This window comes from Acinetobacter geminorum, from assembly GCF_013009345.1.
Taxonomy (GTDB): domain Bacteria; phylum Pseudomonadota; class Gammaproteobacteria; order Pseudomonadales; family Moraxellaceae; genus Acinetobacter; species Acinetobacter geminorum.
On record NZ_JABELE010000003.1, the window covers coordinates 1 to 57,671 of the forward strand.

The following is a 57,671-nucleotide window of genomic DNA, read 5'->3' on the forward strand; positions in this document are numbered from 1 at the left end:
AAGAAGTTGAGCATCAATCGATTCATAAACATGCAAAGCAACTTGATTTAGTTGAATGCTTAGTTAAAATGAACAACAAAATCAGATCCAATCAGCCCATCTGTAAAGATTTGGAAAACGCAACGTGTCACACAGTGAATAAAACGAAGCAAGTATCCATACCAGTTGTGCTGGCGACCATAGCAAGAGTGAACCACCTGATCCCTTCCCGAACTCAGAAGTGAAACCTCTTAGCGCTGATGGTAGTGTGGGGTTACCCATGTGAGAGTAAGTCATCGCCAGCTCATTATTCTAAACACCCCCATTCCTATGAATGGGGGTGTTGCTTTTTGCGTGAGAAAAATATATTTGTAGGGAATAAATATAAAATAGTAAGGAAGAGCTGTGCTATAAATAATAAGAAAATTAATCTATTAAGTAGGCATAATAAGGGAAGAGCATCTATGATAATTTATGGTGATGTCGGTTCGGGTAACTGTTATAAGATAAAACTATTACTTTCCTTATTAAAAATTAATCATAAATGGATACATGTTGATATTTTAAACAAAGAAACTCAAACAGCTGATTTTTTGTCGTTAAATCCTAATGGAAAAATACCTGTATTAGTTCTAGAAGATGGTCGTGTTTTGAGTGAATCGAATGCTATTTTAGGTTACTTAGCTGAGGGAACAAAATTTATTCCTACAGATTCTTTTATTAAAGCCAAAATGTACCAATGGATGTTTTTTGAGCAGTATAGCCATGAACCATTTATTGCAGTTGCTCGTTTTATTAATAAATATTTAGGGTTACCACCAGAAAGAATAGAGGAATACCATAATTTACAGCCAAAAGGCCATAAAGCACTATCTATTATGGATAAAGCTCTAGTAGATCACGACTATCTTGTTGGAGATCAATTAACAATTGCTGATATTGCTTTGTATGCATACACGCATGTCGCGGAGGAAGGTGGTTTTGATTTGGAGCTATATCCAAATATTCAAGCTTGGTGTCAAAGAATTCGAGAATATTTAGGTTATGTAGATATGATTTAAATAAAAAAGAACTCATATAGAGTTCTTTTTTATTTCTGAAATTCTTCTGATTTAGAAATGTGCTTCCAAGCCTACATATGGGCCTTTAAACTCAAATTTAAGGTCATTGTTATCGTAGTCATCTAAATCGATATTAAGTACGCGATAACCTGCTGTTAGACCAAGATCAATGAGTAGGTTATCTGCAAATTTATATTTTACTTCTGCCAGTGCATCTGTAATTCGTGCATCATCAAAGTTTGTATAAGTTGCTTCACCTTTAGCACTTAAGCCTGTAAACGGTAGTTTTACTTCACCTGATAAATAAGCAATAGGATATGTTTTATCAATATCCACGCGCTTACCTGTGTATGCAGTAATATCACCATTTAATACAGTTGCACCAAGACCAGCATCTACACTTACTATATTATCTAGTAACTCGTAGTAGAGGATAAAATCGCTATGATCTAAATCAACTTTATAATTGGCTTGACCTAAAGTTTCTGATTTAGTTTCGGTATCTAAATTTACATAACGAATTTTTGCATTTGGAATAAATGGAATTGGGTGTTCTACTGCTAATGAGATTTGAGCACTACCTTTTTGATCTAAATCTTGATCTTCAGGTGATTGAGAAGACATATTCGCTTTACCGTCATAGAACCAGTAACCTACGTCGCCTTTTACTCCTACGAAGTCTGCTTGAGCAAAGCCACTTAAGCCCATCCCGAGCGTTAATAAAGATATTTTTAATATTTTCATTTTTACATCCACATAAAAGAAATCTTGGAGCGCATGATATAGATATCTTGCTACAGATGCATTGATAAAAAATAAGGATCTGAGATGTGTGATATGAGTAAATTTTTAATCCTTAAAAAAGTTTATTTATTTCAAATAATTAATATTTTCTATTTAATTTAAATGAATTTAATCTTTTAGAAAATTTAGTATAAATTTTGTCAATCGTATCGGACTTATTAAATTTTAATTGATAACTAGGGAGTTAAAAATAAATTAGTGGATAAGTTGAGTAATTAAATAAGTATTTTCAGGGCTTGCAATAAAATTGCATTAAATAATAATTTTGATCTACAAGTAGTAGAACGTAAATATTAGCTGAAAAATAACCAATTGTGAAAAAAACTCAGAAAATTCGTAAAATTTCTGACGGAAATTACAGTAAAAAGAAATAAAAACAGGTATTGTTCAGCTATATAGGGGCAAAAAATGGACAAAAATCTTTAAGGAAGAATTTTCTATTTTTGCTTGTTTGTTAAGGGAATAAAAATACTCAAAAGGTGCTTTTTATTTTCTACAAACACAAAAGTATTTTTTGGTTCTTTTTTTGCATGCGGAATAACAATCAACAATAGCAGTAAAAATAAGTAATCTTTTAACATTAGGTGTTCTATGACAGATTCTCGTGAAAACTGGACGTCACGATCTGGTTTTATTATTGCAGCCGTTGGTTCGGCTGTAGGCTTAGGTAATATCTGGCGCTTTCCATACGTTGCTTATGAAAATGGTGGTGGTGCGTTTCTTATTCCCTATCTATTGGCACTCATTACTGCTGGTTTACCGTTACTATTTTTAGATTATGCGGTAGGACATCGTAGTACTGGTTCACCTCCTAAAGCTTATCGTGCCCTATTTAAAGGCGGAGAAACATTAGGTTGGTGGCAGGTTTGTGTCTGTATTATTATTGGTTTGTACTATGCAAGTGTACTCACTTGGGCTGGTAGTTATGTTTACTTCTCTATTGGCCAAATGTGGGGAAGTGATCCAGAAGGTTTCTTCTTTAATACCTATTTGCAGACCACAAAAGCAACTGGTTTTGATTTACAGTTTGTAGGCCATTTATTCTGGCCGATTGTTGGGATTTGGGCACTTACTTTAATCATTCTTTATGGTGGTGTGAAAAAAGGTGTGGAATTATCAAATAAGATTTTCATGCCTTTATTATTCATTCTCTTCACTATTTTAGTGATTCAATCATTACGTTTACCGGGCGCGGTTCAAGGCTTAAATGCTTTCTTTACGCCGAACTGGTCAGCAATGATGGATTATAAAGTTTGGTTAGCGGCTTATGGCCATACTTTCTTCTCTCTCTCTGTTGGTTTCGGGATTATGGTGACTTATGCATCTTATTTAAAACCGAAAACGAATTTAACAGGTTCTGGTCTTGTTGTTGGTTTTGCAAATGCATCAACAGAGATTTTAGCAGGTATTGGTATCTTTGCTGCTTTAGGCTTTATGGCACATGCGGCAGGTACTGAAGTTAAAGATGTCGTGAGTGGCGGTATTGGTCTAGCATTTATTGCATTCCCGAAAATCATTTCAAGTTTAGGGGAAAGTGCTGATTTATTTGGTCTTTTATTCTTCTCTTCATTATTTGTTGCTGGTATTTCTTCAATGGTGAGTATTTTGGAAGTACCTATTGCAGCAATGCAAGACAAGTTGAAGTGGGAGCGTAAGAAGGCTGTAACTATTATTGGTGGTGGTAGTGCACTTGTATCAATTATTCTATTCTCAAGTGTAAATGCAATTAAATTAGTAGATATAGTTGACCACTTTATCAACAATATTGGTATTGTGGGTGGTGCCTTCATATCGATTATTTGTATTGTTTGGTTTAATCGTTCCGCTTTGGTTAAATTGCGTGATCATATCAACAGTATTTCAACTATTCATTTGGGTAAGGGGTGGGATTTCACTTTAACTGTGATCACTTCTTTAATCTTGTTAACTACGCTCAGTATGACCGTATTTAATTTGATCAAAAATGGCTATGATACTTATAGTATGAGCTTACAAGGTATATTCGGCTGGGGCAGTGTGATTTTCTGTGCAGTTGTTGCTATCGTGTTAAGTAAAATGAAAGATCGCTAGGAGAATAGAATAATGAATACTTCGGCAATCGTAATGATGGTAATTTCAATGGTGTTTGTATGGGGTGGATTAGCTTTATCCATCATACATTTAACAAAACATCCTGAAGAGTTAGATGATGTTTTAGAAGAAGTAAAAGATCACCACACACTTTAATGCTGATCGAGTAAAAAAAGCAGGCTTTAAGCCTGCTTTTTTTATGCAATTTTCTGAATTTTACAATAATAAAATCCATCACCAGACTGCGCTTGTGGCAGTAATTGGCGACCATGAGCTTGCTTGATTCCCCAATCAGCATCAATTTTAATCTCTTTTGCATTTGGATTTTCAGCAAAAAATTTCATCATCTGCTGTTCATTTTCAGCTTTTAAAATTGAACAGGTGATGTAAAGCAATGTACCGCCAACTTTGAGTTGTTGCCACATGTGGTCCAAGATCTGCTTTTGTAGCTCAATGGTTTGAGCTATATCACTAGATTGGCGTAATAGGCGTATGTCAGGATGACGACGAATAACCCCTGTAGCAGAGCAAGGTGCATCGAGCACAATACAATCTACTGGTTGTGCAGGTACCCATTGGGTTGCATCGGCTGCCAAAATCTCTGTATGACTTTGATCAAGTGCTAAGCGATTTAAGTTCTCAGTTACACGCACTAAACGGCTTGGGTCCTGATCAATCGCAATGAGCTGAGCAGGTTTAAATTTTTCAAGTAAATGAGCAGTTTTACCACCTGGGGCAGCACACGCATCAACTACTATTTTATCGTTCAAATCTGGCAATAATGTTGCGCAAAGCTGAGCGTGTTCATCTTGTACAGAAAACCAACCTTGTTCAAAACTAGGTAGTTGAGTAATTTGTACAGACTGTTCAAGAACAATACCTGCCCCAGACAAAGTACAAGCACGTGCCTGAATATCTAAACTTTGTAGTTTTGCTAAATAAGCATCGCGGCCAATATGACGTTGGTTCACCCTTAAGGTTAAAGGCGCGACTTGCTTCAAAGATTGGCAGAGAGATTCCGTTTGTTCACCCCAATCCTTTTTTAAGCGTTTGAAAAGCCAGCTTGGTAAGCCATGCGCCTGCTGTAAGCCTTGCTGAAAGTCATCAGTCTCACGAGTAGCTCGGCGTAAAATTGCATTCACAATACCACTGAGTGCAGGGAAACCAAGTTGTTTGGTTGCATCTACTGTTTCTGAAATAGCGGCATGCGCTGCAATACGCGTGCATAAAACTTGATAAAGACCAACATAAAGACAGGTTTCTACTGTCTCATTATTTAAAGGCTTGCTGAGTAGAGGTAGGCTAATTGATTTAAGAGCAAACCATTGGCGCAATGTACCTAAAACAAGTTCGTGAAACAAAGGGCGATCACGCTCTGCGACCTGATTCAGCTGTGTATTTAAAATACTAGCGAGTGATTGGCCTTGCTGAACTTTTAATAATGTCTGGACGACTTGAGCACGCAGGTTAAAACGTGACGAATTTGAGGTAACCTGACTCATGGAAAAATTTGTCCTACTTGAAGTTTTTGAGTTTGTGCAATTTGTTGAGCGTTTAATGCTTTACCACCCGGCCACTGCACGCTAGTCAGACAAATAAATGTATTTTCACCGCAAGCAACGTGCACACCTTGTTTATCGATTGCAATAATTTCACCAGCTTGAGCATTCGCTTTGCTTTGGCTAGATACTAAAGAGTTCCAGACACGTAGAGCATTATTTTCATCAAGTTGAACAAAAGCAACTGGCCAAGGGTTGAATGCACGAATATTTCGGTCAACTTGAACAGCATCAATTGACCAGTCAATACGAGCTTCTGACTTTACGAGTTTATGAGCATAGACCGTTAAGCTTTCGTCTTGAACTTCGCGTTCTGCCAAATATTTTTGTAGTGTTTCTTCTGACTCAAGTACCGTACAAATTGCTGTTGCACCTTGAGCTGCGAGTTTGTCATGCAAAGTCGCTGAGGTATCTTCGGCAGTGATTGGGCAGTATGTTTTATACATCATATCGCCTGTATCTAAACCAGCAGCCATTTGCATGATGGTGATACCAGTTTCGTCATCACCTGTTGCAATCGCACGTTGAATTGGTGCTGCTCCACGCCAGCGTGGTAATAATGAACCGTGAATATTTAAACAACCATATTTAGGTGTATCGAGCACAGTTTGTGGAAGAATTAAACCATAGGCTGCAACCACCATCACATCTGCGCCTAAAGCTGCAAGTTCTTGTTGAGCTGCTAAACCTTCTTCGGTTGAAGCTTTGAAGTGAAGAGGTTGATAAACAGGGATATTATGCTCAAGTGCAAGTTGTTTTACGGGAGATGGCGTTAGTTTTTGTCCACGACCCGATTTACGATCTGGCTGAGTATAAACCGCGATAATTTCATGGGAAGTTTTTAATAAAGCCGCCAATGCTGTTGCAGCAAATTCGGGGGTGCCAGCAAAAATAATTTTCACAAATGCAATCCAAAAAGAGTTTAGGCGTAGTATACGTGAAAAACGATTGAAGCCCTAAACTCATGGCGATTGAGCATTTTAGTTTTTAAATAGTGAACAAAAAATTATTGAAAAACTTTTATTGATAAAAAAAGGTTATGAAAAAATAAAAAATTATTCATGTAAGTTTTGCTAAATATTGACTGTCTATTACTGTTCTTGGCTTTCAGAATATTATTTGCTTCTATAGAATGGAGAATGATCAAATTATGATGATGAGTCAATATTCCGACTGATCTAACGCTATATCAGTATCATCCGCCAGAGCGGGAAAATTCCGCTCAAGCACAACTTGTTGGAAACACTAATGCCTGACTATCGTTCAAAAACATCTACACACGGAAGAAATATGGCTGGCGCACGTGGCTTATGGCGTGCAACAGGAATGAAAGATGAGGATTTCGGCAAACCGATTATTGCGGTGGTCAACTCATTTACCCAATTTGTGCCGGGCCATGTACATCTTAAAGATCTAGGGCAGCTTGTTGCAGCAGAAATTCAGGCAGCAGGTGGTGTTGCTAAAGAGTTCAATACGATCGCAGTAGATGACGGGATCGCAATGGGGCATGACGGCATGCTTTATTCATTACCATCACGTGATTTGATTGCTGACTCAGTTGAATATATGGTGAATGCACATTGTGCTGATGCAATGGTATGTATTTCTAACTGTGACAAAATTACTCCGGGAATGCTCATGGCTGCGATGCGCCTGAATATTCCTGTTGTTTTCGTGTCTGGCGGACCAATGGAAGCTGGTAAGGTTAAGTTCCGCGGTAATGAAAAAGCGATTGACCTTGTTGATGCAATGGTTGTTGCGGCTGATGAAAGTTATACAGACGAAGAAGTTGAAGAATTTGAACGTTCAGCATGTCCAACATGTGGTTCATGTTCAGGTATGTTCACTGCAAACTCAATGAACTGTTTAACCGAAGCTTTAGGTTTATCTTTACCGGGTAATGGTTCGATTGTTGCGACACATGCAAACCGTAAGAAACTATTCTTAAAAGCAGGCCAACTTATTGTTGAATTGGCTAAGCGCTATTACGAACAAGAAGATGCAAGCATTTTACCTCGTTCGATTGCAACCAAGGCTGCATTTAAAAATGCGATGACCCTTGATATTGCAATGGGTGGTTCAACTAATACCGTTCTGCATTTATTGGCTGCGGCAAGTGAAGCAGAAGTTGATTTTACAATGGACGATATTGATGAGTTATCACGTCGAGTTCCTGTATTGTCGAAAGTAGCACCTGCAAAACAAGACGTTCATATGGAAGATGTTCATCGTGCTGGCGGTATTATGGCTATTTTGGGCGAACTTGATCGCGCGAAGTTGCTTGATGTATCTGTACCGACTGTACACGAGAAAACTTTAAAAGATGCGTTGGATAAGTGGGATATTATTCGTACTGAAGATGCAGACGTTTATGAATTCTATCGTTCATCACCAGGTGGTGTTCCAACTCAAGTTGCATTCTCGCAAAATCGCTATTATTCAACGTTAGATGGCGACCGTGAAAAAGGCGTTATCCGTAATGCAGAACATGCATTCTCTAAAGATGGTGGTTTAGCTGTTCTATACGGCAACATCGCGCTTGATGGTTGTATCGTGAAAACTGCAGGCGTTGATGAATCAATCTTGAAATTTACAGGCACAGCACGTGTATTTGAAAGCCAAGATGCAGCTGTAGATGCAATTTTGGGTCATGACATTAAAGCTGGTGATGTTGTTGTGATTCGTTATGAAGGTCCACGTGGTGGTCCAGGCATGCAAGAAATGCTGTACCCAACTAGCTATCTTAAATCGAAAGGTTTAGGAAAAGACTGTGCATTGGTAACAGATGGTCGTTTCTCTGGTGGTTCATCAGGTCTTTCGATTGGTCACGTTTCACCAGAAGCAGCTGAAGGTGGTGCAATTGGTTTGGTTGAAGATGGCGATACCATTGAAATCGATATTCCAAACCGTACCATTCACTTAAACGTTGATGATGCAACTATGGCGCATCGCCGTACAGTGCAAGAAGCGAAAGGCTGGCATCCGATAGAAGAACGTAAACGTAAAGTATCAAAAGCGTTAAAAGTTTATGCAATGCATACAACAAGTGCAGCGAAAGGAGCTGTACGCGTTCTATAAAATATTCAATTTTAATAATTGATTAGGAATCATGCACCCTTTAACACGATGAATTGCTATCATGTTAAGGGTGCATTTTTCATGTCTGGTAAAAAAAATCAGCTTGTAGAAAAAGGTGTTTTTAGATCATTCTATGGGTTTGCCATAAAATGGTGATAAAATCTTCACCTACGTAGAAACTTGCTAAAAACATGACTTATTTTCTGCGTAAACTAAGGTAGTTATATTTCAATCTCGACTACTGTTTTACCTTGCATTATGATCAAAACAATCTTTGATCTCGCTTAGGATTTATTTTTTAGAGGCACAACTCATGTCACTGCTACGCCGTTGGTTTGACCCTATTCGATCGAGCTGGTTTTACCAAAAGCCTTCTCGTCAAGCGGTGTTACCCACGGAAAATGGTTTAAGTATTTATTTACGACTTGATGATGTGTATAGCTATTTGGCTGTTCAGCAATTGTCTCAGCTAGATGAAATTTTAAGTGATGAACTTAAGCCTTTAAAAATTATTATTTCGCATACGGCTTCTGAACCTCCAAACAGTATGTCGCATGAAGAGTGGCAGAATTATTGTCTAAATGATGCCAAGATATTAGCCAAACAACATCGTTTCGGTTTTGATGAATTTCCAGAAATCCCAAGCCCAGAATCTTTAAAACAAGCGGCAGTCATATTAAAAAGAACCCCATTACAAGGTCAGAATTTCTTCCATTTACTAGAAGATATTTTCCACATGCTTTGGCAGCAACAATATGGAAAGTTGCGTACTTTACATGCCATGGCAGTTAAACATCAGCTTCCTCAACATTTTTCAGAACGTATTTTTACGGATGAGCCTGTACCTGCGGCTTACTTTGAATTTGGCGGACGTAAATATCACGCAGTAGATGATTTATTACGTTTAACTCGTCGTCTGAAGCAGCAAAAGTTACTGACGGGCAATCCAATTTTTTTAATTAATCATATCGAATGGCGTGAACATTTGATTAATGATGCTGAAGCACTTACCGAGATTCAGACCCTTCATCCTGAGCTTGATATCTATATTGCTTTAGAAGATCCAATGAGTTGGCTGTTACTTGCCTATATTAAGGAAGAGCTGGCTGATTATTATGATATTCAACTAAAAGTTTACCCTTTAAGTTATCAAGGTCGAGACTGGTTTGACTGGAGTTTGGCGACACGTGTTTCTAAACGAACAGGTGTGGCCTTTACGCCATTTTGTCGCCCTACTGAGGAAAGCACATTAGAGATGGCAAAGCTTTTCTATAGTGTGCAAGAGAATCAGCAAATCGATACAATTTTTACGATATTGCAGGCAGTTTGGACAAAAGGAAAAGATTTATCTTTTTTAAAACATTTCCAACAGTTACAGCAACAACTTGGGATTGAGCAGCTAACCGACCAAGATGTGCAATCTGTTTTGGCGCAGAATGATGCACTTTGCAAAGACAAGCATCAGCCTGATTTGCCAGTTTTAGAGCTGCGTATTGATGGTCAGAGCTACGTATTTAATAGCTTGTATCGTGTATGGATGATCGAAAGTATTTTTAGTAATGTATTAGAAGAGAAATATAAAACAGCCTCAACTTTTAATTGAGGCCTACTTCTAAAAACAAGAATAGGGCAATACCTGTTTTTTCCGTAGCATATCCTTTAAGGAATCGGAGATAAACAGTGACTTTTTTAGCAATTATTATGGTGGTCTTTGCCTTCGCTGGCATGATTAAAGGCATGATTGGTTTAGGATTGCCTGCGGTATCGATGGGCTTACTCACCATCGCAATGAGTCCTTTTCAGGCAGCTTCTCTTCTGATAGTTCCTTCAATGGTCACTAATGTCTGGCAACTTTTTGCTGAAGGACATGTCTGGGCTTTTATTCGTCGTTTCTGGACGTTGCTTGTAGGCATTGTGGTGGGTTCAATATGGAGCTTTTTACCTACTTTAAGTCAAAGTCATGGGCATAGTAGTGAAATTTTATTGGGCTGTATGTTAGCCTTATATGGACTCTATGGTCTGTGTGTGAAGAAACTTCCACACTTAGGGAAGCATGAACGTTGGCTATCACCGATTATTGGATATATCGGCGGGGCAGTGACTGTAGCAACTGGTGTCATTATTATTCCAATCGTTCCTTATTTGCAATCTTTACATTTAAAGCGTGATGAGTTGGTTCAGGCTTTAGGACTAACGTTTACTGTCTCTACCATTTGTCTTGCAGTCTTTTTACACCACAACCCGATGTCGGGAATGACATTGGATTATCGTTTATCTTTCGCTGCATTGTTGGCGGCGCTCGTTGGAATGTGGTTAGGTAAAAAAATCCGTTATCGGTTAAATGAGCAGTTATTTCGTCGTATCTTTTTTATAGGTTTGGTGTCATTAGGGCTTTATATGATTTTGCATTAAGCCAATTTTTAAGGGCGATGTTGCAATAAAAAATCTGAAAATTGTTTATAACTATTAGGGAGCTGATTGAAATTTTGTGTAGCCAAAAGCAGTTTACGATTTGCCCAAGCACCTAGCAGTTGAATGGAATGAAAGTCATAGTCTGATTGCAAACGCTGGGCAGCGCGAGCCGGCATAATCGCAATTCCGACACCTTTGGCGACTACCTCAGCAATCGCCCCAAAATTAGGTAAGCGCAAACGGTACTGTATGTTAAAGCCTAATAGCTTAGCTTGAGTTTCGATGGACTGTTGCAATGAATGATGGGGTTTAAGACCAATAAAACCATAACTTAAAGCCTCTACCAAATTCAGCTCTTGTTGTTGAGCTAAATTGTGAGTAGGAGGACAAATTAGAACTAATGGATCGCTAGCAAATTCCTTAGTTTGCAAATGTCTGGTATCAAAAAAACTTGAGACCAGCCCAAGATTTGCAACTCCTTGCGTTAATGCCTCTACAATTTCTGAACTTTCTGCCTCGTGTAAATCAATGTTCATTTCGGGATGAAGCACCAAATATTGCGGTAATAACGGAGGCAAATATTCGCTTTGAGCAGAAGAGTTACACCAAAGCGTTAATGACTCTGTGGTAGGCGGCCTAAAACGCTGCATTTCTTGTTCGAGCTGCTCTTTTTGTGCCATAAGTTGACGTGCATGCTCAACAAAAGCGTGTCCTGCTGTGGTGAGCTCTACACCAGTGGTGTGACGAATAAATAAGGGTGTTTCGAAATATTGTTCGAGTTTTTTAATACGTTCGCTTGCGGCTTGAAGTGAAATCGCAGAGCGGTCTGCACCTTTGGTTAGACTACCTGTAGAGACAATATGAAGAACCAGCTGTAAATCAAAAAAATCAAAACGCATGACAGGGAACGTATTGAAGGCTAAAAAGTCATCATACTAAATCGTAATAAAAAAAGGCAGCTTGCGCTGCCTTTTTGAATTTAGGTTTTATCTTTTAAACTAAACAGCCAATTTAAAATAATGGCCGCAAAAGTTGCTGTACCAATACCACCTAAATTGAAGTTACCGAACAATAATTCAAAGTTACCAGCACCTAAAATAATCGTGACCGAAGCAACAATCAGGTTTTTATTGTTAGAAAAATCAACTTTGTTTTCAATCCAGATTTTTGCACCGGCAATGGTAATTAAACCAAACACAACAATAGATGCACCTGTTAAAACTGCGCTTGGGATCGTACTAATTACCGCACCAAATTTTGGAGATAGACCTAAGAAAATTGCAAAGACACCTGCGATCACAAAAACAATGGTTGAGTACACACGAGTGACTGCCATCACACCAATGTTTTCACCGTAAGTAGTCATGCCCGGAGCGCCGACACTACCAGATAGTGTTGTTGCCAAACCATCTGCAACAAATGCTTTACCTAATTGTGGAGTCAGGTTTTCACCAGTCATGGCACCTACAGCTTTAATATGCCCTAGGTTTTCTGCTACTAAAATAAGAGCAACCGGAGCAATAATGAGCATAGCTCTGGTGTCAAAAGTAGGGTGTGAAAAACTTGGAATACCGAACCACGCAGCTTGAGAGATCTGACTAAAATCGATTGGTTTACCTAAACCTAGCCCATTGGTGGTGATGGCATAAATCACATAAGCCAAGATTAAACCGACCAATAAAAGTAGACGTTGCAATAAGCCGCGAGTAAAGACCGCAATACTTCCCATACAAAGTACGGTAATGAGTGCCATCCACATTTCAAATGGTTGGCCTGCAACACCTTTAATTGTCACTGGTGCAAGGTTTAGACCAATAATCATCACAATGGCGCCAGTCACCACAGGTGGCATGAGTTTTTCAATCCACCGTGTACCTGTAAGCATCACAATAAAACCGATGATGGCATAAAAAACACCACATGCTACGATTCCACCTAAAGCCATGGATAGATTTGGATTGGCACCTGAACCTGTAATATGTCCAGTTGCAGCTGCAACCACACCAATAAAGGCAAAACTTGATCCTAAGTAACTTGGAACGCGACCACCTGTAATTAAGAAGAACAGGATGGTACAGATGCCAGACATTAAAATGGCAAGATTTGGATTAAAACCCATGAGTAATGGTGCTAAAACAGTTGCTCCAAACATGGCAAACGCATGTTGAATACCCAAAACAGCACTTTGAACTGGAGGGAGATATTCATTGGTAGAGACTGGCCGATGGTCAATATCACCTTGGTAAGGCTGCCATTTTGGAAACCAATTGGACATAAAATAAACTCGTTATTCTTTAATTGGTGCAATGATACTCTTTCTTGAGAATGCATTTAATCTCTAGAGAGAAGTATGTCAGTGAAAATTAATTATTTTTTAACGATTGGTATAATTTTTTAAATTCTAAATGTACGTATTTAGTTATTTTTTTCTTATAAAAATTAATTTTATGATTTTTAAAAAATATTTAAAAAAATAGAAAATCGGGGAAAATTTAAGAAAACTGGGGAACTTTGTAAGTAAAAAGCAGCGCATCGGTAATGCACTGCTTTGTTAAACAATCGGTAAAATCAGCTTAGCCAGTGTTACGTAAACCAGCAGCAATACCTGCAATACTCACCATTAGCGCATGATCAACAGGGGTGTTTTCTGCTTGACGCTCAGCGAGATAATCGCGACGGCGTTTCATCAGTTCAGCCTGTAAAAGGTGTAAAGGTAGTAAATACGGTTTGCGAACTTGCATAGACTGATCAAGAACTTCGTTATTACTCAGAAGTTTTGATTCATCTTTTAAAGCGAGTAGGGTTTCAACAGCATCTTTTAATCGCTGACGTAATTGGTTGCCGAGTACTTTTAAATCTTCATCTTCAGTCAGATGTGATTCGTAATAGAGCGCAATATTGGCATCGGCTTTTGACAATACCATTTCCAGCATATCGATGAGGGTCTGGAAATAAGGCCATTGCTGGAGCATTTCATCGAGGGTTGCTTTTTGCTGATCGGCAATCACTTCATTAATAGCTGCGCCAGTGCCTAGCCATGCAGGTAACATCAAACGGATTTGAGTCCATGCAAACACCCACGGAATCGCACGTAAAGACTCGATGCCACCACTCACTTTACGTTTTGCAGGACGCGAGCCTAACGGCAACATTTGTAATTCGAGTTCAGGGGTAACCGTACGTAAATACTTCACAAAATGTGGGTTTTCACGAACTGTTTGACGGTAGACCTTCACCGAATGATCTGTCATACGGTTCATGAGTTCACGCCATTCAGTTTTAGGTTCTGGTGGCGGTAATAAGGTCGCTTCAAGTGTTGCTGCGGTATAGATCTCAAGGTTTTGCATGGCAATACCTTCTAGACCGAATTTGAAGCGAATCATTTCACCTTGTTCTGTGACACGGATTGCCCCAGAAATTGAACCAGGAGGTTGCGAGAACAAAGCCTGTTGGGTTGGTGCCCCACCACGGCTAATTGAACCGCCGCGACCATGGAATAATGTCAACTGTACGCCGTGTGTTTGAGCAATTGCTGTTAGCTCTTCTTGAGCACGATATTGCGCCCAGTTGGCAGACATGAAACCAGCATCTTTTGCAGAGTCGGAGTAGCCGATCATGACTTCGTGTTTACCCTGAATGTGCTGTTTGTACCAATGCATATTGAACAGCGTATTCATGGTAGTTGCAGCGCCATCTAAATCTTTTAAAGTTTCAAACAGAGGCACCACACGTAAAGGATGTTGAATACCTGCTTCTTTTTGCAATAACAACACAGCTAAAACATCACTTGGATATTCAGCCATCGAAATAATATATGCCCCTAAGGATTCAGGCGGTTGGTCTGCCAAAGTGCGCATGGTTGCAAATACTTCTTGGACATCTGGATGACCAATTAAACTGCCCTCAGGTTCATTAATATATTTCGGTAAAAGCGGGCGTTTACTTTGTAATTCCTGAATGAGGAAGTTTTGGCGCGCTTGTTCAGTCCATGATTCAAAATTACCTAAACCTAAATATTCAGTAATTGCTGAAATCGCTTGGCGATGACGGCCTGATTCTTGGCGAATGTCGAGTTTAAGTAGTTCAATACCAAAACAGTTCACACGATAGATGAAGTCGAGAAGCTGACCATTCGCAATTTCAGGCAGGTTACTGTCGATTAAAGAGCGGTAGCACAGCAATAGTGGTTGTAAAAGCTCATCTTTGCTTTTAATGACATTGCTGTCGTCTGCTTCTAAGCCTTGCAAGCGTTGAGCTAACCAGTGGCGAGTTGCTTTTAAACGCTCGCGTGTTGCACGTAAATATTCACGATAAGGTTCTGCATGTTGGCTACCAATTGCTTGAATCATTTCTTCAGAACAAGTCTGGATTGAAAGTTCCCAACGTAAGTTTTCGATATCTCTTAAATAGAGATCGGCAGCTTGCCAGCGTGATAACCAGAGTACTTCTTGGGTAATCTGATGGGTAACATTTGGGTTACCATCTCGGTCTCCGCCCATCCAAGATGCGAAGCGAACTGGTGCAATATTAAGTGGTAAATTGAGTTGGCAGTTTTCTTGAACTAATTCATTTAACTCACGAATGAATTTAGGTACAGCATTCCAAAGTGTTTGCTCAATAGTGGCAAATCCCCATTTTGCTTCATCGACTGGAGTCGGACGGTGCTGTCTAATTTCATCTGTTTGCCAAGCTGAACTAATTTGTTGCTTTAAATTCGCAAGTGCATTTTGGCGTTCGCGTGGGGTAAGTTTTTGCTGATCAAGCTGTGAGAGGCAAGCGTTAATATCATCGTATTTTTGAATCAGGGTACGACGACTCACTTCAGTTGGGTGCGCTGTAAGTACTAACTCAATCTTAAGATCACAAATTTGCTGGAACAGTTTTTCTGTTGAAATACTTTTATCTTTAAATTTTTGAAATAAGTGAACAAGCGGATTCGGAGAGTTTGCATCCGAATCAAATTCTGCCTGTCTGCGGCTACGGACCACATGATATTGCTCGGCAATATTGGCAAAATTGAGGAAGTGAGAAAAAGCGCGGGTGAGAGGTAATAGCTCTTCATCGGGCAGTTCTAAAAATAATTGTTCTAATTGCTTTTCGGCTTCAGCTTGACCATCACGTGCACCTTTGGCAAGAGCACGGATTTGCTCGATCTGATTAAACAGTTCTTGTCCTGCATGTTGTTTTAGGGTTTCACCTAACAAATTACCAAGTAAGCGGACATCCTCACGCAGTGGCGCATCGATTTGCTGAACCATGCTATTTTCTCCTGTTCTTATTCTTATCGAATATAGCGCGATTAACAAACATTCCAAGCTTTGAGCGTAAGAAAATGTGAATTTTTGCTTAAAAAATAACATTTAATTCGCTTGTAGCGCCTTAAAAGCTGGCATGCACTCAGCGTAACTTTTGACAATCGGACTTTGGTTTAACTCCCATATTTGAGTAAGAATAAATGAATTGCATCGCGAATAATTTGCTCTAGCTCCTGAGCATTTGGGGCAGCAGTAATGCCCAGTAAAACCTTGTGATGGCGTACACCAAGCAATAAAGACAAAAGAAGCTCGGTTTGATAGGTTGGGTCATCGGCTTGGATAAAACCTAATTCAGCCGCTTTTTGGAGGAATGCGGCTAATTGATTTTCCATTCGAGTATGTGATGCATCAAAAAACTGTAGGGCGAGAGGGCTCTGTTCTGCTGCAAGCTCTAATAATACGTGATCAAGCTTTAATGCTTCAGGTGAATAAATAATTTGTAAGGCGCGTGAACATACGATAAAGAGTGTTTGATAGAAGTCGGCTGATGTATCTAAGTCAAATTGTTTAGTATCCAGTGTCTCTTCACAAGTTTCTGTAATCGCACAGATAAATAGATTCACTTTATCTTGAAAGTGGTTATAAACCGTGAGTTTAGTAACGCCGGCTTCCTGTGCAATCTGGTTCATGCTAGTACCGTGATAACCGGATTTTAAAAAAATAGCTTTCGCGGCTTGTAGGATACGAGCACGCTTTTCCAGATCTTTGGGGCGACCACTTTGATTAACTGTTTGCACAAAATCCTCTAATAAAAGTTTAAAAAAATAAATATTTATAAGTTTTTTTAAATTAATGTACCCATAGGTATATTAATTAAAAAACAAACAAACTATGATGCAAGCATATTGTGCCTTAAAAAATCAGTTTGAATAAGAGCGATAAGATATGAATCTGTTAAAACCTCTCATCATGAGTATGGTGATTGTTTGTACGGTCACATTAATGGGATGCAGTAAAGAAGCACCCAAAACAGAAGAAATACCCTATGTGATGGTGGCGCAACCATTAACCACACTCAATGAACAAAAAAGCTATGCAGGGGATGTGCAGGCTAGACAACAAACGGCTTTGGCATTTCGGGTTGGTGGACAAGTTACTGCACGCTATGTGGATGTAGGCGACCGAGTTAAAGTTGGACAAGTATTAGCAAAGCTCGATGTGGCAGATGCTCAGTTACAATTAAATGCTGCTAAAGCCCAACTGGATAATGCACAGGCTTCAGCAAAAACAGCAGCAGATGAACTTAAACGTTTTCAACAATTACTCCCTATTAATGCAGTGAGCCGTTCACAATTTGATACGGTAAAAAATCAATATGACGCTGCGCAAGCTGCGCTACAGCAAGCTCGTTCTAACTACGAAGTTTCTGCCAACCAAACTGGTTATAACCAACTCGTTTCTAATAAAAACGGGGTGATTACAGCGCGAAATATAGAAATTGGACAAGTGGTTGCAGCAGGACAAGCTGCTTATCAACTTGCAATTGATGGAGAGCGTGAAGTTGTTATTGGTGTTCCTGAACAAGCGGTTAGCGAGATTAAAGTTGGTCAAGTCGCTTGGATTACCTTGTGGTCTAAACCGAATGAAAAATTTGCTGGTTATGTGCGTGAAGTTTCTCCTGCAGCAGATCAGTCTCGTACCTTTACAGTCAAGGTAGCACTTAAAGAAGGTCAATCTGTTATTCAGCTTGGACAAAGTGCACGTGTATTTTTTAGTTCGACTCAAACCAATGTGATGAGTGTGCCACTTTCGAGTGTTTCAGCAACAGATAATCAGCCTTATGTGTGGGTGGTTAATGCGAACCAGACTTTGCGTAAAGTACCTGTAAGGATTGGTGCATATGGAAAAGACAGCGTACCGGTGTTATCAGGCTTGGCTCCAAATGATTGGGTTGTGATTGGCGGCGTACATTTGCTACGTGATAAACAGAAGATTCATCCGATTGATCGTGAAAACCGTGCGGTGAAAATTCAGGGAGCAACCCAGCCATGAAATTCAATCTCTCGGAATGGGCATTAAATAATAAAGGTATCGTCCTTTATTTTATGCTGTTACTTGGCATTATCGGTGCGATCTCTTATTCAAAGCTCTCACAAAGTGAAGACCCACCATTTACCTTTAAAGTCATGGTCGTACAAACCTATTGGCCGGGAGCAACAGCGAAAGAAGTTTCAACGCTGGTGACTGACCGTATCGAAAAGGAACTCATGACAACAGGGCAGTATGACAAGATCATGGCTTACTCCCGCCCGGGTGAGTCGATGGTTACGTTTGTTGCCAAGGACTCGCTGACATCGGCACAGATTCCTGACGTTTGGTATAACGTCCGTAAGAAGGCGAATGATATTCGCCATGAACTACCAAACGGTGTACAAGGCCCATTTTTTAACGATGAATTTGGGGACACTTTCGGTAATATTTATGTACTGACAGGCAAAGACTTTGATTATGCACTTTTGAAAGAATATGCAGATCGTTTGCAATTACAGCTTCAACGAGTCAAAGATGTCAGTAAGGTCGAATTGATTGGTCTACAAGATCAAAAAATATGGGTTGAGATTTCTAACACTAAAGCGGTACAGCTCGGAATTCCAGTTACAGCGATTCAAGAAGCCCTACAAAAGCAAAATAGTATGGCAAGTGCGGGCTTTTTTGAAACGGGTACAGACCGTATTCAAATTAGAGTAAGTGGTCATCTACAAAACATTGATGAAATTAAAAAAACACCTTTATTGGTCGGTGATAAAACCATCCAGCTTGGTGACGTCGCTGATGTCTACCGTGGTTTTAGTCAACCTGCTCAGCCACGTATGCGTTTCATGGGTGAAAATGGTATTGGCATTGCTGTTTCGATGCGTAAAGGCGGTGACATTATTGCCCTTGGTAAAAATCTAGAAACAGAATTTGCCCAATTACAAAAGACCTTGCCACTCGGCATGAAATTGCAAAAAGTTTCTGACCAACCTGTAGCAGTACAACGTAGTATTCATGAGTTTGTGAAGGTACTCGCTGAAGCAGTCATTATTGTTTTGTTAGTGAGTTTTTTCTCTTTAGGCTTCCGTACGGGATTGGTGGTCGCTTTTTCTATTCCTTTAGTTTTGGCAATGACCTTTGCTGGTATGAGTTTATTCGATGTCGGGCTGCATAAGATTTCACTTGGTGCTCTGATTTTGGCGTTAGGCCTGTTAGTCGATGACGCGATTATCGCCGTCGAGATGATGGCCATTAAGATGGAGCAGGGCTATAGCCGGATTAAAGCCGCCGGATTTGCGTGGAAAACTACTGCATTTCCAATGTTAACCGGAACGCTCATCACTGCGGCAGGTTTTTTACCTATTGCTACTGCTCAGTCTAGTACAGGTGAATACACACGTTCTATCTTTCAGGTGGTGACGATTGCCTTATTAGTCTCTTGGGTTGCAGCTGTTTTATTCGTACCTTATTTAGGAGAAAAGCTATTACCAGATTTTACCAAGTTAGGACATCAGGCCCCTTGGTATGTCCGTTTGTGGGCAAGATTAACGAAAAAACCACAACCGCAAACTGTGGCAATTTCACAGGACCATCATTACGATCCTTATCAATCTAGTTTCTATTTACGCTTTAGAAAGATGGTCGAGTTTTGTGTGACCTACCGTAAAACCGTAATAGCAACGACGGTGGGAATTTTCGTATTATCTGTACTGATGTTTAAGATGGTACCTCAACAGTTTTTCCCACCTTCAAACCGTGCCGAAATTTTAGTCGATTTAAAACTTGAAGAAGGCGCCTCTTTAACAGCAACAGAACAAGCTGTGAAAAAGGTTGAGAACTTCCTGTCTAAACAAAAGGGTATTGATAACTATGTGGCCTATGTAGGGACAGGTTCACCACGTTTTTATTTACCTTTAGACCAGCAATTGCCGCAAGCCAGCTTTGCTCAGTTTGTTGTACTCGCATCATCACTTGATGATCGTGATGACATTCGACGCTCGTTAGAAACACAAATTAAGCAATTACTTCCACAAGTCCGTACTCGCGTATCATTACTGGAAAATGGCCCGCCTGTTGGTTATCCATTGCAATATCGTGTGTCAGGTGAAGATTTAAATCTGGTACGTAAAGAAGCGCAGCAAGTCGCTAAAGTAATAAGTGAAAACCCGAATACCACCAATGTGCATTTAGACTGGGGCGAACCAAGTAAGATCATTTCCATTCAAATTGATCAAGACCGTGCTCGACAAATGGGTGTCTCTAGTCTGGATTTAGCGAATTTCATTAATGCATCAATTACAGGTAGTGCGATTGAGCAATATCGTGAAAAACGTGAACTGATTGAAATTCGTTTACGCGGGGACCAAGCAGAGCGAGTGGAAGTGGCTTCATTGGCAAGCTTAGCTGTGCCAACGAACAATAGAACCACTGTACCTTTAGCTCAAATCGCGAAAATTGAGTATAAGTTTGAAGATGGTCTGATCTGGCATCGTAACCGCTTACCGACGATTACTGTTCGCGCAGATATCCGAACTCAACTACAGCCAGCTACAGTAGTTGGTGAGTTAGCTGAATCAATGGATAAGTTACGTGCTGAATTGCCAAGTGGCTATCTAATTGAAGTGGGTGGAACCGTAGAAGAGTCTGCACGTGGGCAAAATTCTGTGAATGCGGGTATGCCACTCTTCTTGGCAGTGGTCATGACATTACTGATGATTCAGCTTAAGAGCTTATCTCGCGCAACCATTGTGTTGCTAACAGCTCCACTAGGTTTAATTGGTGTGGTTTTATTCTTACTGTTATTTAACAAACCATTTGGCTTTGTGGCCATGTTAGGCACAATTGCACTCTCTGGCATGATCATGCGTAACTCGCTTATTTTGATTGATCAAATTGAGCAGGACCGACAAGCGGGACATCCAACTTGGGAGGCAATTATTGAAGCAACGGTGCGCCGTTTCCGTCCAATTATCCTTACTGCTTTGGCTGCGGTGTTGGCGATGATCCCACTTTCGCGCAGTATTTTCTTTGGTCCGATGGCAGTTGCAATTATGGGTGGATTGATTGTTGCTACCTTACTGACATTGTTTTTCTTACCTGCACTCTATGCAGCATGGTTTAAGGTGAAAAAAACCGCATAAAATACATAAATTTTTTGTGAATAAAGGTGCGAAATATTGAAAAGTTCAATATAGTAGCACCTGTCTTTACACAAAAAATATAGGATTATTTCACTGCATAAAAAATAGGCAAAATGCAGTGAATTGAGGTGAAATACAGATGGGGCAAGACCATATCGAACAGCATCGCCGTTATATAGTAATTTCTTATGCGTTCATGTTTCTTGCATTGTTTACGGTTATTTTTGCGGCTTTTGCTTATTTGATCGCTCGTAAAGTGGCAGTTGTAGATAATGCAGAAGTTTGGATTCATGCGCATGCGCTATGGATTATGCGCAATGCGATTCTATTTCTATTTATGGCAATTTTTGCTGTTGTCTGGTTTATTCCGCTCTTCTTCTTTGCATGGGATAGTAATCTTTGGGTCACAGCCTCTACGGTTGCTGGCGTAGTTTTTAGCGCTATTGCGTGGTTATTTCTATTAAATGCATGGTTAAAAGGCTTGTCTAAATATTTAAAAAATAAGGCAGTTTTTTAATATATTTATTTTTTAAACATTTTCCCCTTGTAAATCCGGCTAAAGCCCCCCATTTAGTCGGCAATAGAGTATTGATAAAATTCCGTGAGGAGCACCGCCAAAAATGGCTAAACGTGATTATTATGAGGTTTTAGGCGTTTCAAAAACCGCAAGTGATGATGAGATCAAAAAAGCCTACCGTAAATTGGCGATGAAATATCATCCTGATAGAAACCCTGACAATGCCGAAGCTGAAGAGAAATTTAAAGAAGCTGCTGAAGCTTATGAAGTTTTATCGGACAGCGAAAAGCGTAGCATGTACGATCGCATGGGTCATAATGCGTTCGAAGGTGGCTTTGGCGGGGGCGGTGGTGGCTTTGGCGGATTTAGTGCAGAAGATATTTTTAGCCAGTTCGGTGATATCTTCGGTGGCGCATTCGGTGGTGGTGGACGTCAACAGCGTCAACGTCGCGGATCAGATTTACGCTATGTAATGGAACTTACCCTTGAAGAAGCTGTAAAAGGGGTGAAAAAAACTATTACCTTTACTGCTCCTGCACCATGTGATGTGTGTGATGGTAAAGGCTCTAAAAATCCAAAAGATGTTGAAACTTGTAAAACTTGTCATGGTTCAGGACAAGTTCGTATGCAGCAAGGTTTCTTCTCTGTACAACAAACATGTGGTACATGTCGTGGCCAAGGTAAAATTATTAAAAACCCTTGTCAGGCATGTCATGGTTCAGGTGTTGCCGATCGCCAGCAAACGTTGGAAGTTACAATTCCAGCGGGTGTAGATAATGGTGACCGCGTTCGTTTGAGTGGTAAAGGCGAAGCAATTCGTGATGGCCAATCAGGTGACTTGTACGTTGAAGTTGTCGTTCGTGAACACGAAATTTTCCAACGTGATGGTGCCGATCTCTATATGGATGTACCAGTGAGCATTGCTGATGCTGCACTTGGTAAAGAAATTGAAATTCCAACTTTGGAAGGCCGTGTTAGCCTCAAAATTCCTGAGGGAACTCAAACAGGTAAATTATTCCGTTTACGTGGCAAAGGCGTTCGTCCAGTACGTAGCAGCATGGTCGGTGATTTACTTTGCCGTATTGTGGTAGAAACACCAGTCAACTTAAATTCTCGTCAACGTGAATTACTTAAAGAGTTGCAAGCTTCTTTTGATGGCGAAGACAGCGCTTCTTCACCAAAGAAAAAATCATTCTTTGATCGTTTGTTCGATTAATACTTGATTAGACAAGAAATTAAAAAGAAGGCGGATATTTTATCAATATCCGCCTTTTTATTGCGCTGATGTATCTTATTATTTTTATTCTGCTTAAAAGAAAAATTATGTCTGTTTACTCTGTAGGGTGAGCAACATCAATATCATTAACACTTACAGTCGGTTCGCTAGAAGCAAGAGTCGGAGCATTTTCGATCACTGTTGCGGCTACTGCTTGTGGCTGTACAGCTGCTTTAGGTGTTTCTGCTGTAGTTTCGCCAATAATTGGGTCAATATCTTCAACTTTAATGTCAGCATTGGCATTGCTTGTTTGAGCTGTAGGCGTTGGTGTTTGGGTATTTACGTTTGTTGTAATACTCGCTTTAGATAAACTTTCTAATGTGTCTCCTGGCTGGATTGCAGGCTCTGCAAATGCCACTGAACTCATAATCCCCATCATCACTGTGAAGCTAATAATTCTCGAATGCATGCTGAACTCCTTATAGTCATCTTTTTCTCATTCGTGGCTCCGTAGTCTGCCGATCAATTCTTTAACTTTTGTGAAAACAGATTAAATTTTGATTCATCTCAAAAAATAATTTTTACTTTTTAAGATGAGCAAAGAGTTTTGATATAGTAGGTAAATTACGTAAAACCGAAGATTGGGAAGATTATGTCAGCAGCTCCACGCATTGGTATTTTAGGTGCAGGCGGTCGTATGGGCCGTACGCTTATTCAAGCAGTTCAACAGGCAGGCTATCAATTAGCTGCTGCGGTAGAGCGTCCGGAAAGTAGTTTGGTGGGCACTGATGCAGGTGAGCTTGCTGGTATTGGTTCAGTGGGTGTGAAGGTTTCAGGAAACTTGGCAGAAGTTCTTAAAGACTGCGATGTAATCATTGATTTTACTGCACCAGTTGCAACTGCTCAGCATTTAAAGCTTTGCCGTGAAGCTGGGGTTGCCATGGTTATTGGTACAACAGGTATGTCAGATGAACAAAAAGCTGAGTTAGACGAAGTTGCTACGCATACCCCAGTGGTTTACGCTGCGAACTATTCAGTAGGTGTAAATGTATCAATCAAGTTACTTGAGCTTGCAGCAAAAGTATTTGGGGATACAGTAGATATTGAAGTGATTGAAGCTCACCACCGTCATAAAGTAGATGCGCCGTCAGGTACAGCATTAATGATGGGCGAAGCAATTGCAGATACTTTAGGTCGTAACTTAAAAGAAGTTGCTGTGTATGGACGTGAAGGGCATACAGGCCCACGTGACCGTCAAACAATTGGTTTTGAAACTATTCGTGGTGGTGACATCGTTGGCGAACACACAGTGATGTTTATTGGTGAAGGTGAGCGCGTTGAAGTGACTCATAAAGCCACAAACCGTATGAACTTTGCTGCTGGTGCAGTAAGAGCTGCTGCATGGGTTGTGGGTCGTGAAGCGCGTAAATATGACATGAAAGATGTTTTAGGATTGAACGACGTATAGGTATAAAACCCTGTACGTATTCCATGTGTAGCGAGAAAAACAAGATAGAGCAGAACATGAATAAAAAACAAATTGCCTTGACCACTCTTCTTTGCTTAAGCAGTCTCTGGACGGGGGCTGCTTCTACTGAAAAAGCTAAACTCAGCTTAGACCGTAATAATATTAAAGTCTGGACCTATCAAAAAACTGATAATCCAGTCTTTCAATATAAAGCAGAAACCACATTTGATGTGCCACTTGAACGCGCTGTTGCTGTGATTTTAGATGTAAATCGTGCTGACCAGTGGGTGCCTTATATGGGCAAAGTTGAAATGTTGTCTCAAGATGAGAAAAAAGGTGAGTTCACACTGTATATGGTGTTGGATTTTCCGTTTCCTTTGAAAGATCGTGATGTCGTTGTAAAAGGAAAAATGAGCAAGGCCGCAAATGGTGTTGTGACAATTAAAAATACCGCAATTAATGGAAATTATCCGATACAACCTGATGTGGTGCGCTTAACACGCTATGAAGGGGATTGGACATTCCAGAAACTTGGAAATAATAAGGTGAAAGTAACCACCAGTGGTTATGCTGATCCTGCTGGTGCAATTCCATTGAGCTTTGTAAATATGTTTGTTCAACAGCAGCCTTACCAGATGTTGCTTAAAATGAAGCGGGAAGTGACTAGTCCGATTTATGAACACCCTAAATTACCAGATATTTTAAAATAAATAGCTTAAAAAAAGCGCCTGAGATCAGGCGCTTTTTTTATTAATCTGAACACTGCTGTAAAGCTTGTGCAGGGCTACTTTCGCGTTTGATTTGAAATAAAACCAATAACAAACCTAAGCCAGCTAGTAATGCTCCAGCAAATGATACTGCGCTATAACCCCAACCTAAATCGAGTACTAACGCGCCTGCTGCTGCTCCTACTGCGTTACCTAAGTTAAACGCACCGATATTCACTGAAGAGGCAAGTCCCGGTGCTTCATGAGCGACTGACATTACACGCATTTGCAAAGGTGGTACTAAAGCAAAGGTTGCTGCACCCCAGATCACTAATGCAATGGCTGCTCCAATCTGGCTTTGTGCAAGAATTGGGAAAGTCACCATCATCACAATTAACAGAACCAAGAAACCAATCAAAGTTTTATTAATCGACAAATCTGCAAAACGTCCGCCTAAATGGTTACCAATTGAGAAACCGACACCAATCAATACCAACATAAACGTAATGAACGTCGGTGAAGCATGGGTAAACTCAGTCAAACTTGGCGCAATATAGGTATAGAGCGTAAACATTGCACCTGCACCGAGTACGGTAGTGAGTAGCGCAAGAACTACAGGAGTACGCGTTAATACCTTCAATTCAGCTTTCACATTTGGTTTTTGGGCAACCATCCCTTGTGGGAGTGCTTTCCATAAAGCGAGCATGGTAATCACACCAAGCAAGGAAATCGCAAGGAAAGACATACGCCAGCCAATGTTTTGTCCAACCCAAGTTGCCAACGGTACACCACCAATATTGGCAATAGTTAAGCCCATAAACATGGTGGCTACAGCACTGGCCTGTTTATGTGCGGGTACAATGCTTGCCGCTACAACAGAGCCAATCCCGAAGAAGGCACCGTGGTTTAAGCTTGTAATGAGACGAGCACCTAATAAGCTCATATAGCTTGGTGAAAATGCTGCGATTAGGTTACCTATCGTAAAGATCGCCATCAGTAAAATAAGCGCATTACGTCTAGCAAAACCACCAAACCACAGGGTCATGAATGGGGCACCTAGCATGACACCAAGTGCATAACCTGTAATTAACATTCCGGCTGTTGGAATTGAAATACCTAAATCGTTAGCGATGTTCGGAAGTAATCCCATTGGAGAAAATTCCGTGGTGCCAATGGCAAAGGCACCTATTGCCAATGCCAATAACGAGAACGCCGTATTTGATTGAGTGTTCATGAGTTTAGTCCCAAACTGGTGCCCATGGCTCTGGGCTAACTTCACGACTGTTACGATCAAGTTCGGCAATCATTTGCATTTCAGCTGAAGTTAACTCGATATCCTGTGCTTTTAAGTTGCTAATCAGGTTTTCACGTTTAGTCGAAGATGGAATGACTGCAAAACCACGTTGCAATGCCCACGCTAGTGCAATTTGTGCTGTTGTTGCTTTATGCGCTGCTGCAATTTCAGCGAGAACTGGGTCTTGAAGCACTTTGCCGTATGCAAGAGTCATATATGAAGTCACATCAATATTCTTCTCTTGTAAGAAATTCACAAGCTTATGGTTTTGAAGATAAGGACTTAGCTCAATCTGGTTGGTTGCAATATGCTCTACACCAATTGTGTCAATTGCTTGTTGGGTAAGCGCAATATTGAAGTTTGAAATACCAATTTGTTTGGTAAGACCTTGTTGTTTCGCTTCAAGTAGAAGCTGCATAACTTCAGGAATAGAAACGCCTAAGTCCGGTGCTGGCCAATGAATTAAAGTGAGGTCAACATGGTCAGTACGAAGCTTTTGTAAGCTCTCTTTTAAGCTCGGAATAAACTTATCTTGAGCAAAATTATCTACCCAGATTTTTGTGGTTAAAAATAAGTCCTGACGTGATACACCGCTTTCGGCAATGGCTTGACCAATCGCAGCTTCATTATCATAAATTTGAGCAGTATCAATTGCACGGTAACCTACATCTAAAGCATTTTTAACAGAATCAATCACCGCTTGCTCTTTTAGACGGAAAGTTCCTAGACCAAAACGTGGAATATTCATGTGTTCACCTGAATTTAAATAATTGTTTAACTTGAGGTGCATTTTGCTCGGATTATTGTTGCGAAAAAATAGATGAATAAGCAAAATATCTTTGATGATTAGTCAATAATAGAATAAGCCATGAAATCAACAATTGAAGAACTTGTTGCCTTTATCACAATTATTGATACAGGCTCATTTGTAGCCGCAGCAGAGCATTTAAAACAAACACCTTCAGGAGTAAGCCGCTCTTTAACACGCTTAGAGACTAAGTTAGATGTGACCTTGTTAGAGCGAACGACACGTAAGTTGAAATTGACTCAAGAAGGGCAACAGTTTCTGGTAAAGGCTCGTAAAATCTTAAATGAGCTTAATGCAGCTGAAGAAGAACTACAAAAATCTGATCAGGGTACCGCAGGACTCATTCGAATTGATTCGGCTACTCCGTTTGTTTTACACGTGATTGCACCATTAATGCATAAGTTTCGTGAGTGCTATCCAGATATCGAAATTGAGTTAAATAGCAATGATCAGGTGATTGACTTGCTGCAACATAAAACTGATGTGGCATTTCGGTTTGGGGAGCTCAATGATTCGAGCCTACATGCCAAACTGGTGTGTAAAAGTCGCTTATTTATCGTTGCAAGCCCTGAGTATTTAGCAATTAAGGGTACACCGACACAACCTGAACAGCTTGAACAACATGATTTGATTGGTTTTACCAGACCTACATATATCAATAGTTGGCCGATTAAAGTTGGTGATGAATATTTTTTTGCGCAATCAAAAATTAAAGCATCGAGTGGGGAAACGGTACGTCAGCTGACGATTAGAGGACATGGTATTGCACGACTATCTGAATTTGAAATTTGGAAAGACATTGAAGAAGGGCGATTGATAGCCTTATTTGAAGACCAAATTGAACATCAATATCAAAGCATCCATGCTGTGTATTATCAACAAGAGCATCTACCAAAAAGAATTCGTTTATTTATTGAGTTTTTGGCAGAACAGTTAAAAGACGGTTTTAAAAACGCTCTCTAAAAGTAGTGTAACTGTCAGTTGGGAAATGAACTTCTAAAAGTGGAGTCGTTTGTCCTTCTGATGAATGTTGAGACAGAAAATAGCTTTTTTGATGTTCTCGGCAGCTAAAATATAAAGTCGAATAAACCGAGTTCACCATTACAACTTCATTTGAGCTATTCCGTTTATATTGATAATGAGAAATCGTACTGGTCTTGTCATCAGTGCGTTGCTCCATTTTATAGTCTTGTTGATTTGTCATTTTTAAATAACCTTCTATGAGGCTTTGGCAAACAGTATGTTTGTACTGCTCATGTTTTGGTTGTGGTTGGCAACCAGCTAAAACAATAGTAAATAACAATATAGCTTTTAATTTCATGATTTTGCTACTTTCTGAGTTGATTTCCATAGCCTAAAGGTGTTCTATAAACCAGTACAGATACAGAAATTTTTAAAAAAGCAGCACAGAATGACTTTTCAATATCAGGTTCTTGCCAATCAATTAGCACATCGTATTTATCAAGATGAACTTAAACCTCATCAAAAGCTCATTTCCTTACGAGATTTTGCCCGTCAACAAGGTATTAGTTTAAGTACAGCAAAAAGTTGCTATGAATTACTTGAGGCGAGGGGACTCATTTATGTAAAGCCGAAGTCAGGTTATTTTGTAGTTGCTCGTACCCCATCCAGCCCTATTCCGGATAGTCCGGATTTCTTATCTTTGCCTCGACATGTCTCAAATCTGGAGTTGCATAACCAAATTCAGGAAGCTGCCTTACAAAGTCATCTTGTACCTTTGGGATCGATTCAGTTAACGCCGCACTTTATTCCTGTAGAAGGTTTACGTCGTTCTATTCAACGTGCTTTAAAAAATTGTCAGCCTCAAGATTTTCTTTATTGTAATAAACAAGGTCATGAACAATTAAGAAAAGCACTATCCGATCATTGGCGTGAAGATGGCATTTATATCGCTCCGGAAGATATTTTTATTACCAATGGCTGTATGCCTGCTTTGTCTTTGGTGATTCAGAAGCTCACTGAAGTGGGCGATAGTATTCTTATTCCTACACCCACCTATAATGGTCATTTACAGTTATTAGCAAGTTTAAAACGACAGATTGTTGAGATTCCGGCAGATCATCGTGGAATTGATCTTGAGCGCTTAGAGTCTTTAATGCAGCAAGGTTTGGCGAAGGTTTGCTTAATGACAGCGAACTACCAAAACCCTTTAGGATATTGCTTTAGCAACACAGAGAAGCAGAAGATTGCTGAATTAGCTGCAAAGTATCAGTGTTTTATTATTGAAGACGATATTTTCGGTGAATGTGGCTACAGTAGCGAGCGACCATTACCCATTCGATATTGGGATCGCGAAGGTTATGTGGTTTGGTGTGGTTCAGTGTCGAAGTCTTTGTCGAGTGCGTATCGAGTAGGATGGTTTTGTTTAACGACAAAGTTAGAGCATTTAAAACTTGAACTGTTGGTAAGTAATATCGGGGTGAATACGCCCTTGCAGTTAGGTCTAGCTGATTTTATTTATAGTCGGGGTTATCGAGAGCATTTAGAGCAGCTACGACCAAATTTAATGCGGCAAGTGGAAGAATACCGTAGCTGTATTTTAAGAGCCTTTGAAGGTATACCAATTGCATTGAGCCAGCCCGAAGGCGGATATGCTTTATGGATGCAGTTACCTAAGAGTGTAGATAGTTTGGCGCTCTATTACACTGCAAAATCTCACGGAATTACCGTAGTTCCCGGGCATGTTTTTGGTGAGGATGAACGCTATCGGCATTTTATTCGTTTAAATGCAGGTCACGAGTTAACAGCAGATGTCCGCCAAGCAATTAAAGACTTAGCGGACTGGTCACGGCAACAGATTAAAACAGCGAGTTAGTCTTATTCTGCAAAGTCTGCTTTAAGCACAATGCGGTAGCGTGCCTGCCCTGAGTGTAGACGCTCAATTGCTTCATTGAGCTGTGACATTGGAAATAACTCAATTTGAGGCGCAATTTTTTTGCGTGCAGCAAACTTTAAAAGCTGACGTAGTGCAGCAGGTGAGCCCGTAGGTGAACCAGTCACTGACTTGGCACCACCAATAAGAGAGCCAACTGAAACAGGAACAGGCTCAAGTGTAAGGCCTAAGAAATGTAAGGTTCCGTTTGGTGCCAGTGTTGCAATAAAAGCAGACCAATTTAGAGTCACATTCACGGTACTCAGCAATAAATCGAATTTACCTTTTTGAGCTTTTACTGCCGCTGTATCGCGACTATTTACCACATGGTCGGCTCCCATTGCTTTGAGTTCTTCCGTTTTATCTGGGTTAGAACTAAAAGCAGTGATTTCACAGCCCCATGCTTTAAGTAGCTTAATGGCTATATGGCCTAAACCACCAATGCCAATTACACCAACATGATGCGTTGCCTGAATTTTGTGTTTGAGTAGCGGGTCAAAAACGGTAATTCCGCCACAAAGTAAAGGACCTGCACTTTCAGCGTCTAAATCTTCAGGGAGGGGAATAGCCCACTGCCAACCTGCGCGAACCTTATCGGCAAAGCCACCCGCATGTCCTACGATTGTTGCAACATTTCCACCTGTACACAGTACTTGCTGACCACCAATACATTCATCACAGGCTTGGCAACTTTCAGCTGTCCAACCAATACCGACACGCTGTCCAATTTGTAGACCTTTGGCTTCTGAGCCCAAAGCAACAATTCGTCCAATAATTTCATGACCTGCAACCACAGGGTACACGGTTGAACGCCATTCATTGTTTAAAACAGAAATATCAGAATGACATAAACCACAATATTCAACTTTTACCTCAACCTGATGCGGTTGTAATTCACCTGCGTCAAATTGATAGGGAACTAGTTTTTCACCTGCCTGCATTGCAGCATAAGCTTGAATCGTATTATTGCTCATCGGAAACTCCTTAAGCGGCTTTGAACCGTTCTGGTGGGTTATGAAGCTTTAAATTGACAATCGTTTTCATGATCATCGACCATGCCTACTGCCTGCATAAAAGCATAGCAGGTGGTTGGGCCAACAAATTTGAAACCATTCTTTTTAAGAGTTTTGGAAAGTTTTACGCTCAGTTCGGTTTGAGCAGGGGCCTTACGATAATCTACAACATCATTGTTTTGTGGCGCTGCATCTACAAACTGCCAAAGCCATGTAGGAACATCACCGACTTGTGCTTTGAGCGCTTGCCAAGCAATAGCATTATCACGAATAGCTTTGAGTTTCCCCAAGTGACGAATTAAGCCTGCATCAGATAATTTTAGTTCTAGAAAATCATCTGTAAATGAAGCAATGTCTGCAATCGGATGATTAAAAAAGTGTTGACGGTAGCTTTCTCTTTTTTTTAGTACGGTAATCCATGAGAGGCCGGCTTGCTGACCTTCGAGACAAAGCATTTCAAATAATCGTGCCTCATCGTGTTCGGGTTTACCCCATTCCTCATCATGGTAGGCAATATAGAGTGGATCGTCGGAACACCATCCGCAACGTTGAGTTTTCATGATAATGCTCCTTATATTTATCTTAGAATTTTAAAGCTTAAATAACACCCATTCATTTGGGCGAGTATCCCAATAATACAGTTCTGCTTGTGTTAAGTCTTCAAACTTCAGCCAAAAGTCTTTGCCGACTTTGTCTGAAAAACCAGTACTGATCAGTAGGGCATCATCGCTGATTTCCATGATCCAGCCTTGATAGCTATTGCCATTTAGAATGATCTTTTGCTGGTTACCAGACTCGGCAAACTCTACTAAGCGATTGATCAGCGCTTCCGACATAAAATGTTCCTAGCGTAAATATGAATAAGGATTAACAGCACCACGACCTTTACCATCTAGATAAAGACCATAATGAAGATGAGGTGAAGTATAACGTGCATTGCCCGTATTGCCGACATAACCAATGAGGTCGCCCTTTTTGACATAGTCACCCACATTTAAGCCACGTTTGTGACCATCAAGATGGGCATAATAATGCCAAGTTCCTGCTGGGCCTAAAATCCAGATCACTTTGCCACCCAAATTGTTATTATGAAGATCTGCAACGAGTCCTTCTGTTGCACTGTACACTTTTGTTCCACGTGGAGCCAAAATATCAATTCCTTCGTGACTACGGCCCTGACTCCGAGCAGCTCCCCATGTGTCTTTTAATTCATCGCGGTCAATACCTTTTACAGGTACAGGCAGTCGATTTGGAAGCTGCATACTTTTAAGTTTGAAGACCTGCGCAGGTGGAAGTGGGGCAGGTTTTTTAGGTGCACTAGCACAGGCAGCCAAAAGAATAATCAGAAAACCAAGTGAGAAATGAGAAACAAAACGTCGCACAAAATACTCCCTGTCACAGCCATATCAAAATTATTTTACTCACTATGTCATGGACGGCTTGTCGAGATCAATTTTTTCATCGCGGTTGGAACACCTTTGGCAATAGCTTGTTCTGGACTCAACCATTGGCCTTCAAGTTCAATAGCCAGATGTTCTTTTTGATCAGGTTCCACGTGGAACACATGAGCATTAAGTAACCATGTGAAATGAGTGAAGCTATGGCTGATCTGAAAAATTTGTGCTTGAGGCTGTAGTTTAAATTGTTGGCTTAAGCTCAGTCGTTCATGTTCATTTTCTAAAATAGGTAAACAGAATAAACCGCCCCATAGACCATGAGCTTGGCGCTGTTGCCAGAACCATTCACCTTCGCACTGAATAATAAGAACATCTGCTGTTTTAACAGGCGGTGTTTTTTTCGGTTTTTTAAAAGGTAATTCTTGTTCTAACCCTTGCTGATAAGCCTGACAATGAGCTTGCATTGGACAATATAAACAAAGCGGTTTTTTAGGCGTACAAATGGTTGCGCCGAGATCCATAATCGCTTGAGTGTAGTCATGATTACGATGTGTCGGGCAAAGCTCTTCAGCCAGTTTCCACATTTCACGTTCGTGCTGTGGTTTACTTAAATCATCTTCAATTGCAAAGAAACGGGATAAGACGCGTTTCACGTTGCCATCCATGATGACGCCATACTGGCGTAAACCTAAAGACATGAGCGCGCCTGCGGTAGAGCGACCAATGCCGGGTAACGCAATCCATTCTTCTAGCGTTTCAGGAAATTTACCTTGCTGAGTGACAAGACCGGCCGCTTTATGCAAATTGCGTGCACGAGCGTAATAACCTAGGCCAGCCCAATAAGGTGCTACTTCATCCCAAGTTGCATGACCTAAAGCTTCTACCGTCGGAAAGCGCTCCATAAAGCGATCAAAATATTGCAAGACCGTTTTCACCTGAGTTTGCTGTAGCATAATTTCAGAAACCCAAACTTTGTACGGATCATCGGCAACTTGCCAAGGCAAATCGTGCCGACCATGTTGGTCGAACCAGTTTAAGAGGGCATCAGAAAAAGAAAATTCAGGCATGAACAGCTATAGAAGAAAAGTAAGGGCTAAATTATAGCTGAAATTTAGATGAAATTTTGTTTAAAGCAGGCAAACAAAAAGAGTGTATTAAAACAGAGACTACTTCAAAGCGCGTAATCTCTGTTTCAATCAGATAAAAGGATTAATCCTTTTGTACACCCCAAAGTTGATCAAGTTTCAACGGTTGGTTTTTATAGTAAGGAATGACATGAATGTGGAAATGATCTGAAGTTTTTCCAAAAACTTCACCATCATTAAAACCAATATGAAAGCCATCTGGTTGATGACGAAGCTGTGTCTCATGACGGGCAATTTCAAGAAGTGTAAGCAAGCCTTGATGTTCTTTAGACGTAATGTCAAAAAAAGAACTAACATGGCGCAGTGGTGTTACTACACAATGGCCTTTAGATAACGGATTAGAATCAGGCAAAATTACGGCAAATTCATTCTTATCAATGATGTCATATTCATCAAATTCGCAATACGGACATTTCTTGTCAGTCATTGTTGTATCCTCTCATGTTATTCCATTAAACCCCGAGTGCGGGAAATAAGACTAGGCTTTGCTCTAGCTCAACGGGAGTATAGTTATTGAAGTATGGTTTAAAAAATACAGTAAAAATATTGCAAAGTCATAAACATTTAAGGGAGCAAATGCAAAAAAAACCATTTGCTCCAAATTTGCTTCTTTTATTTTAGAGTACGATCTAATAAAGCGTACATTTTAGCAAGGCCTTGTTTTTCCGCTTCGCTATTGTAGCCAAGGTCCACACCGTTCGCTTTAGCTCTTTCATCGGCAAGCGGGTTACTAAAGCCATGTTTAGCACCTTCTAAAACCACTACCTCGTGTTTAACCTCAGCAGCTTGCATCTCTTTTTCAAAATTAGCAACATCTTCTAAGGTGACCATACTGTCTAGTTCACCATGTAGAACTAAAATTTCACCCTGAATGTTGCCTTTTTGAGCAGGAGCCTTCGGTGCTAATGTAGCATGGAACGTTACAATTGCTTTAAGTGGAGCACCTGAGCGAGCAAGATCCAACACGACTTTACCACCATAGCAAAAGCCAATCGCAGCCAATTTCTCGTTATTTACTTCTGGTTGGGCAGCAAGGGTTTGCAGTGCTGCATTAGCACGATCAGTCACCGTGTCTAAATCTTCAAATGTCTGCATCATCCATTCATAGGCTTGAGCTGCTGTTGTCGTGACTTTTTTATCGCCATACATGTCAATAGCAAGAGCTGCATACCCGTGTTCAGCAAGCTCACGTGCGCGTTGCTCAGTATATTCATTACGACCCCACCACTCAGGACCAATAATGATACCTGGTACCGGTTCTCCACTCTCTGGAGCCGCAAAGTAACCAATTAAATGGCTGCCATCTGGTGCAGTATATTGAATTTCACGGGTTTTAATTGCTGTACTCATGACATTAATCCTGAAATTAAACTTGGTTTAAACACGCTTGATTAAAGCATAAAAATTAAGAACTAAAATAAAGAACTATGTAAAAAACTACATCAAAATAAAAAGATAGATATTTCTACGCAATAAAAAAGAAGGAAACCAGTTCCTTCTTTTTATATGGTGATGATTAAATTTAAGTCCGGCCTCTGGAAATGAACCCAATTACAGCTAGAATTACAGCCACAACTAATAAAATCACGGCAAAGTCTTTAGATAGTCCTGCAACACCACCAAACCCTAATAGACTGGCAATGAGTGCAATCACTGCAAAAATTATCGCCCAACGGAACATAATGCTGTTCTCCTTATTTTTCATTGTCATTTAACTATATAGTGTGTTTTTTACCCCGAATGTGTCATTTATGTGGTTGAAATGTATATTAAACAATCATTTTGTGATGCCAGAAATACAGCTTCTTTTTTAGTACAGGCCACTTCAATGCTATACTGATACATCGTTTTATCTCATCAGCTGTTAAAAGATTATGTCTACCGAGACCTCCCTCCGACCACTCTTCTGGAAAAATTATCCATTAGAGCAACTGACTCAACTTGAGTGGGAAGCTTTATGTGATGGGTGTGGTTTATGTTGTCTGGTCAAACTAGAAGATGAAGATACACATGAGGTGGCTTATACAAAAGTGGCTTGTAAGTTACTCGATTGTGGTACAGGGCGTTGTACGGACTATCCAAATCGTCAGCAGCAAGTACCTGATTGTTTACAATTAACGGTAGAGTCTCTAAAAACAATTCATTGGCTGCCCTCAAGCTGTGCTTATAAGCGCTTGAACGAAGGTAAAAATCTACCTTCTTGGCATTATTTAAATACGGGTTCGAGACAAAGCGTGGTTAAGGCGAAAAAGTCAGTTGCAGGACGTTGTATTTCTGAAGTTGATGTACATGAAGATGATGTTGAAGATTATGTGGTACGTTGGGTACGTTAAATAGATCTTAAAAGGCGTTGTTTGATTACAGCGTATAATAAAGTAACATTTTTATCGTCATTTTTTTGCTCATCTCCGTTATATAACAATAAAAGCAAAAGGAGATAAAAACGATGAGACGATTAGCAGCCCCCTTATTATGTAGTAGCTTTTTTTTGTTAATGGCCTGTGGGTCTAATAATACCAATTCAAAAAATCCTGAACAAAATACGACTGCGAAAACAGATCAGTCTGTTGCTGTCAAACAAACTTATCAGGTCGAAGCAGTGGCACATTTTAATGAGCCTTGGGCTGTGACCAGTCTGCCTGATCAACGTTTATTAGTGACTGAACGGCAGGGTAAATTAAAAATTTTTAACCCTAAAAATAAACAAATATTGGATGTCCAGAATGTTCCTGCAGTGAATTATGGGGGACAAGGTGGTTTAGGAGATGTCATTTTACACCCTGACTTTGCCAAGAATCATTGGATTTATCTTAGTTATGCTACAAAAGGACAAGGCGGATCTGGCGCAGTGATTTCACGTGCGAAATTAGATTTATCTAATCCTAATCAGCCAAAACTTAACGATATAAAGCAGATTTGGCAGCAAGTACCTAAAGTCTCAGGACAGGGTCATTATGGACATCGTATGCTTTTTGGTACAGATGGTAAGCTGTGGGTCAGTTCAGGTGAGCGACAAAAGTTTGATCCTGCCCAAAACATGAAAAGTAACTTGGGTAAAATCTTGCGTTTAAATGAGGATGGCACCGCGGCTGAAGGTAACCCTTTTTATAAGCAAGGCGGGGTAACTGCTGAGATATGGTCACTTGGACACCGTAACCCGTTAGGTATGGCTTTTGACCGCCAAGGACAGTTATGGGTGGTTGAGATGGGGCCTAAAGGTGGTGATGAGCTTAATATTATTACCAAAGGTGAAAATTATGGTTATCCAATTGTTTCAAATGGAGACCATTATTCGGGCCAACCTATTCCAGACCATCACACTCGCCCAGAATTTAAAGCACCAGAAATTGACTGGACTCCTGTCATCTCGCCATCGAGTATGATCATTTATCGCGGACAACAATTTCCTGCATGGCAAAATAAAGCCTTAATTGGCGGGTTATCTTCCGAAGCGATTATTGTGGTGGATTTAGAGCATAAGCCCGTGAAAGAAGTGCAAAGATTGGATATGAAAAAACGTATTCGTGGGTTGCATGAAGCACAAGATGGCTCGATTTGGGTGATTGAAGATGGCTCAAATGCGCGTTTACTGAAGCTGAGTAAGAAACCCTCTTAATGCTGAGCAAGAGTCTGTAAATAAAGGACGTGTCTCATAGATTCAAATTGTAGATTTCTGTGAGACACAATAGACTATAGTGAAAAGACGATAAAGCCATTTGAGATGTCAGACACCCATATTCCACTTCCCGAACGCCTGCGCCCAAGAGACTTGTCTGAAATTATTGGGCAAGATCATTTATTAGGTGAACATGCACCATTGCGTCAAATGATTGATCAGGGTCATTTGCCTTCTATTATTTTTTGGGGACCACCAGGCGTTGGTAAAACAACAATTGCTTTGCTTTTGGCTCAGGCAATAGACCGTCCATTTGTGAGCTTATCCGCGCTGAATACGGGCGTAAAAGAATTACGTGAAGTGATTGCAGAAAGTGGTGATTTACTGACACCTGTGGTTTTTATTGACGAAATTCATCGTTTTAATAAATCGCAACAAGATGCTTTATTGGGTGCAGTTGAAAAAGGCAAAATTACTTTAATTGGCGCGACCACTGAAAACCCGTCTTTTGAAGTGAATAGCGCACTTTTATCACGCTGTCAGGTCTATACCTTAAATAGTTTAGACAGTGAGGCAATTCAAACACTACTCAACAATGCACTTCAAAGCGATAAATTCTTAAAAGAACGTTATATCCATATTGAAGAATATGATGCGCTGATTCAGTTTGCAGCAGGTGATGCTCGAAAAGCGCTTAATTTACTGGACTTGATTGCAAGCACCTTTGAACCAGAAATTGAAAACACGATTACTAATGCGGTTGTGGTAAAAGTCGCTCAGCAAAATATTGCGCGTTATGACAAATCTGGCGAGCAGCATTACGACCTCGTTTCTGCCTTTATTAAATCAATTCGCGGCAGTGATCCAGATGCAACGCTATATTGGATGGCTCGTATGCTTAAAGGCGGAGAAGATCCAGTTTTTATTGCAAGACGTATGCTGATTGCGGCCTCAGAAGATATCGGAAATTCCAACCCCAATGCGCTATTGCTTGCAGGTGAGTGTTTCCGCTCCGTACAAGCGGTGGGCATGCCTGAGGCCCGAATTATTCTAGGCCAAACAGCGGTTTACCTAGCAACGAGTGCAAAAAGTAATAGTACTTATTTAGCGATTAATAAGGCTTTGGAACTTGCTGAAAAAACGGCAAATTTACCTGTGCCTTTGCATTTGAGAAATGCGCCAACCAAGCTGATGAAACAGCAAGGCTATGGTATTAATTATCTCTATCCTCATGATTACCCAGAGCACTTTGTGCTGCAAGACTATTTGCCGCCTGAGTTGAAGGGAACCAAACTCTATGAGTCTGCAAGAAATAAGCGTGAGGTTGAAGGTGAGCGCTTACAGCAACGCAGATGGCAGCAGGAACAATAGTTCCTGCTTTATGCTATTCCAGCTCTTCAGTGACCTGACCATAAATCAGTAGCGTGAACACACCTGTACCGCCAATAATATTGCCGATAGTGGTTGGGATGAGGAAAGTAAACAGATACTTGTTAATAGAAGCTTCTCCTTGCCAGACCAGATAGGACATTTCTGTAGAACCAACCACTACATGGGTAAAGTCACCCAGTCCTATCAAATACGTCATAAAAAAGATGAGCAGAAACTTATTGCTGACTGAAGGTAACATCCAGACCAATGCTGCAATTAATAGCCCTGACATAATGCCTTTAAGCAGATTCTGGGTTGCAGAAAAGGAGCCCACATGATGTGCGAGTTCATCCAATGCTTTGTCAATATCTGGAGTAAACAGGTGAGTAGTTAGGAAAAATAAACTCGCCAAAGCTGTTCCAATAATGTTGCATAGAATTACAATGCCCCATAAGCGTCCCACTGCTCGTAATTTATCGAAAGTAAAGGGATTAAATAAAGGCACAACTGTGGTGATCGTATTCTCAGTAAAGAGTTGCATGTGACTCAAAATAGCGATCAAAAACCCAATGGTATAACCCACATTAGTGATTAAATCGGTCCAGACTGCATCAGCTGGGAGATAAGCAGCAATAATCGCTTTAAATACAAATGAAAAACTGATGACTAAACCTGCGGCAATCCCAGAAAAGATCAGTGCAGTTGTTGGACGATTAAGCTCTTCGGCACCATCACGGCGGATAATTTCGTAAACTAGACGGGGTGACAGCTTTTCATGTTCTTCAACCGCTATTTTTTCACGCCAGCTTAAGGTTTTCTCGACTTTCTTTTCCTCTATTTCATGGTCCATTAGATTTACTCCTCACTGAATAAATATCTTATATTTATTGTTTTATTTATTGTTAAGGCAGTGTTCAGGATAAATCTAGTCTATTCATAACAGCTTTATGTGTCTTTTTATAAATTGAATGCACAATGGCTGGATCATCAACAACAAGATTAAAGAAAAGTATAAGCTCTTAAAGTACGGATGAGCGCCATATAGTCGCCTTGAGAGGCTTTAGCAATAACAGATTCAACCTCTGCCTGACTCCAGCCTTGTTTTAAGGCAGTAGTGCTAAAGTTGTTTAATAGAACCAGAGGATTTTCACCAAAATGGATTGGATGATCCGTTACTCTCTTTTCAAGCTTAGATAATTCCATAGGTTCACCCTAGTTTTTAAATTTAATTATTGTGAAGTACTTTGTGTTTTTCTAGATTTTAGTGTTTTAAATTAAGTTTATGCAAGTGTTAATTTATTAAAATAGACAAATCTGTCTACATTATTGGACTTGTATAGTACTGAACATAAAAAAACCGGGCTTTGGCCCGGTTTTTTTATGAAGTTTTACTGATTAGATGTCAGATAAATCTACGCCTAAACGAGCAGCAACTTCTTCATACGCTTCAACAACACCGCCTAACCCTTGACGGAAACGGTCTTTGTCGAGTTTCTTCTTAGAGTCTTTATCCCATAAACGGCAGCCGTCTGGAGAGAACTCATCACCAAGCACGATACGGTCATGGAACACACCGAATTCAAGCTTGAAGTCCACCAAAATCATGTTGCCTTCAGCAAATAATGCTTTTAATACATCGTTTACTTTATAAGTTAAAACTTTCATTTGTTCTAACTGTTCAGCAGTCGCCCAACCTAAAGCAATTGCTTGAGATTCGTTAACCATTGGGTCGCCTAGACCGTCATCTTTATAGAACAATTCAAATGTAGGAGGAGTTAATTCTTTACCTTCTTCTACACCTAAGCGACGGCATAGAGAACCAGCTGCGTAGTTACGAATTACACATTCAACTGGGATCATTTGAAGTTTTTTAACAAGCACTTCAGTTGGAGAAAGCAATTTTTCAAAATGCGTTTCAATACCCGCAGCAGCAAGTTTTTCCATGATGAAGGCGTTAAAACGGTTGTTCACCTTGCCTTTACGATCTAGTTGTTCGATTTTTTCGCCGTTGAACGCAGAGGCATCATCACGAAAGACTAAAATCAGATGGTCGGCATTGTCTGTTTCATATACAGATTTTGCTTTACCAGTATAGAGCAAGGTTTGTTTTAACATGAGGGAACCTTTTTAAAAAAAAATGCCTAGTAAACGACTAGGCTGGCCAATTTTGGTAAATCTGGTTTAGCACTTCAGCAGCCACATCTGGGCTTGCAAAAGTGTTATCTACATTAAATAGAGCAAGAGTATGACTAGAACCTACACCAGTAAGTTTAAGCACATAAGTATTGTCATTTACTTTAATCGTCGCCTGATTGCTGCCTTGAGCGATGATGTTGAAATTTAAAGTACTTAAAGTTGCTTTGGTGTATTGCCAGATCTCGGCTGTATTTCCATCAACTTTTAACAACGGGTTTTTATTGCCGTCAGTCACAAGTTGAGGACGTCCAAGCGCAGTCGCCGTTTCAGTAGAGGCATCTAGTGTTGCATTACCTTGCGTTTGTTCAGGGCGTGGCAAGGCATAACGATTGCCACGCTTGTTTTCAAACTTCGGTGCGTTATCGATAGCGCGCTGTTCTACAGTTGGTGCAGGATACAAAGGTGTCGCTGGTCGTACAGTTGCATCGGCAGGATACTCAAGCGGGGCAAGTTGCTTGGCATTTTTATAATCTAAAGAGTGATTATTAATTGCGAAGCGACCACAACCAGCTAAACTTAAGGCTGAAACTGCAAGGACTAAACCAAGACGTAATTGCATCATAAATTGCTCTTATTAAATAATTCCCGCATCTTTTAGGGCATTGCGGAGAGGTTCGCGATATTGCTCAGCGAGAGGAGTGAGTGGTAAGCGAATACCAGTATCAATCAGTCCCATCTCATGTAGTGCCCATTTCACAGGAATTGGGTTTGATTCGCAAAATAGAATATTGTGTAAATTTGCAATCTTATTGTTAAGCGTCTTCGCTTGTTGTTCATCTTTGGCAATCGCAACAGCACATACTTCACTCATTGCTTTAGGTGCAATATTTGCAGTAACCGAGATATTACCATCAGCGCCAAGAAGCATTAGTTCCCATGCTGTTTCATCATCACCTGAGTACACAGCCATCTTGCCATTTAAAGCTTCGATTAATGATTTACCACGAGGTACATCACCTGTTGCATCTTTAATACCAACAATATTCGAGATCTCTGCTAAGCGTACAGCTGTGTCGTTTGAAAGGTCTACGCCAGTACGACCAGGTACGTTATAGAGAATAAGTGGTAATTCAACAGCTTCAGCAATCGCTTTATAGTGTTGGTAGAGGCCTTCTTGGGTTGGCTTGTTATAATATGGTGTTACAAGTAAAGCAGCATCTGCGCCAAGCTCTTTAGCAGCTTTAGTTAATTCGATTGCTTCACGGGTTGAGTTTGCACCAGTACCGGCAATAATTGGAATACGTTTATTGGCTACACGAATAATTTCTTTAATAACCTGTGTGTGCTCTTCCATGCTCAATGTTGAGGCTTCGCCGGTTGTACCGACGGCTACAATACTGTTTGTACCTTGTTCTATGTGCCACTCAACCAGCTTCTCAAGACCCTTCCAATCTACACCGCCGTCTTTCAACATTGGTGTGACGATTGCGACGATTGAGCCTTGAATGGTCTGTGCTTGCTGAGTCATTTTTAAAAATATCCTATTTATCCATCCGAATCTGAGGTAAGAAAAACAAAATGTGGGATGGTTGCAGTATTTTGATTGTCCAGTTCTAACAATAACAGATTGTTGAATGACAATTATGCAAATTATGACTGATCAGACGCATAAGAACAATACGCCTAACGGATAATCGCGATGTAAACTTGAGGAAAAGATAGGATGTATTCGTATTGTAGGGGTGAGAAGGGTTCGTAAATATAACAATACAGCTTGATTCAACTGAGCCTTACTTAATATCGGCTTTTTTTATGGCAAGATAGAATGCAATTTTCGATACGGTTTAGCTTGAGCTTCTCAGCTTTCACTATCGCTACGATGCGCCAGTGACACTTATTCTTTCCACATGCATCGCATATCAACCGTATATAAAGCGAAAGCCCCATAAGTGTTGAAACTTATGGGGCTTTCGCTTTATATAAAGATAATTGTATGTGTAATTATCTAAAAAAACTGTTCAGAAGAACATTCTTGATGACTAAAGAGTATCTACAAAATCAGTAGTATTCACAGGTTTAACTGCTTGTCGACCATTTGAGTATTGTGCTGAATACTTTAGATTATTTGTCCATCTGATTTCATAAGTTACTGTAATGCTGAGGTGATTTTTCCATAAACCTGTTTTAACTCAACATTTCCCTCTAGTTTAGGATTATTTGAAAATTCATTACGGAGATATTGATCTAGGATAGACAATGATTCTCTATTTACGTTGTTAATGGGAATGTTTCCATCTTCTTTTAAATTAAAAGAAATTACATTATTTAAATCATCTCTAGTAGATTGAGACATATTACTTTGCATAAGACTTTTTAGTTGATCAGTATTGTTTTCTAAGAGAGTCAGCTTAAAGGCATTATCTACATAGCTTAAGCTAGCCTGTGTATTATTATTTGCCGCTTGAATAATATCTGGAATAACATCAACGCCTGTAGCTTCACCATATTCATAAAGTATCTTTGTAGCCATATCACCTAGATTTTGAGCTTCGCTTCGGCTGTTGATTGATTTTAATTCCGAGCTTAATGTATCAATAACTAATTTATTATTTGGGTTATTAGAATTGATATCCATAGAGTTTATAATTTCTAGTAGATCATGACGCGAATTTACACTTTTTTCGCCTAAAGAGGAAATACGGCTATAAGTCTGGGTAATTTCAGGAAGTAAAGAGGGATTTTTTAAGTACATTAAATTATCTTTAATTATTGCTTTAAAGGCGTTATCGTTCCCAAGCCAATCATACTCTTTGTACATACTCCATAAAATTTCAGATTTCTGATCCAAACTTAATTTACTGTTTTTCATTATATTTTTTTCAATTAAATTAGAAAATTCATTTAAATAACTTTGAATGTTTTCAGGATTCTGCGCTAGTATTGAATGTGTATCTTCTTGTTTGAAAGGAGCATTATTAATGAAATCTTTGAGTGAGTTCAATGAGGCATTCATCTCTTTGCTACTAGAAGATGTCTGAATACTTTGGTCTGTAATATGATCACCAGAATCTTTTGAACTTTCTTGTAGAAGTTCCACAAGAGAATGGTTTTTATCTGGCTTAAAGTAAAAATAAATAGAAATTAAAATAATTAAACATGTTATTAAAGTAAAAGTAACTTTTTTCAAAACTATAGCTCCAGCATCACCTACAAAATAAGTGATGCTTTTAAATTATAAATTAATAACTAAATTAGACAAAAGGACGATATATATAGATTGCAGGTGCATTCATATCACCCAATCCCTTGTTGGTTGTGTTATAGGATTGATATGTAAGCTTAATATTATTATATTTCATTGTTTGAGTTACATCATACCAAGACTCTGGATTCACAGCAGTTACTACTGCTGTATGATCAACAGAATTACTTGAGCCCCCAATAACAAAATTAAAATCTAAGTAAACAATATCCCCAACTCTAATTTTTGAGAGATCAAGAGGTGATAGAGTTCCATTTACAAGTGTAGTCTTGGTAACTAGATTTAATCTAACTCCTTTGGACTGTAAACTTGTACTGTTTGCTGAGTATGTGAACATTGGTTGTGCACCACGCCAAGCTATAGTCTGGCAGGTATTACCTGTTGTATTACATTTATAAAATACACTCGTATTTTGAACAGCCTTAACAGCCGCAGATTGTGAAAGTAAGGTTTGATTCAATGTTTTAGAATTTGTTATTCCTAATAATCCACCTGATATTGTTTGATTTGCAAAATTAGTGCAATTTCCCCCCTTATCTGAAACATTAATAAATGGGTTTGATGTTGTACTGTATAACAAATTATAGTTATTTACGGCATAGCTAACCGCCGTCGAAGGTGTATATGCTGCGCTAACAGAATTCGAAACTAATATAATAAATAAGGATATAATAATATTAGACTTATTCATAAAGTTTACCTTTTATTAAAAATAATTAAGGTCGAATTTTAACTTATTTTTATTAATTAAAAAAATATATTATATAATTAATGTATTTGTTTTTGGATTAAAATAAATTTTATAAAACTTAGTATGACCATCAAAATTCAATTATTGCATTCCAAAATTCATATCTTGATCTTGCTTAGGTCAAGGTTTTTCCACTTCCTTTTTCCATTCTTTCATTTGAATGATATTTGCTTCAAGAATTTGGATGTTTTGAGAAATTTTTTCTGTGTACTAGCTACTTGCGACGAGACTGAATGCTGTACGGTTGAGATTTTTCTACTACACTCTCGTAGTTCGTTGTAATTTGGCTCATCCCTCTACCTTGCCATTGATCTGATCTGTATGGCTCGCTGTATTTTGTTCTAACTCGTGAAATTGCTTCTGTGTTGTGAATAATGAATTTTGTGTTTGCGCTAAGTCTTTCTGTGCGCTCTCCATTGTCTTTGATTGTGCTAGCAACGATTGGATAATTTTTTGCATTACGCCTAAAGTTTGCTGCTGCAACTGCTTTTGTTGTTGCCATAATTGCTGCTATTGTTCTTCGATGATTCTCATGGGATTGAAGATGACATGAAAATGAATAAACAACCACAAAATGCGGTTTTAATCGTAGTTGATGTACAAAATGGTTTTACACCAGGTGGAAATTTAGCAGTTGCTGACGCCGATACAATTATTCCAACGATTAACCAACTTGCTGATTGTTTTGAAAATGTTGTTCTGACGCAAGATTGGCACCCAGATAATCATATATCTTTTGCACAAAATCATTCGGGCAAGCAGCCATTTGAAACCATTGAACTCGACTATGGACCACAGGTGCTTTGGCCTAAGCATTGTGTACAAGGTACTCAAGATGCCGAGTTTCATCCTGATTTAAATATTCCGACAGCTCAACTGATTATCCGAAAAGGCTTTCATGCTCATATTGATAGCTACTCGGCTTTTATAGAAGCTGATCACTCTACAACGACGGGTTTAACAGGTTATCTAAAAGAGCGCGGTATTGATACGGTTTATGTGGTCGGAATTGCTACAGACTTTTGTGTAGCATGGACTGCTTTAGATGCAGTTAAGCAAGGTTTTAAAACTTTAGTGGTTGAAGATGCTTGTAAAGGGATTGATCTGAATGGTTCTTTAGAACAAGCTTGGCAAACCATGCAGCAACAAGGCGTTATCCGTATCCAATCGAATGATCTGTTGAGCGAGTTTTAAGTATATGCTCTAGTTTTTAACTTTCATATTTTAATTTTTAGGGATAGAAAGTATGGATGCATTCCTGCGCTTTACCCAATTTATTCAAAAAACTTTTGCCCTATGGGTGATTATTTTTGCAGCATTAGCGCTATGGCAGCCTGAACTTTTTGTCTGGCTCAAAGCGTACATTCCATGGATTTTGGGCATTATTATGCTTGGCATGGGAATGACCATGACTGTAGACGACTTTAAAAGTGTATTACAAAGCCCTAAAGCGGTATTGATTGGTGTCGTAGCGCAGTTTGTCGTAATGCCTGGCTTAGCATATGTTCTATGTAAATTATTTAACTTACCGCCTGAAATTGCGGTTGGGGTCATTTTGGTAGGTTGTTGCCCAGGGGGAACAGCTTCAAACGTGATTACCTATATGGCTAAAGGCAATGTGGCTTTATCGGTAGCTTGTACATCGGTATCAACGCTTTTAGCTCCTGTATTAACGCCTGCGATTTTCTATCTGCTTGCTAGTCAATGGCTAAAGATTGACGCAGCTTCGATGTTTATTTCGATTTTGCAGGTGGTGCTACTACCTATCGTAGTCGGTCTAATTTTAAGAACATGGCTTAAACGTCAGGTCGAATCTTATATTCAAGTCATGCCTTTAGTTTCGGTCATTGCAATTGTGGCGATTGTGGCAGCCATTATTGGTGGAAGCAAAGCAGCAATTTTACAGTCGGGTTTGCTTATTTTAGCTGTGGTGATCTTACATAACGGGCTTGGATATTTATTAGGTTTTACCGCGGCACGTTTCTTTAAACTACCTTATGCGGACAGTAAGGCCATTGCTATTGAAGTAGGGATGCAAAACTCTGGCTTAGGTGTTGCGCTCGCAGCAGTACATTTTGCTGCTTCTCCGATTACAGCTGTACCAAGCGCAATTTTCAGTCTTTGGCATAATATTTCTGGGCCTGCACTAGCGACTTATTGGACAAGTAAACACAAACAAGAATAACTGTATAAACAACATACATGACAAAAGAAGGCCAAACGAATAGTTTGGCCTTTTCATTTAAAGCAGATTTTATAGGAGCTTAATTTAGAACTGGTATGTCTTTTGCTTTGGATTGATGCACTAAAAATAACGTGAATATGAGTATAAATCGTAAAGAAAAATAAGGCATTTCCTTGATGAACCAGATTTTTAAATTATTTATTCCCATGCTCTCAAGCAATTTAATTCTAGTTTTAAGTGGATTGGTTGATATTGCTTATGTAGGGCATTTTAGTAACGATCATGTAGCAGCATTATCGGTGACCTTATCTCTATATACAGTGATCTATGTCATTGGTATGGGGATTCTACAAGGTGTGATACTTAAGCTTTCAGAAGCTTATGGTTGCCATGACATACCACGTATTCGTCAAATTTTTATTCAAGGCATTTGGCTGATGTTATGTTCGGCATTGCTGAGTATTGGCTTGCTTTATTTGTTCCGTGATTTGCCCAAATTGTTTGGTGCATCTGAACATGTTGTTTCAATTACTAAAAACTGTATTTGGCTTTTGGTATTTATTTTACCCGCGCATTTATTAATGCGCTTATTTACAGCTTTGTCTCAGGTCACTGAAAATGCGCATAAGGTTTTATTATCAGATAGTGTTTTCTTCATTCTTAAAATTATTTTGTCCTATCTTTTGATTTATGGTGTCGCTTCATTTTCAATTCCGCCACTTGGTGCAATAGGGGCTTTGTTAGCCACTCTCATTGTACGGTGGTTTATGTTGGCTGTTTATTACGTATTTTTCTTGGAAAAAGGATACATCTTTATTGAGCATCCCGAACAGTCGATTGAAGATAGCCGAGAAAGTCTGCGGATGATTTTAAAAATAGGTATCCCGACAGCAATTATGGCGTTGATGGACGTTATTGCATTTTGTTCGGTTGCTATTCTGATTCTGCCTTTTGGGAGTGTGGTGTCAGCAGCACATCAAATTGTCGTGAGCACTGGCGGGTTCATGTTTATTATCCCTTCATCGATTGTCTCGGCTTATAGCATTTTGGTATCGCGATCTATGGGCAGCGGGAACATGGAAGAAGCAGATAAAATTGCCAGGCAAAGTATATGGGTAATTATGGCAGTGAGTGGCTGTCTGTCTCTGTGTTTATGGTTGGAGCGGGACTTCATTGTTACGTTCTATTCGGATGATTTGGCCGTGCAGATTTTGGCTGCATCCTTGTTGTTGATTGTCTGTATGTTTCATTTTCTAGATGGCTTAATGGCGTTATTGACCTCTTTGTTACGCTGTTGGGATGTGTCGATTTTACCGATGCTAATTTTCTTGGTCGTAGTGTTATGTTTCGGATTAGGCGGTGGTTGGTGGATGGCCTATAAAGGACTGCATTGGCAGGATATCTCGATTTCTGCGATGGGAGTTTATGGTTTTTGGTGGATGGCTGCCATAAGTTATTTAGTGGCTTGTCTATTGAGTGCCATGTGTTTCCGTTTTAGAAAACAATTAAGAGGGTTTTGATTAGGTAGATCAACACAATCTTAAAGCAGATGTTCTACTAACCAATCTTCAATCTCATTTTCAGAAATCACTTCAAAACCATGGCGCTGTAAAAGCGCTGTGGTGATTCCAACTCCCGTAATTTTTTCACCTTGAAAAGTACCGTTATAAATTTTTTGACTACCACAAGATGGACTATTCTCTTTTAAGACGACACAGCTTGCTTTTATTTGCTGTGCAATTTCTAGAGTGCGGTAAGCACCTTTCAAATATAGCTTAGTCACATCTAAACCAGATGAATCGGTAATTTTTGCTTTGCCATCTAGCACATCTTGACCTGTTCCTCCCACAATTTCTGCGGGTAAACGGGGAGTGGTAAAACCACCTAATAACTCTGGGCATAATGCTTGGGCTTTTTTATTGATCAATAGTTGCTTAAGTCGGGTATTTGGACAGGATTTACCATCATATCGAACAGGTTCGCCAATTAAACATGCACTGACTAAAAGCATAGTTTTCCAAACTCAAAGCAAGAGAGATTTTTGAAGATAAAGAATCATAAACAGAATATCGAATATGACAATTGATTTTAAAAAAAGACAAATTAAAAGATTACTTAAATTATGCAATTCATAATTAAGTTATGTATTGCATAATTTGATTGTTTTTAGTAGCATCTAATTCAAGGTAAATGGCCATTGGAGATCCAACAAGGATGTTGGTCTCCATAAATCTATAAATGATTTTTAGGAAAAGACGATTTTTAAAGGTTTATTGAAAAATCTCAATCGTACTTTTAGATAACAAAGGACAGTGTGTATGGAAAACAAACACCACATGGAACGGAATTTAATCATCAAAGGTTCTACGCTCATCATATCTTCGTTTTAATGACTCGTTTTTTTCTCATAGGATGCGTTGGGTTAAGCCAATTTGACGGTTCAGGTCTTCACCCAATGATGACGTATACTATAGAGAAAGGAGCTGAGTTCATCAGCAATAGAGATAAACGGAACAGGTAATCACCAGAGGGAAACTAGATGGATATTTTAGAGAACCCATTAGAATTATGCGGTTTTGCATTTATTGAGTTTGTTTCAAAAGAAAATGAATTAGATCCAGTTTTTGAAACAATCGGCTTTTCAAAAGTAGCCAAGCATAAATCGAAAGAAGCGTACTTATGGCGTCAAGGAAATATCAATATTATCCTGAATTATCAGCCAGAATCTTATGCTTCATTCTTCTTTAATGAACATGGTCCATCTGCTTGTGCGATGGGTTTTAAAACACGTGATGCAGCAAAAGCTTTCCAAAAAGCAGTAGAGCTTGGTGCTGAACCAATGTATTCAAAAGTTGGGCCAATGGAGCTCAACATTCCGGCAATTAAAGGTATTGGTGGCATGCCAATCTTTTTAGTTGACCGTGATATTTATGAAAATGACTTTATTTTCTTTGATGATGCCGAGAAACGTCCAGTAGGGGCAGGCTTAAACGAGATTGACCACCTAACTCATAACGTCTACAAAGGCCGTATGGAGTATTGGGCAAACTTCTATGAAAAAATCTTTAACTTCCAAGAAATTCGCTACTTTGATATTAAAGGTGAATATACAGGTTTAACGTCTAAAGCATTAACAGCACCAGACGGTAAGATCCGTATTCCGTTAAACGAAGACTCTGACAAAGGAAACGGTCAAATTGCCGAGTTCCTATCTGACTTTAATGGCGAAGGTATTCAGCATATCGCGTTTATTTGTGATGACTTAATCTCGACTTGGGATAAGTTAAAAGGTCTTGGTCTGAAATTTATGACACCGCCACCAAATACGTATTATGAAATGCTAGAAGATCGTTTACCTGAGCATGGTGAACCGACTGATGAATTAAAACAGCGCGGTATTTTGCTTGACGGTAATACTAAAGACGGTCAGAAAAAGCTTTTATTGCAAATTTTCTCTGAAAATATGATTGGTCCAGTTTTCTTTGAATTTATTCAACGTAAAGATGATGATGGTTTTGGTGAAGGTAACTTCAAAGCGTTATTTGAGTCGATTGAACGTGACCAGATCCGTCGTGGTGTTTTAGAAACTAAATAAATAAGCTGAGCTTTATTCCTGATCTTAAAAAAACCAAGAGTTTGATCTCTTGGTTTTTTATCGCTATTGATTAGCGGCTTTTAATATATTGATTGATGAGGTTCACTTCATTTTTTAAGATTTCAATCGTTTTACTATGAGGGTCGACTGGTAAAAACATTTCGCTATCCAGGGCGACAATACAAAACTCAATACTCTGGTTTGAGTTAAATACAGGTAAACCCACTGCATTAATTCCTGTCAGTAAATCACCTTTCGCTGCCGACATTTGTTGCTGGCGAATGGTGTCTTTAAGCTCTGTAAATGCTTGCCAGTTTTGTGGTGCGATGTTTAGACCAAGCTCTTGATGCTTTTGCCATTCTGCTTCCATTAATGGGCGAACAAAATGTTCAGGAAGATAAGAAGCAAATAGACGTCCCGCAGCAGAATTGACTAAAGGCATAATCGAGCCGACTTTAGTAACAATCGAAATAGGGTGGTTTGATTCAATCGACTGAACCACGACAGGGCCTTTTGGTGACCATTTACTAATTTGTATACCGCAACCAATTTTGTTTTGTAGGTCGTAAATTAAATGCTGTACCAGCTGTAGTGTGTCGCTATGTTGAACACAGTTGAGACCTAAGCGCCATGCCTGATCACCTAAAGCATATTGTCCATCATCAAGCTGTTTTGCATATTCCATTCGAATAAGGCTAACCAGATAGCGGTGAACCTTGGCAGGATGCATTTCTAGCTTGCTAGACAGATCTTTGAGAATAATAGGTTGATTGTGCTCTAAAAGGGCGTTTAGTACAGATAAACCGACTTCAAGTGATTGAACCCCCCCAGATACTTTTTCTTCAATCATTTAAATACCCTTAATAAATTTACTTCAGCTGTTAAACGTGGCGATCAAAACATAAATTGAAATTGGCGCGTTTTACATCATGCCTGAGCCTAGTGAAAAATAGAAATCACCTTTTTCTATTAGCGAAATTGACATGTTTAATAACCAACAATTTTCTAAAATCACTATGCTCTTATTTATAGCGCAATTTTCTAGAAATTTAGCGGTTTTAAATAATATAAATCGGCATTGATATAGAACTGCTCTTAAAACAATTCTAATCAATGCCGATTTTTTAGTGCGCTCTTTAAAAATTAGGTTCCTAACTCTTCTTCATGCAAGAAATGAGTATGGTGCGGAGCGCGTTTGGTTTTGCTCCATTCCTCTAACATTTCAGTTTTCATTTCTTCAGTAATTTTTGCAATTTTTTCTTCAGCATGAGCATCGTTATAAGTCAGTTCTAAACGATGACCATTTGGATCGAAGAAGTAAATTGAGTGGAAAATGCCATGGTTAGTCACACCTAAGACTTTCACACCATTTTCTTCTAAATGTTGCTTGGCAGCCATCAACGCATTTAAGTCTTCAACTTCAAAAGCAATATGCTGCACCCATTGAGGCGTATTTTCATCTCGGCCCATTTCTGGTTGAGTTGGCAATTCAAAAAATGCCAAAACGTTACCTTGACCAGCATCTAAGAATAAATGCATATATGGGTCAAAGGCTTTAGTTGACGGCACATGGTCTTCAGCAAAAGCTAAAATGAAATCCATATTGAGCATTTTTTTATACCACTCAACAGTTTCTTTCGCATCCTTACAACGATATGCAACGTGATGTATTTTTTTAATGGCAAATGTCATATTAAAACTCCTTTTTACTATTCCCAATCTGGTTGTTGTTCTGGCGCCGCGTTATAAAAGGCTGGGATAGACAAACAATGGTGATAAATCGATTCAATTTTTGGAAACGCAGATAAATCAATCTTGAAGCGTTTCGCGTTGTAGACCTGTGGAATCAGACAGCAATCGGCAATAGTTACTTGTTGTCCAAAGCAAAATTGTCCATTTGAATCTTGAAGTAGCTGTTCGAGATTTTGAAAGCCTTCAATAATCCAGTGCTGATACCAATAATTTTTCTGCTCATCTGAAACATTTAAGTCATTTTTTAAGTATTTCAGTACGCGTAAGTTATTTAATGGGTGAATATCACAGGCGATTGCTTGGCCAAAAGCGCGAACTTTTGCTCTGTCTTGCACATCTCTTGGAAGTAATTTGGTTTCTGGATATTGTTCATCCAGATATTCCAAAATACTTAACGATTGAGACAAGGTTAAATCGCCATCAATTAAAGTCGGAACTAGAGCACTACGGTTTAACTTTAAATAGTCTTCGCTTTGCTGTTCGTTTTTTACCAGATGAACTGGAACAGTCTCATAAGCTAATCCTTTAATGTTTAGACCAATCCGTACTCTGTAGGCTGCAGAGCTACGAAAGTAACTATACAGCTTCATAGTCAGGCTCCGAAGTTTCTGCAAAATCGAAATTTAATGCAGGAAGGACTGTATTTCGAACTTCACCGAAGCCAATGCGAATACCATTTTTCTCACAGTGACCTTTCATGATCAGGGTATCGCCGTCTTGCAAGAAACCACGAGTTTCGCCATTGGCAAGTGTTAAAGGCTTGGTGGTGTTCCATGTAAGCTCAAGCAAGCTGCCATACGAATCTGGTGTAGAACCTGAAATGGTACCTGAACCCATTAAATCGCCAACCTGAACATTACAGCCGCCAATGGTGTGGTGAGTAAGCTGTTGAGCCATAGACCAATACATATATTTAAAATTGGTTTTGCAGATCACATCAGCTTGCGTCGATTTCGGGCTTTGAATTTCAACACTCAAATTAATGTCGTAACTATTCGCGATATTTTCTTGTAAATACGCTAAAGGTTTAGGCTCTTGTTTTGGGCCTTCCACTTTAAATGGCTCAAGTGCTTCAAGTGTGACTATCCAAGGTGAGATGGCACTAGCAAATGATTTTGAATTGAAAGGACCTAGAGGCACATATTCCCATTGCTGGATATCGCGTGCTGACCAGTCATTGAGTAATACCATTCCAAAAATATGATCCCACGCATTTTCAATTGAGATTGGCTGGCCAAGCTCGGTTGGTTTACCAATAACAAATGCTGTTTCAAGTTCAAAGTCGAGTTTACGCGTAGCTGAGAAAACTGGACGCTCTTCATTTGGAAGTTTAATTTGTCCAGATGGACGCACGACTTGAGTGCCACTGACTACCACAGAGCTAGCACGGCCATTGTAACCAACAGGCAATTCAGTCCAGTTTGGAAGTAAGGCATTTTTAGGATCGCGGAACATACAGCCTACATTGGTGGCATGTTCTTTAGAAGAATAGAAATCGGTATAACCAGGTACTTGAAGTGGTAAATGCAACGTAACGCTGTCTTGCTTAACCAAAACTTCCTGACGCAATGCTTCATTTTCTTGAAGCGTTAAATTTTCAACCGAGAGAAGAGACTGTAGTGTGTTACGAACTTTTGACCAGTTGGCTTTGCCAGACTCGATAAATTTATTGAGTGTTGGCTGGTTAAAATATGTGTCTTGTTCTGAAAGTTTTAAAAGACCGTGCTTTTCAAGAGCAGCGAGATCAATCACCCAATCACCAATAGCTACACCAACTTGACGCTCACTTTCGTTAGCTCTGCTAAAAACACCGTAAGGCAAATTATGAATAGTGAAATCTGATTGAGGTGAAACTTCAATAAAAGAGTTTAGTTTTTGTTCCATTTTCGCTTCCTTGTCTTTATCTCGAGTCTTATACAAATAAAAGTTCGGTCTAGGACTGAGCTACTCAATAAGTTTTAACCTTTGCTTAGATCATCTTTTGTCTTATGAGTTTGATATAGACCGAGCACAACCAATTGCTTCATGTCTCTATAATACTGAATTCATCAAATTACGCAATACATAATTTAATTACACATTTCATAATAATTGTCATTTCTTGTATTTTCTGTTTTCATTCGCGCTTATGAGAAAAGTCACGCAATTATTTTTTTCATGAATCTCTATGAAAATCTGATCAATTTATGATATACGTAATTTATTGGAAAAAAATTACGTGACACGGATGAGAATAATCATATGTCAGCACAAGAGCAAGGAAACCTGAAACATGGTTTGAGTAATCGGCACATCCAGCTTATTGCATTGGGTGGGGCGATTGGCACAGGGCTTTTTCTTGGTATATCACAATCGATTAAATTAGCAGGTCCATCGGTCATCCTCGGTTATGCCATTGCAGGATTTATTGCTTTTTTAATGATGCGTCAGCTTGGCGAAATGGTGGTAGAAGAGCCAGTCAGTGGATCTTTTAGTCATTTTGCCTACAAATATTGGGGACCATTTGCAGGGTTCATGTCAGGATGGAACTATTGGGTACTCAATGTACTCGTCTGTATGGCAGAACTAAGCGCAATTGGTCTTTATATTCAATATTGGTGGCCGCAAATTCCGACGTGGGCGTCTGCTTTAGCCTTCTTTGTCTTAATTAATGGCATTAATTTGCTACACGTTAAGTTTTTTGGCGAAATGGAATTTTGGTTTTCTATTGTCAAAATTTTAGCAATTCTTGCAATGATTGGCTTTGGTTCATATTTACTTGCAACAGGCACAGCAGGTCCACAGGCAAGTATCAGCAATCTTTGGGCACTTGGCGGTTTCTTCCCGTTTGGCGTTGAAGGCTTAGTGATGGCGATGGCAGTCATTATTTTTGCTTTTGGTGGTATTGAGCTTTTCGGTATTACTGCGGCTGAAGCGCGTGACCCTGATAAAACTTTACCTAAAGCTGTGAATCAAATTATTTACCGTATTTTGATTTTCTATATTGCGACGCTTTTTGTTTTATTCTCGCTATTTCCATGGAATCAAATGGCACAAGGCGGAAGCCCTTTTGTGATGGTCTTTGCTTCTTTAGATAGCCAAGGCATTGCAACATTATTGAACTTTGTCATTTTGACAGCTGCGGTTTCAGTTTATAACGGCACAAGTTATTGCAGTAGCCGTATGCTATTGGGCCTTGCGCAACAAGGAAATGCACCAAAAGTATTTGCACGTATTAATAAACGCGGTATTCCAACCAATGCAGTAATCCTTTCTGCGGCAGTCACTATTTTATGTGTACTGTTAAACTATATTTTCCCTGAAAAAGCATTTGGTTTGCTCATGATGCTGGTGGTTGCAGCGATTGTAATTAACTGGGTTGTAATTTCATGGACGCATTTAAAATTCCGCAAATATATGCAGCGCCAAGGACAAACAACGAAGTTCCCAAGCTTTATGTATCCGTTTAGCAACTATTTATGCATATTATTTATGCTTGGCATTTTGATTGTGATGTCTTTAACACCAGATATGCGTGTTGCGGTCATGATGATTCCTGGTTGGATCTTATGTTTAATGGTGGCGTACCAATTTAAACGCCGAAAATTAAAAGCTGAGCAGTCTATACGCGCCTTAGAGGCAGATATTTAATAAATTATTGAGTTGTATTTAAAAAAGGACGTATCTCATACGTCCTTTTTTATTTTTAAAATTTAGCAACAGAAATTAAAGGATTTTATTATTGTTATAATATAACATTTCATTAATTTAATGATGAGCAATTTTCCCATTTTTGGTGAAGATAGAGCATATTTATGAAGCGTTATTTAGGTTTAATTTTATTAACTCTCACAGCATGTAGCACTCAAACTCCCAAGCCAACAATTCCTCTGCATACCCAGACAACTTTACCTCAACCTACAAAAACAGTGGCCAGAATAAAGCCTCAACCCGAGGCGTATGTTGCGTGGTTAGCAACAGCAGACCATCGACAGTCTGTGCAAGCTTACAAGCAATTTCTTAAGCAAAAAGGGCTTGCCAATTTAGTTCCAGACCATGAATTATTAAGCTCAGCTCGAGATTGGCAAAAATGTGGAGTTGAGCCTTATGCAGTACCTCCACGTGAGATTTGGTCGAATATCGTTCCGACACTTATTATTTTAAAAGCGTTAGTTGAGGATGGTGTAATTAATGATTTTGAAGTGACTTGGTCTACCGAGCGTTATCTCTAAACCGCTGTGCAGGTGGTGCTGATGCTTCTCGACATGTCTTTAATGCAGCGCTTGATTTTCGAATTGGACCAGAACAGCCGAGTGATTTAGACCAGTTTAATATTCAACAAACCAAAACCAAACTTTGTCAGTTTTGGGCCACAAAAGGTCAAGCGCTTAATATGGGACTAGGTGTTTATGCTTCAGGACAAATTCATATTGATAGCCAAGGATTCCGTGCATGGGGGCCTGACCATCACTACAAAACCTCAATTTGTCAGGGATTATAAAAGCAATTTTTTCAACGACTAAGTAAATTGACCTAAACAAAAGCGGAATAAAAACTTGATCAATAGTTATGTTATAACATAACATTAATATGGTTTAGAAATAGATTACGCCTGTGATCTGGCCATATTAAATGGCCAGCCATGATCAGTTTAAATATTATTCAAAGAGATCAAGCCATGCGCACTGCAATCGCCAACTCATTTGCCAAGCTTCCTGTCACTGTTTTATCAGGCTTTTTAGGTGCAGGAAAGACCACATTACTCAACCATATTTTAAATAATCGTGAAGGCCGCCGTATTGCCGTGATTGTCAATGATATGTCTGAGGTGAATATTGATGCGGCATTAGTACGTGAAGGTGGGGCAGAGCTTTCAAGAACAGATGAAAAGCTGGTTGAAATGAGTAATGGCTGTATCTGTTGTACGCTACGAGAAGATTTATTGGTTGAGGTAAGACGTTTAGCTGATGAAGGACGCTTTGACCAGTTAGTCATTGAGTCAACTGGCATTTCAGAACCTTTACCTGTGGCAGAAACCTTTACCTTTGAAGATGAAGATGGAAACTCACTCAATGAGTTTGCTCGACTCGACACCATGGTCACGGTAGTCGATGCTTTTAACTTTCTTAAAGATTACAGTTCAGTTGACTCCCTGCAACAACGCGGCGAGTCAT

Annotated in this window: 55 protein-coding genes, 1 rRNA gene and 1 pseudogene (1 of these 57 running past the window's edge); 25 read left to right on the forward strand and 32 right to left on the reverse strand. The window is 39.5% G+C overall.

Annotated features, from left to right (window positions below):
• Positions 1-169: 169 nt before the first annotated feature.
• Both rrf and HJG58_RS03370 read left to right on the forward strand, forming a co-directional pair.
• Positions 170-284: ribosomal RNA gene (rrf, locus tag HJG58_RS03365) — 5S ribosomal RNA — on the forward strand.
• A gap of 159 nt (positions 285-443) precedes the next feature.
• Positions 444-1,040 (forward strand): glutathione S-transferase family protein, encoded by a 597-nt coding sequence (locus HJG58_RS03370; protein ID WP_069036671.1) that lies wholly within the window; start codon positions 444-446, stop codon positions 1,038-1,040.
• Positions 1,041-1,091: 51 nt separating this feature from the next.
• On the opposite strand, the gene HJG58_RS03375 is transcribed toward HJG58_RS03370, so the two are convergent.
• Complete coding sequence (locus tag HJG58_RS03375; RefSeq protein ID WP_079381041.1) at positions 1,092-1,796, reverse strand: TIGR04219 family outer membrane beta-barrel protein; 705 nt, start codon at positions 1,794-1,796, stop codon at positions 1,092-1,094.
• Between the two features lie 639 nt (positions 1,797-2,435).
• Here HJG58_RS03375 and HJG58_RS03380 point away from each other — a divergent pair.
• Both HJG58_RS03380 and HJG58_RS03385 read left to right on the forward strand, forming a co-directional pair.
• Positions 2,436-3,914, forward strand: a complete 1,479-nt coding sequence (locus HJG58_RS03380) for a sodium-dependent transporter (protein ID WP_170247934.1) — start codon at positions 2,436-2,438, stop codon at positions 3,912-3,914.
• A gap of 12 nt (positions 3,915-3,926) precedes the next feature.
• Positions 3,927-4,070 carry a methionine/alanine import family NSS transporter small subunit gene (locus HJG58_RS03385; protein ID WP_170247935.1) on the forward strand — a complete coding sequence of 48 codons (144 nt, stop codon included), beginning with the start codon at positions 3,927-3,929 and terminating at the stop codon, positions 4,068-4,070.
• A gap of 41 nt (positions 4,071-4,111) precedes the next feature.
• On the opposite strand, the gene rsmB is transcribed toward HJG58_RS03385, so the two are convergent.
• Both rsmB and fmt read right to left on the reverse strand, forming a co-directional pair.
• Positions 4,112-5,416 (reverse strand): 16S rRNA (cytosine(967)-C(5))-methyltransferase RsmB, encoded by a 1,305-nt coding sequence (rsmB, locus tag HJG58_RS03390; RefSeq protein ID WP_170247936.1) that lies wholly within the window; start codon positions 5,414-5,416, stop codon positions 4,112-4,114.
• The gene (fmt, locus tag HJG58_RS03395; RefSeq protein WP_170247937.1) at positions 5,413-6,375 is read right to left on the reverse strand and encodes a methionyl-tRNA formyltransferase; all 963 of its coding nucleotides are present in this window, start codon (positions 6,373-6,375) and stop codon (positions 5,413-5,415) included. Before fmt ends, rsmB begins: the two co-directional genes overlap by 4 nt.
• Before the next feature lie 346 nt (positions 6,376-6,721).
• Here fmt and ilvD point away from each other — a divergent pair, with 346 nt between their 5' ends.
• From ilvD to HJG58_RS03410, 3 genes are all read left to right on the forward strand, one after another.
• Positions 6,722-8,551: a dihydroxy-acid dehydratase gene (gene ilvD, locus HJG58_RS03400; protein WP_170247938.1), complete on the forward strand. Its 1,830-nt coding sequence runs from the start codon at positions 6,722-6,724 to the stop codon at positions 8,549-8,551.
• A gap of 313 nt (positions 8,552-8,864) precedes the next feature.
• Positions 8,865-10,154 (forward strand): hypothetical protein, encoded by a 1,290-nt coding sequence (locus HJG58_RS03405; protein ID WP_032007455.1) that lies wholly within the window; start codon positions 8,865-8,867, stop codon positions 10,152-10,154.
• Between the two features lie 77 nt (positions 10,155-10,231).
• Positions 10,232-10,963, forward strand: a complete 732-nt coding sequence (locus tag HJG58_RS03410) for a sulfite exporter TauE/SafE family protein (RefSeq protein WP_238516904.1) — start codon at positions 10,232-10,234, stop codon at positions 10,961-10,963.
• 8 nt (positions 10,964-10,971) lie between these two features.
• Here HJG58_RS03410 and HJG58_RS03415 read toward each other — a convergent pair whose 3' ends face one another.
• The 4 genes from HJG58_RS03415 to HJG58_RS03430 all read right to left on the reverse strand — a co-directional run bounded on the left by HJG58_RS03415 (position 10,972) and on the right by HJG58_RS03430 (position 17,015).
• Positions 10,972-11,862, reverse strand: coding sequence for a LysR family transcriptional regulator (locus HJG58_RS03415; protein ID WP_170247939.1), 891 nt, complete (start codon positions 11,860-11,862; stop codon positions 10,972-10,974).
• Positions 11,863-11,942: 80 nt separating this feature from the next.
• Positions 11,943-13,238 carry a solute carrier family 23 protein gene (locus tag HJG58_RS03420; RefSeq protein WP_170247940.1) on the reverse strand — a complete coding sequence of 432 codons (1,296 nt, stop codon included), beginning with the start codon at positions 13,236-13,238 and terminating at the stop codon, positions 11,943-11,945.
• A 298-nt stretch (positions 13,239-13,536) separates the two neighbouring features.
• Entirely contained in the window at positions 13,537-16,221 is a 2,685-nt protein-coding gene (ppc, locus tag HJG58_RS03425) for a phosphoenolpyruvate carboxylase (protein ID WP_170247941.1), read from the reverse strand.
• Positions 16,222-16,391: 170 nt separating this feature from the next.
• Positions 16,392-17,015, reverse strand: a complete 624-nt coding sequence (locus tag HJG58_RS03430; RefSeq protein WP_170247942.1) for a TetR/AcrR family transcriptional regulator — start codon at positions 17,013-17,015, stop codon at positions 16,392-16,394.
• Positions 17,016-17,163: 148 nt separating this feature from the next.
• Between HJG58_RS03430 and HJG58_RS03435 the strand changes: the two genes are divergently transcribed.
• The 4 genes from HJG58_RS03435 (at position 17,164) to dnaJ (ending at position 23,125) form a co-directional block, all read left to right on the forward strand.
• Positions 17,164-18,270: an efflux RND transporter periplasmic adaptor subunit gene (locus tag HJG58_RS03435; protein ID WP_170247943.1), complete on the forward strand. Its 1,107-nt coding sequence runs from the start codon at positions 17,164-17,166 to the stop codon at positions 18,268-18,270.
• Positions 18,267-21,392 carry an efflux RND transporter permease subunit gene (locus tag HJG58_RS03440; RefSeq protein ID WP_170247944.1) on the forward strand — a complete coding sequence of 1,042 codons (3,126 nt, stop codon included), beginning with the start codon at positions 18,267-18,269 and terminating at the stop codon, positions 21,390-21,392. The genes HJG58_RS03435 and HJG58_RS03440 overlap by 4 nt, the downstream gene beginning before the upstream one ends.
• 139 nt (positions 21,393-21,531) lie before the next feature.
• On the forward strand, positions 21,532-21,909 hold the full coding sequence (locus tag HJG58_RS03445) for a membrane protein (protein WP_046812130.1): 378 nt from the start codon (positions 21,532-21,534) through the stop codon (positions 21,907-21,909).
• A gap of 103 nt (positions 21,910-22,012) precedes the next feature.
• Positions 22,013-23,125 (forward strand): molecular chaperone DnaJ, encoded by a 1,113-nt coding sequence (gene dnaJ / locus HJG58_RS03450; protein WP_002119101.1) that lies wholly within the window; start codon positions 22,013-22,015, stop codon positions 23,123-23,125.
• 115 nt (positions 23,126-23,240) lie between these two features.
• On the opposite strand, the gene HJG58_RS03455 is transcribed toward dnaJ, so the two are convergent.
• A complete protein-coding gene (locus HJG58_RS03455; RefSeq protein ID WP_170247945.1) occupies positions 23,241-23,594 on the reverse strand; it encodes a hypothetical protein in 354 nt (117 codons plus the stop codon).
• A gap of 183 nt (positions 23,595-23,777) precedes the next feature.
• On the opposite strand from HJG58_RS03455, the gene dapB reads away from it, so the two are divergent.
• Both dapB and HJG58_RS03465 read left to right on the forward strand, forming a co-directional pair.
• The gene (gene dapB / locus HJG58_RS03460) at positions 23,778-24,593 is read left to right on the forward strand and encodes a 4-hydroxy-tetrahydrodipicolinate reductase (RefSeq protein ID WP_170247946.1); all 816 of its coding nucleotides are present in this window, start codon (positions 23,778-23,780) and stop codon (positions 24,591-24,593) included.
• Between the two features lie 56 nt (positions 24,594-24,649).
• Complete coding sequence (locus HJG58_RS03465) at positions 24,650-25,303, forward strand: START domain-containing protein (RefSeq protein ID WP_170247947.1); 654 nt, start codon at positions 24,650-24,652, stop codon at positions 25,301-25,303.
• 40 nt (positions 25,304-25,343) lie between these two features.
• Here HJG58_RS03465 and HJG58_RS03470 read toward each other — a convergent pair whose 3' ends face one another.
• Both HJG58_RS03470 and dkgB read right to left on the reverse strand, forming a co-directional pair.
• Complete coding sequence (locus tag HJG58_RS03470; RefSeq protein ID WP_057075425.1) at positions 25,344-26,534, reverse strand: MFS transporter; 1,191 nt, start codon at positions 26,532-26,534, stop codon at positions 25,344-25,346.
• Positions 26,535-26,538: 4 nt separating this feature from the next.
• The gene (gene dkgB, locus HJG58_RS03475) at positions 26,539-27,342 is read right to left on the reverse strand and encodes a 2,5-didehydrogluconate reductase DkgB (RefSeq protein WP_170247948.1); all 804 of its coding nucleotides are present in this window, start codon (positions 27,340-27,342) and stop codon (positions 26,539-26,541) included.
• A 120-nt stretch (positions 27,343-27,462) separates the two neighbouring features.
• Between dkgB and HJG58_RS03480 the strand changes: the two genes are divergently transcribed.
• Positions 27,463-28,365, forward strand: a complete 903-nt coding sequence (locus HJG58_RS03480) for a LysR family transcriptional regulator (RefSeq protein WP_170247949.1) — start codon at positions 27,463-27,465, stop codon at positions 28,363-28,365.
• Here the strand turns inward: HJG58_RS03480 and HJG58_RS03485 are convergent.
• Complete coding sequence (locus HJG58_RS03485) at positions 28,349-28,723, reverse strand: hypothetical protein (RefSeq protein ID WP_170247950.1); 375 nt, start codon at positions 28,721-28,723, stop codon at positions 28,349-28,351. The two genes, HJG58_RS03480 and HJG58_RS03485, sit on opposite strands and share 17 nt — an antisense overlap.
• A gap of 90 nt (positions 28,724-28,813) precedes the next feature.
• On the opposite strand from HJG58_RS03485, the gene HJG58_RS03495 reads away from it, so the two are divergent.
• Positions 28,814-30,238, forward strand: a complete 1,425-nt coding sequence (locus HJG58_RS03495; protein WP_170247952.1) for an aminotransferase-like domain-containing protein — start codon at positions 28,814-28,816, stop codon at positions 30,236-30,238.
• 2 nt (positions 30,239-30,240) lie between these two features.
• On the opposite strand, the gene ahr is transcribed toward HJG58_RS03495, so the two are convergent.
• The 8 genes from ahr to HJG58_RS03535 form a co-directional block, all read right to left on the reverse strand.
• A complete protein-coding gene (gene ahr, locus HJG58_RS03500) occupies positions 30,241-31,269 on the reverse strand; it encodes an NADPH-dependent aldehyde reductase Ahr (RefSeq protein ID WP_170247953.1) in 1,029 nt (342 codons plus the stop codon).
• Positions 31,270-31,307: 38 nt separating this feature from the next.
• Complete coding sequence (locus HJG58_RS03505) at positions 31,308-31,868, reverse strand: DNA-3-methyladenine glycosylase I (protein WP_005066585.1); 561 nt, start codon at positions 31,866-31,868, stop codon at positions 31,308-31,310.
• Positions 31,869-31,898: 30 nt separating this feature from the next.
• A complete protein-coding gene (locus tag HJG58_RS03510) occupies positions 31,899-32,144 on the reverse strand; it encodes a hypothetical protein (protein WP_001287364.1) in 246 nt (81 codons plus the stop codon).
• Between the two features lie 9 nt (positions 32,145-32,153).
• Entirely contained in the window at positions 32,154-32,690 is a 537-nt protein-coding gene (locus tag HJG58_RS03515) for a M23 family metallopeptidase (protein WP_170247954.1), read from the reverse strand.
• Positions 32,691-32,737: 47 nt separating this feature from the next.
• Positions 32,738-33,772, reverse strand: coding sequence for an A/G-specific adenine glycosylase (gene mutY / locus HJG58_RS03520; RefSeq protein WP_170247955.1), 1,035 nt, complete (start codon positions 33,770-33,772; stop codon positions 32,738-32,740).
• A gap of 142 nt (positions 33,773-33,914) precedes the next feature.
• Positions 33,915-34,277 (reverse strand): HIT family protein, encoded by a 363-nt coding sequence (locus HJG58_RS03525; RefSeq protein ID WP_002119132.1) that lies wholly within the window; start codon positions 34,275-34,277, stop codon positions 33,915-33,917.
• A gap of 185 nt (positions 34,278-34,462) precedes the next feature.
• Complete coding sequence (locus HJG58_RS03530) at positions 34,463-35,200, reverse strand: dienelactone hydrolase family protein (RefSeq protein WP_170247956.1); 738 nt, start codon at positions 35,198-35,200, stop codon at positions 34,463-34,465.
• Between the two features lie 172 nt (positions 35,201-35,372).
• Entirely contained in the window at positions 35,373-35,531 is a 159-nt protein-coding gene (locus tag HJG58_RS03535; RefSeq protein WP_002053759.1) for a DUF1328 domain-containing protein, read from the reverse strand.
• Positions 35,532-35,724: 193 nt separating this feature from the next.
• Between HJG58_RS03535 and HJG58_RS03540 the strand changes: the two genes are divergently transcribed.
• The 3 genes from HJG58_RS03540 to HJG58_RS03550 all read left to right on the forward strand — a co-directional run bounded on the left by HJG58_RS03540 (position 35,725) and on the right by HJG58_RS03550 (position 38,837).
• Positions 35,725-36,183 carry a YcgN family cysteine cluster protein gene (locus HJG58_RS03540; RefSeq protein ID WP_170247957.1) on the forward strand — a complete coding sequence of 153 codons (459 nt, stop codon included), beginning with the start codon at positions 35,725-35,727 and terminating at the stop codon, positions 36,181-36,183.
• A 113-nt stretch (positions 36,184-36,296) separates the two neighbouring features.
• Positions 36,297-37,466 carry a PQQ-dependent sugar dehydrogenase gene (locus HJG58_RS03545; protein WP_216076496.1) on the forward strand — a complete coding sequence of 390 codons (1,170 nt, stop codon included), beginning with the start codon at positions 36,297-36,299 and terminating at the stop codon, positions 37,464-37,466.
• Between the two features lie 105 nt (positions 37,467-37,571).
• Positions 37,572-38,837, forward strand: a complete 1,266-nt coding sequence (locus HJG58_RS03550) for a replication-associated recombination protein A (RefSeq protein ID WP_017481876.1) — start codon at positions 37,572-37,574, stop codon at positions 38,835-38,837.
• A 13-nt stretch (positions 38,838-38,850) separates the two neighbouring features.
• Here the strand turns inward: HJG58_RS03550 and HJG58_RS03555 are convergent, their stop codons facing one another.
• The 8 genes from HJG58_RS03555 to HJG58_RS03590 form a co-directional block, all read right to left on the reverse strand.
• The gene (locus HJG58_RS03555; RefSeq protein ID WP_170247958.1) at positions 38,851-39,687 is read right to left on the reverse strand and encodes a formate/nitrite transporter family protein; all 837 of its coding nucleotides are present in this window, start codon (positions 39,685-39,687) and stop codon (positions 38,851-38,853) included.
• A 149-nt stretch (positions 39,688-39,836) separates the two neighbouring features.
• The gene (locus HJG58_RS03560) at positions 39,837-40,040 is read right to left on the reverse strand and encodes a hypothetical protein (protein WP_075383276.1); all 204 of its coding nucleotides are present in this window, start codon (positions 40,038-40,040) and stop codon (positions 39,837-39,839) included.
• Between the two features lie 192 nt (positions 40,041-40,232).
• On the reverse strand, positions 40,233-40,952 hold the full coding sequence (purC, locus tag HJG58_RS03565; RefSeq protein ID WP_002119240.1) for a phosphoribosylaminoimidazolesuccinocarboxamide synthase: 720 nt from the start codon (positions 40,950-40,952) through the stop codon (positions 40,233-40,235).
• A 37-nt stretch (positions 40,953-40,989) separates the two neighbouring features.
• The gene (locus HJG58_RS03570; protein ID WP_075383299.1) at positions 40,990-41,592 is read right to left on the reverse strand and encodes a lipoprotein-34 precursor (NlpB); all 603 of its coding nucleotides are present in this window, start codon (positions 41,590-41,592) and stop codon (positions 40,990-40,992) included.
• 15 nt (positions 41,593-41,607) lie between these two features.
• Positions 41,608-42,501 carry a 4-hydroxy-tetrahydrodipicolinate synthase gene (dapA, locus tag HJG58_RS03575; RefSeq protein WP_170247959.1) on the reverse strand — a complete coding sequence of 298 codons (894 nt, stop codon included), beginning with the start codon at positions 42,499-42,501 and terminating at the stop codon, positions 41,608-41,610.
• A 618-nt stretch (positions 42,502-43,119) separates the two neighbouring features.
• The gene (locus HJG58_RS03580) at positions 43,120-44,160 is read right to left on the reverse strand and encodes a hypothetical protein (protein WP_171545206.1); all 1,041 of its coding nucleotides are present in this window, start codon (positions 44,158-44,160) and stop codon (positions 43,120-43,122) included.
• Between the two features lie 64 nt (positions 44,161-44,224).
• A complete protein-coding gene (locus HJG58_RS03585; protein ID WP_170247960.1) occupies positions 44,225-44,926 on the reverse strand; it encodes an amidase domain-containing protein in 702 nt (233 codons plus the stop codon).
• A gap of 274 nt (positions 44,927-45,200) precedes the next feature.
• Positions 45,201-45,488 (reverse strand): hypothetical protein, encoded by a 288-nt coding sequence (locus HJG58_RS03590; RefSeq protein WP_235944453.1) that lies wholly within the window; start codon positions 45,486-45,488, stop codon positions 45,201-45,203.
• 47 nt (positions 45,489-45,535) lie between these two features.
• Here HJG58_RS03590 and pncA point away from each other — a divergent pair, with 47 nt between their 5' ends.
• The 3 genes from pncA (at position 45,536) to HJG58_RS03605 (ending at position 48,691) form a co-directional block, all read left to right on the forward strand.
• Positions 45,536-46,180, forward strand: a complete 645-nt coding sequence (pncA, locus tag HJG58_RS03595; RefSeq protein WP_170247961.1) for a bifunctional nicotinamidase/pyrazinamidase — start codon at positions 45,536-45,538, stop codon at positions 46,178-46,180.
• Between the two features lie 52 nt (positions 46,181-46,232).
• Positions 46,233-47,171, forward strand: coding sequence for a bile acid:sodium symporter family protein (locus tag HJG58_RS03600; RefSeq protein ID WP_170247962.1), 939 nt, complete (start codon positions 46,233-46,235; stop codon positions 47,169-47,171).
• 176 nt (positions 47,172-47,347) lie between these two features.
• Positions 47,348-48,691 (forward strand): MATE family efflux transporter, encoded by a 1,344-nt coding sequence (locus tag HJG58_RS03605; RefSeq protein WP_170247963.1) that lies wholly within the window; start codon positions 47,348-47,350, stop codon positions 48,689-48,691.
• A 20-nt stretch (positions 48,692-48,711) separates the two neighbouring features.
• Here HJG58_RS03605 and HJG58_RS03610 read toward each other — a convergent pair whose 3' ends face one another.
• Complete coding sequence (locus HJG58_RS03610; protein WP_170247964.1) at positions 48,712-49,182, reverse strand: 2-thiouracil desulfurase family protein; 471 nt, start codon at positions 49,180-49,182, stop codon at positions 48,712-48,714.
• Between the two features lie 528 nt (positions 49,183-49,710).
• Between HJG58_RS03610 and hppD the strand changes: the two genes are divergently transcribed.
• The gene (hppD, locus tag HJG58_RS03615; protein ID WP_063097640.1) at positions 49,711-50,766 is read left to right on the forward strand and encodes a 4-hydroxyphenylpyruvate dioxygenase; all 1,056 of its coding nucleotides are present in this window, start codon (positions 49,711-49,713) and stop codon (positions 50,764-50,766) included.
• Between the two features lie 70 nt (positions 50,767-50,836).
• Here the strand turns inward: hppD and HJG58_RS03620 are convergent, their stop codons facing one another.
• From HJG58_RS03620 to fahA, 4 genes are all read right to left on the reverse strand, one after another.
• On the reverse strand, positions 50,837-51,616 hold the full coding sequence (locus HJG58_RS03620; RefSeq protein ID WP_005066619.1) for an IclR family transcriptional regulator: 780 nt from the start codon (positions 51,614-51,616) through the stop codon (positions 50,837-50,839).
• Between the two features lie 293 nt (positions 51,617-51,909).
• Entirely contained in the window at positions 51,910-52,458 is a 549-nt protein-coding gene (locus HJG58_RS03625; RefSeq protein ID WP_002119119.1) for a VOC family protein, read from the reverse strand.
• 17 nt (positions 52,459-52,475) lie between these two features.
• A complete protein-coding gene (maiA, locus tag HJG58_RS03630) occupies positions 52,476-53,108 on the reverse strand; it encodes a maleylacetoacetate isomerase (RefSeq protein WP_170247965.1) in 633 nt (210 codons plus the stop codon).
• A complete protein-coding gene (fahA, locus tag HJG58_RS03635; RefSeq protein WP_170247966.1) occupies positions 53,095-54,402 on the reverse strand; it encodes a fumarylacetoacetase in 1,308 nt (435 codons plus the stop codon). The genes maiA and fahA overlap by 14 nt, the downstream gene beginning before the upstream one ends.
• Before the next feature lie 357 nt (positions 54,403-54,759).
• On the opposite strand from fahA, the gene HJG58_RS03640 reads away from it, so the two are divergent.
• The 3 genes and pseudogenes from HJG58_RS03640 to zigA form a co-directional block, all read left to right on the forward strand.
• Positions 54,760-56,148, forward strand: a complete 1,389-nt coding sequence (locus HJG58_RS03640; RefSeq protein ID WP_086354959.1) for an amino acid permease — start codon at positions 54,760-54,762, stop codon at positions 56,146-56,148.
• Positions 56,149-56,312: 164 nt separating this feature from the next.
• Positions 56,313-56,998: pseudogene (gene zrlA, locus HJG58_RS03645) on the forward strand (D-Ala-D-Ala carboxypeptidase ZrlA).
• Positions 56,999-57,139: 141 nt separating this feature from the next.
• A protein-coding gene (zigA, locus tag HJG58_RS03650) for a zinc metallochaperone GTPase ZigA (RefSeq protein WP_170247967.1) crosses the window boundary here: on the forward strand, positions 57,140-57,671 show its beginning. It continues 734 nt past the right edge of the window; 532 of the gene's 1,266 nt are visible here — the first part of the coding sequence; the start codon lies at positions 57,140-57,142; its stop codon lies off the right edge, out of view.

Coding starts and splice junctions, on each gene's coding strand:
- HJG58_RS03370 (WP_069036671.1), top strand. CDS start 444: ATGATAATTTATGGTGATGTCGGTTCGGGTAACTGTTATAAGATAAAA.
- HJG58_RS03380 (WP_170247934.1), top strand. CDS start 2,436: ATGACAGATTCTCGTGAAAACTGGACGTCACGATCTGGTTTTATTATT.
- HJG58_RS03385 (WP_170247935.1), top strand. CDS start 3,927: ATGAATACTTCGGCAATCGTAATGATGGTAATTTCAATGGTGTTTGTA.
- rsmB (WP_170247936.1), bottom strand. CDS start 5,416: ATGAGTCAGGTTACCTCAAATTCGTCACGTTTTAACCTGCGTGCTCAA.
- ilvD (WP_170247938.1), top strand. CDS start 6,722: ATGCCTGACTATCGTTCAAAAACATCTACACACGGAAGAAATATGGCT.
- HJG58_RS03405 (WP_032007455.1), top strand. CDS start 8,865: ATGTCACTGCTACGCCGTTGGTTTGACCCTATTCGATCGAGCTGGTTT.
- HJG58_RS03415 (WP_170247939.1), bottom strand. CDS start 11,862: ATGCGTTTTGATTTTTTTGATTTACAGCTGGTTCTTCATATTGTCTCT.
- HJG58_RS03420 (WP_170247940.1), bottom strand. CDS start 13,238: ATGTCCAATTGGTTTCCAAAATGGCAGCCTTACCAAGGTGATATTGAC.
- ppc (WP_170247941.1), bottom strand. CDS start 16,221: ATGGTTCAGCAAATCGATGCGCCACTGCGTGAGGATGTCCGCTTACTT.
- HJG58_RS03435 (WP_170247943.1), top strand. CDS start 17,164: ATGAATCTGTTAAAACCTCTCATCATGAGTATGGTGATTGTTTGTACG.
- HJG58_RS03440 (WP_170247944.1), top strand. CDS start 18,267: ATGAAATTCAATCTCTCGGAATGGGCATTAAATAATAAAGGTATCGTC.
- HJG58_RS03445 (WP_046812130.1), top strand. CDS start 21,532: ATGGGGCAAGACCATATCGAACAGCATCGCCGTTATATAGTAATTTCT.
- dnaJ (WP_002119101.1), top strand. CDS start 22,013: ATGGCTAAACGTGATTATTATGAGGTTTTAGGCGTTTCAAAAACCGCA.
- HJG58_RS03455 (WP_170247945.1), bottom strand. CDS start 23,594: ATGCATTCGAGAATTATTAGCTTCACAGTGATGATGGGGATTATGAGT.
- dapB (WP_170247946.1), top strand. CDS start 23,778: ATGTCAGCAGCTCCACGCATTGGTATTTTAGGTGCAGGCGGTCGTATG.
- HJG58_RS03465 (WP_170247947.1), top strand. CDS start 24,650: ATGAATAAAAAACAAATTGCCTTGACCACTCTTCTTTGCTTAAGCAGT.
- HJG58_RS03470 (WP_057075425.1), bottom strand. CDS start 26,534: ATGAACACTCAATCAAATACGGCGTTCTCGTTATTGGCATTGGCAATA.
- dkgB (WP_170247948.1), bottom strand. CDS start 27,342: ATGAATATTCCACGTTTTGGTCTAGGAACTTTCCGTCTAAAAGAGCAA.
- HJG58_RS03480 (WP_170247949.1), top strand. CDS start 27,463: ATGAAATCAACAATTGAAGAACTTGTTGCCTTTATCACAATTATTGAT.
- HJG58_RS03485 (WP_170247950.1), bottom strand. CDS start 28,723: ATGAAATTAAAAGCTATATTGTTATTTACTATTGTTTTAGCTGGTTGC.
- HJG58_RS03495 (WP_170247952.1), top strand. CDS start 28,814: ATGACTTTTCAATATCAGGTTCTTGCCAATCAATTAGCACATCGTATT.
- ahr (WP_170247953.1), bottom strand. CDS start 31,269: ATGAGCAATAATACGATTCAAGCTTATGCTGCAATGCAGGCAGGTGAA.
- HJG58_RS03505 (WP_005066585.1), bottom strand. CDS start 31,868: ATGAAAACTCAACGTTGCGGATGGTGTTCCGACGATCCACTCTATATT.
- HJG58_RS03510 (WP_001287364.1), bottom strand. CDS start 32,144: ATGTCGGAAGCGCTGATCAATCGCTTAGTAGAGTTTGCCGAGTCTGGT.
- mutY (WP_170247955.1), bottom strand. CDS start 33,772: ATGCCTGAATTTTCTTTTTCTGATGCCCTCTTAAACTGGTTCGACCAA.
- HJG58_RS03525 (WP_002119132.1), bottom strand. CDS start 34,277: ATGACTGACAAGAAATGTCCGTATTGCGAATTTGATGAATATGACATC.
- HJG58_RS03530 (WP_170247956.1), bottom strand. CDS start 35,200: ATGAGTACAGCAATTAAAACCCGTGAAATTCAATATACTGCACCAGAT.
- HJG58_RS03535 (WP_002053759.1), bottom strand. CDS start 35,531: ATGTTCCGTTGGGCGATAATTTTTGCAGTGATTGCACTCATTGCCAGT.
- HJG58_RS03540 (WP_170247957.1), top strand. CDS start 35,725: ATGTCTACCGAGACCTCCCTCCGACCACTCTTCTGGAAAAATTATCCA.
- HJG58_RS03545 (WP_216076496.1), top strand. CDS start 36,297: ATGAGACGATTAGCAGCCCCCTTATTATGTAGTAGCTTTTTTTTGTTA.
- HJG58_RS03550 (WP_017481876.1), top strand. CDS start 37,572: ATGTCAGACACCCATATTCCACTTCCCGAACGCCTGCGCCCAAGAGAC.
- HJG58_RS03555 (WP_170247958.1), bottom strand. CDS start 39,687: ATGGACCATGAAATAGAGGAAAAGAAAGTCGAGAAAACCTTAAGCTGG.
- HJG58_RS03560 (WP_075383276.1), bottom strand. CDS start 40,040: ATGGAATTATCTAAGCTTGAAAAGAGAGTAACGGATCATCCAATCCAT.
- purC (WP_002119240.1), bottom strand. CDS start 40,952: ATGTTAAAACAAACCTTGCTCTATACTGGTAAAGCAAAATCTGTATAT.
- HJG58_RS03570 (WP_075383299.1), bottom strand. CDS start 41,592: ATGCAATTACGTCTTGGTTTAGTCCTTGCAGTTTCAGCCTTAAGTTTA.
- dapA (WP_170247959.1), bottom strand. CDS start 42,501: ATGACTCAGCAAGCACAGACCATTCAAGGCTCAATCGTCGCAATCGTC.
- HJG58_RS03585 (WP_170247960.1), bottom strand. CDS start 44,926: ATGAATAAGTCTAATATTATTATATCCTTATTTATTATATTAGTTTCG.
- HJG58_RS03590 (WP_235944453.1), bottom strand. CDS start 45,488: ATGGCAACAACAAAAGCAGTTGCAGCAGCAAACTTTAGGCGTAATGCA.
- pncA (WP_170247961.1), top strand. CDS start 45,536: ATGAAAATGAATAAACAACCACAAAATGCGGTTTTAATCGTAGTTGAT.
- HJG58_RS03600 (WP_170247962.1), top strand. CDS start 46,233: ATGGATGCATTCCTGCGCTTTACCCAATTTATTCAAAAAACTTTTGCC.
- HJG58_RS03605 (WP_170247963.1), top strand. CDS start 47,348: ATGAACCAGATTTTTAAATTATTTATTCCCATGCTCTCAAGCAATTTA.
- HJG58_RS03610 (WP_170247964.1), bottom strand. CDS start 49,182: ATGCTTTTAGTCAGTGCATGTTTAATTGGCGAACCTGTTCGATATGAT.
- hppD (WP_063097640.1), top strand. CDS start 49,711: ATGGATATTTTAGAGAACCCATTAGAATTATGCGGTTTTGCATTTATT.
- HJG58_RS03620 (WP_005066619.1), bottom strand. CDS start 51,616: ATGATTGAAGAAAAAGTATCTGGGGGGGTTCAATCACTTGAAGTCGGT.
- HJG58_RS03625 (WP_002119119.1), bottom strand. CDS start 52,458: ATGACATTTGCCATTAAAAAAATACATCACGTTGCATATCGTTGTAAG.
- maiA (WP_170247965.1), bottom strand. CDS start 53,108: ATGAAGCTGTATAGTTACTTTCGTAGCTCTGCAGCCTACAGAGTACGG.
- fahA (WP_170247966.1), bottom strand. CDS start 54,402: ATGGAACAAAAACTAAACTCTTTTATTGAAGTTTCACCTCAATCAGAT.
- HJG58_RS03640 (WP_086354959.1), top strand. CDS start 54,760: ATGTCAGCACAAGAGCAAGGAAACCTGAAACATGGTTTGAGTAATCGG.